51 protein-coding genes (2 of these 51 running past the window's edge) are annotated in these 57,671 nt (G+C 33.5%); 29 read left to right on the forward strand and 22 right to left on the reverse strand.

Annotation, left to right across the window (positions count from 1 at the left end; all coding sequences use genetic code 11):
* Positions 1–201, reverse strand: partial view of an ARPP-1 family domain-containing protein gene (locus EJ01_RS06810; RefSeq protein WP_048081165.1) — the start only. It extends 483 nt beyond the left edge of the window; 201 of the gene's 684 nt are visible here — the first part of the coding sequence; it begins with the start codon at positions 199–201; its stop codon lies off the left edge, out of view.
* Between the two features lie 19 nt (positions 202–220).
* Positions 221–1,699 (reverse strand): proline--tRNA ligase, encoded by a 1,479-nt coding sequence (gene proS, locus EJ01_RS06815; RefSeq protein WP_048081164.1) that lies wholly within the window; start codon positions 1,697–1,699, stop codon positions 221–223.
* A gap of 686 nt (positions 1,700–2,385) precedes the next feature.
* Here proS and EJ01_RS06820 point away from each other — a divergent pair.
* The 6 genes from EJ01_RS06820 to rpiA all read left to right on the forward strand — a co-directional run bounded on the left by EJ01_RS06820 (position 2,386) and on the right by rpiA (position 8,481).
* The gene (locus EJ01_RS06820) at positions 2,386–3,651 is read left to right on the forward strand and encodes a pseudomurein-binding repeat-containing protein (RefSeq protein ID WP_157197569.1); all 1,266 of its coding nucleotides are present in this window, start codon (positions 2,386–2,388) and stop codon (positions 3,649–3,651) included.
* 698 nt (positions 3,652–4,349) lie between these two features.
* Positions 4,350–5,393, forward strand: a complete 1,044-nt coding sequence (locus EJ01_RS06825) for an NAD(P)-dependent glycerol-1-phosphate dehydrogenase (RefSeq protein ID WP_048081334.1) — start codon at positions 4,350–4,352, stop codon at positions 5,391–5,393.
* 56 nt (positions 5,394–5,449) lie between these two features.
* The gene (locus EJ01_RS06830) at positions 5,450–6,241 is read left to right on the forward strand and encodes a class I SAM-dependent methyltransferase (protein ID WP_048081162.1); all 792 of its coding nucleotides are present in this window, start codon (positions 5,450–5,452) and stop codon (positions 6,239–6,241) included.
* Between the two features lie 173 nt (positions 6,242–6,414).
* A complete protein-coding gene (locus EJ01_RS06835; RefSeq protein WP_048081161.1) occupies positions 6,415–6,888 on the forward strand; it encodes a universal stress protein in 474 nt (157 codons plus the stop codon).
* Positions 6,889–7,254: 366 nt separating this feature from the next.
* Positions 7,255–7,683: a UPF0179 family protein gene (locus EJ01_RS06840; protein ID WP_048081160.1), complete on the forward strand. Its 429-nt coding sequence runs from the start codon at positions 7,255–7,257 to the stop codon at positions 7,681–7,683.
* A 126-nt stretch (positions 7,684–7,809) separates the two neighbouring features.
* Positions 7,810–8,481, forward strand: coding sequence for a ribose-5-phosphate isomerase RpiA (gene rpiA / locus EJ01_RS06845; protein ID WP_048081159.1), 672 nt, complete (start codon positions 7,810–7,812; stop codon positions 8,479–8,481).
* 76 nt (positions 8,482–8,557) lie between these two features.
* Here the strand turns inward: rpiA and EJ01_RS06850 are convergent, their stop codons facing one another.
* Positions 8,558–9,949 (reverse strand): 2,3-diphosphoglycerate synthetase, encoded by a 1,392-nt coding sequence (locus tag EJ01_RS06850; protein ID WP_048081158.1) that lies wholly within the window; start codon positions 9,947–9,949, stop codon positions 8,558–8,560.
* Between the two features lie 108 nt (positions 9,950–10,057).
* Positions 10,058–10,396, reverse strand: coding sequence for a UPF0058 family protein (locus EJ01_RS06855; RefSeq protein WP_048081157.1), 339 nt, complete (start codon positions 10,394–10,396; stop codon positions 10,058–10,060).
* A 969-nt stretch (positions 10,397–11,365) separates the two neighbouring features.
* Here EJ01_RS06855 and hisD point away from each other — a divergent pair.
* From hisD to EJ01_RS17245, 3 genes are all read left to right on the forward strand, one after another.
* Positions 11,366–12,643 (forward strand): histidinol dehydrogenase, encoded by a 1,278-nt coding sequence (gene hisD / locus EJ01_RS06860; RefSeq protein ID WP_048081156.1) that lies wholly within the window; start codon positions 11,366–11,368, stop codon positions 12,641–12,643.
* 383 nt (positions 12,644–13,026) lie between these two features.
* A complete protein-coding gene (aspS, locus tag EJ01_RS06865; RefSeq protein ID WP_048081155.1) occupies positions 13,027–14,346 on the forward strand; it encodes an aspartate--tRNA(Asn) ligase in 1,320 nt (439 codons plus the stop codon).
* Positions 14,347–14,671: 325 nt separating this feature from the next.
* The gene (locus EJ01_RS17245; RefSeq protein ID WP_157203585.1) at positions 14,672–14,833 is read left to right on the forward strand and encodes a hypothetical protein; all 162 of its coding nucleotides are present in this window, start codon (positions 14,672–14,674) and stop codon (positions 14,831–14,833) included.
* Between the two features lie 391 nt (positions 14,834–15,224).
* Here the strand turns inward: EJ01_RS17245 and EJ01_RS06870 are convergent, their stop codons facing one another.
* A complete protein-coding gene (locus tag EJ01_RS06870) occupies positions 15,225–17,825 on the reverse strand; it encodes a dolichyl-diphosphooligosaccharide--protein glycosyltransferase subunit STT3 (protein ID WP_245611167.1) in 2,601 nt (866 codons plus the stop codon).
* A gap of 519 nt (positions 17,826–18,344) precedes the next feature.
* Between EJ01_RS06870 and EJ01_RS06875 the strand changes: the two genes are divergently transcribed.
* On the forward strand, positions 18,345–19,595 hold the full coding sequence (locus EJ01_RS06875; protein WP_048081153.1) for a BaiN/RdsA family NAD(P)/FAD-dependent oxidoreductase: 1,251 nt from the start codon (positions 18,345–18,347) through the stop codon (positions 19,593–19,595).
* Between the two features lie 25 nt (positions 19,596–19,620).
* Here EJ01_RS06875 and EJ01_RS06880 read toward each other — a convergent pair whose 3' ends face one another.
* Positions 19,621–19,836, reverse strand: coding sequence for a PRC-barrel domain-containing protein (locus EJ01_RS06880; protein WP_048081152.1), 216 nt, complete (start codon positions 19,834–19,836; stop codon positions 19,621–19,623).
* A 420-nt stretch (positions 19,837–20,256) separates the two neighbouring features.
* On the opposite strand from EJ01_RS06880, the gene EJ01_RS06885 reads away from it, so the two are divergent.
* The 6 genes from EJ01_RS06885 to cca all read left to right on the forward strand — a co-directional run bounded on the left by EJ01_RS06885 (position 20,257) and on the right by cca (position 25,891).
* Positions 20,257–20,787, forward strand: a complete 531-nt coding sequence (locus EJ01_RS06885; protein WP_048081151.1) for a class I SAM-dependent methyltransferase — start codon at positions 20,257–20,259, stop codon at positions 20,785–20,787.
* Between the two features lie 11 nt (positions 20,788–20,798).
* Positions 20,799–21,596: a 2-amino-3,7-dideoxy-D-threo-hept-6-ulosonate synthase gene (locus tag EJ01_RS06890; protein WP_048081150.1), complete on the forward strand. Its 798-nt coding sequence runs from the start codon at positions 20,799–20,801 to the stop codon at positions 21,594–21,596.
* A 40-nt stretch (positions 21,597–21,636) separates the two neighbouring features.
* The gene (locus tag EJ01_RS06895; RefSeq protein WP_048081149.1) at positions 21,637–22,761 is read left to right on the forward strand and encodes a 3-dehydroquinate synthase II; all 1,125 of its coding nucleotides are present in this window, start codon (positions 21,637–21,639) and stop codon (positions 22,759–22,761) included.
* A 137-nt stretch (positions 22,762–22,898) separates the two neighbouring features.
* Positions 22,899–23,840: an HPr kinase/phosphorylase gene (locus EJ01_RS06900; RefSeq protein ID WP_048081148.1), complete on the forward strand. Its 942-nt coding sequence runs from the start codon at positions 22,899–22,901 to the stop codon at positions 23,838–23,840.
* 5 nt (positions 23,841–23,845) lie between these two features.
* On the forward strand, positions 23,846–24,394 hold the full coding sequence (gene thpR / locus EJ01_RS06905) for an RNA 2',3'-cyclic phosphodiesterase (RefSeq protein ID WP_048081147.1): 549 nt from the start codon (positions 23,846–23,848) through the stop codon (positions 24,392–24,394).
* A gap of 102 nt (positions 24,395–24,496) precedes the next feature.
* Positions 24,497–25,891 carry a CCA tRNA nucleotidyltransferase gene (cca, locus tag EJ01_RS06910; protein ID WP_245611168.1) on the forward strand — a complete coding sequence of 465 codons (1,395 nt, stop codon included), beginning with the start codon at positions 24,497–24,499 and terminating at the stop codon, positions 25,889–25,891.
* Between the two features lie 2 nt (positions 25,892–25,893).
* Here the strand turns inward: cca and priS are convergent, their stop codons facing one another.
* Positions 25,894–26,886, reverse strand: coding sequence for a DNA primase catalytic subunit PriS (gene priS, locus EJ01_RS06915; RefSeq protein ID WP_048081146.1), 993 nt, complete (start codon positions 26,884–26,886; stop codon positions 25,894–25,896).
* A 48-nt stretch (positions 26,887–26,934) separates the two neighbouring features.
* Complete coding sequence (locus EJ01_RS06920) at positions 26,935–28,227, reverse strand: DNA primase (protein WP_245611169.1); 1,293 nt, start codon at positions 28,225–28,227, stop codon at positions 26,935–26,937.
* 355 nt (positions 28,228–28,582) lie between these two features.
* Here EJ01_RS06920 and metG point away from each other — a divergent pair, with 355 nt between their 5' ends.
* From metG to EJ01_RS06940, 4 genes are all read left to right on the forward strand, one after another.
* Positions 28,583–30,565: a methionine--tRNA ligase gene (gene metG / locus EJ01_RS06925; protein ID WP_048081144.1), complete on the forward strand. Its 1,983-nt coding sequence runs from the start codon at positions 28,583–28,585 to the stop codon at positions 30,563–30,565.
* Positions 30,566–30,761: 196 nt separating this feature from the next.
* Positions 30,762–32,333, forward strand: a complete 1,572-nt coding sequence (locus tag EJ01_RS06930) for a DUF530 domain-containing protein (protein ID WP_048081143.1) — start codon at positions 30,762–30,764, stop codon at positions 32,331–32,333.
* 76 nt (positions 32,334–32,409) lie between these two features.
* Positions 32,410–32,880: a helix-turn-helix domain-containing protein gene (locus tag EJ01_RS06935; RefSeq protein WP_245611170.1), complete on the forward strand. Its 471-nt coding sequence runs from the start codon at positions 32,410–32,412 to the stop codon at positions 32,878–32,880.
* A 221-nt stretch (positions 32,881–33,101) separates the two neighbouring features.
* Positions 33,102–34,073, forward strand: a complete 972-nt coding sequence (locus EJ01_RS06940; protein WP_052375925.1) for an MraY family glycosyltransferase — start codon at positions 33,102–33,104, stop codon at positions 34,071–34,073.
* A 16-nt stretch (positions 34,074–34,089) separates the two neighbouring features.
* On the opposite strand, the gene EJ01_RS06945 is transcribed toward EJ01_RS06940, so the two are convergent.
* Entirely contained in the window at positions 34,090–34,584 is a 495-nt protein-coding gene (locus EJ01_RS06945; protein ID WP_048081142.1) for a hypothetical protein, read from the reverse strand.
* Between the two features lie 45 nt (positions 34,585–34,629).
* Positions 34,630–35,070: a hypothetical protein gene (locus tag EJ01_RS16450; protein ID WP_052375926.1), complete on the reverse strand. Its 441-nt coding sequence runs from the start codon at positions 35,068–35,070 to the stop codon at positions 34,630–34,632.
* A gap of 295 nt (positions 35,071–35,365) precedes the next feature.
* On the opposite strand from EJ01_RS16450, the gene EJ01_RS06955 reads away from it, so the two are divergent.
* The 3 genes from EJ01_RS06955 to EJ01_RS06965 all read left to right on the forward strand — a co-directional run bounded on the left by EJ01_RS06955 (position 35,366) and on the right by EJ01_RS06965 (position 36,793).
* Positions 35,366–35,971 carry a THUMP domain-containing protein gene (locus EJ01_RS06955; RefSeq protein ID WP_048081141.1) on the forward strand — a complete coding sequence of 202 codons (606 nt, stop codon included), beginning with the start codon at positions 35,366–35,368 and terminating at the stop codon, positions 35,969–35,971.
* A 9-nt stretch (positions 35,972–35,980) separates the two neighbouring features.
* Positions 35,981–36,478, forward strand: coding sequence for a methyl-coenzyme M reductase family protein (locus tag EJ01_RS06960; protein WP_048081140.1), 498 nt, complete (start codon positions 35,981–35,983; stop codon positions 36,476–36,478).
* 69 nt (positions 36,479–36,547) lie between these two features.
* Entirely contained in the window at positions 36,548–36,793 is a 246-nt protein-coding gene (locus EJ01_RS06965) for a TIGR00304 family membrane protein (protein WP_048081139.1), read from the forward strand.
* A gap of 314 nt (positions 36,794–37,107) precedes the next feature.
* Here the strand turns inward: EJ01_RS06965 and galE are convergent, their stop codons facing one another.
* Entirely contained in the window at positions 37,108–38,076 is a 969-nt protein-coding gene (gene galE, locus EJ01_RS06970; RefSeq protein WP_048081138.1) for a UDP-glucose 4-epimerase GalE, read from the reverse strand.
* 773 nt (positions 38,077–38,849) lie between these two features.
* On the opposite strand from galE, the gene EJ01_RS06975 reads away from it, so the two are divergent.
* The 3 genes from EJ01_RS06975 (at position 38,850) to EJ01_RS06985 (ending at position 41,212) form a co-directional block, all read left to right on the forward strand.
* Entirely contained in the window at positions 38,850–39,212 is a 363-nt protein-coding gene (locus EJ01_RS06975) for a hypothetical protein (protein WP_052375928.1), read from the forward strand.
* A gap of 533 nt (positions 39,213–39,745) precedes the next feature.
* The gene (locus tag EJ01_RS16455) at positions 39,746–40,483 is read left to right on the forward strand and encodes a hypothetical protein (RefSeq protein ID WP_052375930.1); all 738 of its coding nucleotides are present in this window, start codon (positions 39,746–39,748) and stop codon (positions 40,481–40,483) included.
* Positions 40,484–40,732: 249 nt separating this feature from the next.
* Positions 40,733–41,212 (forward strand): thermonuclease family protein, encoded by a 480-nt coding sequence (locus tag EJ01_RS06985; protein ID WP_052375950.1) that lies wholly within the window; start codon positions 40,733–40,735, stop codon positions 41,210–41,212.
* Positions 41,213–41,296: 84 nt separating this feature from the next.
* Here EJ01_RS06985 and EJ01_RS06990 read toward each other — a convergent pair whose 3' ends face one another.
* Positions 41,297–42,253: a TIGR03557 family F420-dependent LLM class oxidoreductase gene (locus tag EJ01_RS06990; protein ID WP_048081137.1), complete on the reverse strand. Its 957-nt coding sequence runs from the start codon at positions 42,251–42,253 to the stop codon at positions 41,297–41,299.
* A gap of 40 nt (positions 42,254–42,293) precedes the next feature.
* Complete coding sequence (locus EJ01_RS06995) at positions 42,294–42,605, reverse strand: Hsp20/alpha crystallin family protein (RefSeq protein WP_052375932.1); 312 nt, start codon at positions 42,603–42,605, stop codon at positions 42,294–42,296.
* Between the two features lie 551 nt (positions 42,606–43,156).
* On the opposite strand from EJ01_RS06995, the gene EJ01_RS07000 reads away from it, so the two are divergent.
* Complete coding sequence (locus EJ01_RS07000; RefSeq protein ID WP_048081136.1) at positions 43,157–43,411, forward strand: SANT/Myb-like DNA-binding domain-containing protein; 255 nt, start codon at positions 43,157–43,159, stop codon at positions 43,409–43,411.
* An 83-nt stretch (positions 43,412–43,494) separates the two neighbouring features.
* On the opposite strand, the gene EJ01_RS07005 is transcribed toward EJ01_RS07000, so the two are convergent.
* Entirely contained in the window at positions 43,495–43,959 is a 465-nt protein-coding gene (locus EJ01_RS07005; protein WP_048081135.1) for a hypothetical protein, read from the reverse strand.
* A 299-nt stretch (positions 43,960–44,258) separates the two neighbouring features.
* Between EJ01_RS07005 and EJ01_RS07010 the strand changes: the two genes are divergently transcribed.
* The gene (locus tag EJ01_RS07010; protein ID WP_052375935.1) at positions 44,259–44,588 is read left to right on the forward strand and encodes a cupredoxin domain-containing protein; all 330 of its coding nucleotides are present in this window, start codon (positions 44,259–44,261) and stop codon (positions 44,586–44,588) included.
* Positions 44,589–44,671: 83 nt separating this feature from the next.
* Here the strand turns inward: EJ01_RS07010 and EJ01_RS07015 are convergent, their stop codons facing one another.
* The 8 genes from EJ01_RS07015 to EJ01_RS07045 form a co-directional block, all read right to left on the reverse strand.
* Positions 44,672–46,045: a DASS family sodium-coupled anion symporter gene (locus EJ01_RS07015; protein WP_084689170.1), complete on the reverse strand. Its 1,374-nt coding sequence runs from the start codon at positions 46,043–46,045 to the stop codon at positions 44,672–44,674.
* A gap of 38 nt (positions 46,046–46,083) precedes the next feature.
* Complete coding sequence (locus EJ01_RS17965) at positions 46,084–46,206, reverse strand: hypothetical protein (RefSeq protein ID WP_269221180.1); 123 nt, start codon at positions 46,204–46,206, stop codon at positions 46,084–46,086.
* 710 nt (positions 46,207–46,916) lie between these two features.
* On the reverse strand, positions 46,917–49,367 hold the full coding sequence (locus tag EJ01_RS07020) for an AAA family ATPase (RefSeq protein WP_048081133.1): 2,451 nt from the start codon (positions 49,365–49,367) through the stop codon (positions 46,917–46,919).
* Positions 49,367–50,653, reverse strand: a complete 1,287-nt coding sequence (locus tag EJ01_RS07025; RefSeq protein ID WP_048081132.1) for a metallophosphoesterase family protein — start codon at positions 50,651–50,653, stop codon at positions 49,367–49,369. Before EJ01_RS07025 ends, EJ01_RS07020 begins: the two co-directional genes overlap by 1 nt.
* Before the next feature lie 5 nt (positions 50,654–50,658).
* Positions 50,659–52,299 (reverse strand): ATP-binding protein, encoded by a 1,641-nt coding sequence (locus EJ01_RS07030; protein WP_048081131.1) that lies wholly within the window; start codon positions 52,297–52,299, stop codon positions 50,659–50,661.
* Between the two features lie 14 nt (positions 52,300–52,313).
* Positions 52,314–53,420 carry a DNA double-strand break repair nuclease NurA gene (locus EJ01_RS07035; RefSeq protein WP_048081130.1) on the reverse strand — a complete coding sequence of 369 codons (1,107 nt, stop codon included), beginning with the start codon at positions 53,418–53,420 and terminating at the stop codon, positions 52,314–52,316.
* 319 nt (positions 53,421–53,739) lie between these two features.
* Positions 53,740–55,116, reverse strand: coding sequence for an MFS transporter (locus EJ01_RS07040; protein WP_048081129.1), 1,377 nt, complete (start codon positions 55,114–55,116; stop codon positions 53,740–53,742).
* A gap of 162 nt (positions 55,117–55,278) precedes the next feature.
* Complete coding sequence (locus EJ01_RS07045; RefSeq protein ID WP_048081128.1) at positions 55,279–56,817, reverse strand: FAD-dependent oxidoreductase; 1,539 nt, start codon at positions 56,815–56,817, stop codon at positions 55,279–55,281.
* Between the two features lie 477 nt (positions 56,818–57,294).
* On the opposite strand from EJ01_RS07045, the gene rbr reads away from it, so the two are divergent.
* Positions 57,295–57,671 carry the 5' portion of a rubrerythrin gene (gene rbr, locus EJ01_RS07050; RefSeq protein ID WP_048081127.1) on the forward strand. Its footprint extends 211 nt past the window's final position, so 377 of the gene's 588 nt are visible here — the first part of the coding sequence; it begins with the start codon at positions 57,295–57,297; its stop codon lies beyond the right edge, outside the window.

Genomic DNA, 57,671 nt, shown 5'->3' on the forward strand with positions numbered 1-57,671 from the left:
TTTAACCGATTTGCTTGCATTATTTGTTATCATAACTTGATGAGGAACCGTACCTGCTGCAGTTTGCTGAACTACTGTGATCTTTCCACTGGCATATGCGTCCTTTAGAGATACTCCACTAGATACTGAGTAACTTATCATTCCAGAGATTAATGCAAATACTAAAACTACTAATACAAGGCTTACAACTCTTATATTCATCTGTTTCCCCAGCTAATGTTTAATAGGTTTTTGCAATCATAGTTCTGCATGTTGAAGGCTTTCCGCAGTTAATACATTTACGTGCTGCTGCCCCTTCTTCTTGAAGTGAATCTATCTCTTCTTTTGTTATTTCGGTTAAAGGCATTTTGTAAGTCTCTGATTTACTTTCTCGAACTCCAAGAATATCTACTCGGACTTTTTCCTCAAGTTCTTTTCCACAAGCTTCATCCCCGCACCAGTGGAATGTGACAATCCCCATGTTTTCTTCAATTTCCCGAGCAGCTTCTTCAACGGTTTCAGCATCTCTTAAGTGCTTGTTGAAGGATTTCCATGCTTTTTCTCTCATATCATGAGTTATATTGTCTAATGTGGATTTAATTTCATCTATAAAGTCATCAGATTCAATTGAAATAGTGTCTTTTTCAAGCTTATCTCTTCTAAAGACTACTGCATTATTATTTTCAATATCACGAGGGCCTATTTCCATTCTTATAGGAACTCCTCTCATTTCGTGTTCATAGAATTTTTTGCCTGCTCTTATGTCCCTATCATCAAAATGGACCCTTAATCCTGCAGACTTGAGTTTAGCTTCTACGCCTCTACAGAACTCTAAAACCTCTTCAGCACCTTTTTTAAATATAATTGGTACAATAACAACCTGATAAGGCGCAACTGCTGGTGGTAAACATAATCCTTTCTCATCTCCATGAATACCTATAATTGATGCTATAACTCTGTCAGATATACCGTAACATGTTTGGTAAACATAGTTATGGTCTCCTTCTTCTGTTTCATAAGTTATATCAAATGTCTTTGCAAAGGTTTGGTCAAGATTATGTACTGTTCCAATCTGGAGTGCTTTTCCATCAGGGAGAATAGTATCAAATGCTACTGTATATTTAGCACCCGGGAATTTGTCCCACTGCGGGCGCTTTGAAATCATGTAAGGAATTCCGAGCATATCAAAGAACTGCTTGTAAATTTTAACTGCATTCTGTACCTCTTCTTCACATTCTTCTTCTGTTGCGTGTACAGTATGTGCTTCTTTAAATGTGGTAATTTCCCTGACCCTTATTAAAGGTCGTGTGTGTTTTGTTTCGTATCTAAATGTGTTAACTATCTGGTAAAACCTCATAGGGAGATCAGTATGGGATCTTACCCATAATGAGAACATTGGATACATGGCAGTTTCACTTGTAGGTCTAAGTGCAAGTTTTTTATTCAGTTCTGTAAGTCCTCCATGTGTAATCCAGTAAACTTCTTCTTCAAAACCTTTGACATGTATCGCTTCCTTTGCAAGTTCATCTTCAGGAATTAACATTGGGAAGAGTACCTCTTCATGGGTCTTGTCTAAGATATTTCGAAGAATTTCTAAAGTATATTTTCTTATTTTGAATCCTTGTGGTTGCCAAACATTCATCCCTTTTACAGGGTATCTGTCGTCGATTATTTCTGCTTCTTCTAGGATATTATGGAACCATTCACTGAAATCTGTCATATATTCACCTAATTAAAATCTAATAAGTATATAAAATGATTATATTTTTTATGGATATTATAGTAGATAGTTGTTCCTTTAATTATTTAAGATTAAAGGTAGTGAATTCTTTAAAAAAGTAATTTTTAGTCCCATTAAATAACTAATATAAAAAACTAAATGGCTTTTAGGGGATAAATTTGAGCTTAACTTTTTAATTTAAATTTCACAATATTATTTTCTTTGGTATTATGGCGAAGATTAGACTCCCCTCAAAATTAAGATAAAAATTTAAAAATTTAAAAAATAAATGGGGGACTACATGTATTATTGTAACAATTTTAAACATACTAACTGCCAATTATTTAATAAAATTAATTTAGATTTTCTCAATTTTGAAAAAAAGAGTTTTTATCTAAATAAAAAGCTAATAAGCTTTTTTAAATAATTACACGATTTATCTGCGTATTGTAAAAGCAATGAATATGCTTATTTTATTAAAATAATGTTTTAAATAACTTTATTTGTTAAAAGTACCAAGTAAGGCATGTTGTCTTAATACTTAATTTTAGATAACTTCATAAAACGCTTTAAATTAAAAAAAGAGCTCTAAAGATACTTTTTTTTCAAATTTAAACCAAAATATTTATATGCTGCGGAGATTAACTTGTTCATACTCCCTGAAAAACTCAGATTATAGTTTTTGATTGGGAATCGGAGGCGGTACAATAAGGAAAAAATTGTTATTTGCAGTCCTATTAATATCCAGTCTCTTATTGATGGGTATAGCTGGTGTAAGTGCATCAGACATGGGAGCTGCGCAAACACAGGCTGTTAATAACAGTACTGTGCAGAATTTAAGCATAAATCAAACAGTAAATAGTGCTTTACAGACAAATACTAAATCTACAACTCAAGCTGTGGTAAATTCAACTATAAAATCTACAAATAACAGTCAAAAACAGCAAACTACAGTAAATACCAGCGTTAGCAGTCAGAAACAATATGCTGCAGCAGGAGAAACAAAAACAACAATTAATTCAACAAGTTTTACTGTAAGTCAAATCACAGATGCAGCAGCCAGGGTCAAAGTATACATTGAAACCAACCATGCCCTTCCAAATTATGTGACAATTGGTACAACTCAAGTTAAAATGCCTGACTTCTTAAGAATGCTTACTGCAGGTTTACTACAGTTAAACAACGGAACAACAACACCTATAACTTTAAAAAATGTTGCTGCTCCTGCACAATCCAGTGAAAATATTACAAGTGGAAATATATACAAGTCCAATTATGTAGATCTTGCTAAGAGAGTTAAAGCATTTATAGATGCAAATGGTATAACACCGAATTATGCAAATACTAATCTTGGTAAATTAAGGTATGAATCCTTGATTTATGCATATTCAAAGATACTCAATTACTATCAAACAAACAAGGTACTACCAAATTACGTTTCGGTAAAAGCATGGTCAACAGTTACTTCAGTCGTATCACAGGCAAGACCTGTTTATATAACAAGTGATTACATAAACGGAGCAACAACTGATACAAATAGAATCAACGCTATTGTAAACGGTTTAAAAGCACTGGGAATAAATGCATATAACGCAGGTTTAGGTGCTAATACTCATTATTCAGTACTTCAAAATACAAGTGTACCTGCAAATGCTTTGATAGTGGATATATACGGTGGAGCAGATGCTGGTGTAATATATGAGATGGGACAAAGCTATTATAAGAAATTAGTTGGAACCAGAAAAGTATTCAGTGTATGGATGGCCCCGTCATCGGTTAATATAACTGGTTTAGCATGGCTGCCAAGGGCACATGATGATAATTATAGTCCAGCTAGTTTTACAGGACTGGCACACCCAGATCAATATCTGTTAAATAATGGATATAATTACATTTACTCTGGAGACCTGAATGCAATAATAGCTGCTATCTACAAACAAGCCACAACATAAATGCTTTAAGTAAATTAATAAAACATTTACTTTTTTTTTAATTTTAAAATAAGATTATTATATAAAAATGAAAATTTAATTTTCTATATAAAAATAGTTAATTGAAGTTAAAAAGGATAAATTATTGCGAAATATAAAGAACCTTGAATTACAAGGTATCTTAATGTTTTACGCCTCTTCCTCTTTTACTTCCAGCTTTTTTATAATGACTTTTTTGTCTTGTTCTAACGTTAGTTCCTTTTACTTTTGCCATTTCATTCACTCCTGGTTTATTAGTTTAAATATTGTAACGGCGCTGTTAAACACTCAAACAAGGAATGTTTGGTGTACAAAAATCTTAGATTTTTGCGAGTACTCAAAAATAGTTTGTATTTGAGTCAGCACCTCTGAAGCATGTTTTTGCTTTTTTCAGTGCACGTTCTGCAAGCAAAAAATAGTTATTTGCTTATAAAGATCGTCAATCATTTAATTTATTTTTTAATATTCCTTTATATATTTGCCTATTTTAAAGGTATTTTTTAAAGTTCCAGACTTATAATTTAAGATTTATATAACTTTTTGAATTAGTTATATAATTTTCTGTAAATTAAGTTAATTTAATGATTTAGCCACTTAAAAAAGTTTTCAAAATAGAAAAAGATATAGTTTTAAAACAATAAATTTGCGATACAATGAATGAATATTATAAGGACGATAATATGGACTTTAGGAAAATCCAACTACCACGAGAAATTCATACGGGCGAAGGAGTAATTGAAGAAACAGGTTCTATTTGTAAGGATCTCATGTTTAAAGATAAAGTTCTGGTGGTAAGCGGGCCAAATACCCTCAAGATAGCTGGAGAAAAGGCTATAGAAAGCCTTCAAAATGAAGATTTCGATGTTGAAACTTTTATAATTGATAATGCATCAAAATCAGCTGTTTTAGAAGTTCAAGATGCATCAAAAGATGTATCTGTGGTCTTAGGAATTGGTGGAGGTAGGGTAATAGATGTTGCAAAACTGGCGGCAACTCGAAATAACATTCAATTTATAAGTGCCCCAACTGCAGCTTCTCACGATGGAATTGCTTCACCAAGAGCTTCTATAAAGAATGAAAAAGGATCAGTATCTCTTGAAGCCCAATCACCAATTGGTGTTATTGCAGATACAGAAATTATAAGCCAGGCCCCATTTAGGCTTCTTGCAGCCGGATGTGGAGATATAGTATCAAATTACACTGCAGTATTAGATTGGAAATTATCTTACAGGCTATTAAATGAATATTACAGTGATTCAGCATCTGCATTATCACTTATGACAGCTAAAATGACTTTAGAAGCTTCCGATGCAATAAAAGAGGGCCATGTAGAAAGTGCTGCTCTTGTTGTTAAGGCGCTCATAAGCAGCGGAATGGCTATAAGTATTGCAGGGACAAGCAGGCCTGCAAGTGGATCTGAACACAAGTTCAGCCATGCTTTAGATATTGTTGCACCTAAACCAGCATTACATGGGGAACAGTGTGGTATAGGTACTATAATGATGATGTATCTCCATGGTGGGGATTGGAAATATATAAGGGACACTTTGAGGACTATAAAAGCTCCAACAACTGCACGTGAGCTAAAATTAGATCCAGAATATATTATTGAGGCATTAACTATGGCCCATACAATTAGAAGGGAAAGGTATACTATTTTGGGAGATAGAGGGCTTACAAAAGAAGCTGCTGAAGAACTTGCAACTGCAACTGGCGTAATATAAAATCCCTGGCTCAAATGGTTAAATTTCAATCATTAATGAACATTGGAGTAATTAAAATGACCTCACTTTTAAAACAGTATTCAGATTCAAGTAATTTTATGGCAAGGGTTGAATTAAACAGGCGATTTGGGACAAACCCCTATAAATGGACATTATGGTTATTTGATCAGATTCAATTTAAAAAAGACGCTAGAGTACTTGAGCTTGGATGTGGAAATGGAATCTTATGGAAATCAAACCTACAGAATATACCTGAAGATGCACAAATCCTACTTTCTGATTTTTCAGAAGGGATGCTTGATGATGCTAAACTCGCTTTTGGTGGTGCTGCAGAAAGGTTCGAATATGAGGTAATAGATGCAGAGCAGATTCCACACCCAGATAATTCATTTGATGTGGTTATTGCAAACCTTATGCTTTACCATGTTCCTGACAGGAAAAAAGCAATATCTGAAATTAGCAGAGTTTTAAAGAGTGATGGTGTGCTTTATGCAACTACTTTTGGCCTAAATTATATGAAAGAATTGAGTGATCTGGTAACTAATTATGATAAAAACGCTAACTGTTCATTGGAACCAGTTGCACGTGCATTTGGTCTTGAAAATGGAGAAAAACAGTTAAGTGAATCTTTTGGGGATATAAAGCTCGTAAAATATGAAGATGGTCTGGAAGTAACCGAAGCTGAACCTTTAGTAAACTATGTTCTTTCATTTACAAGGGTTAAAAATGTTATAAATGGTGATAAAATAATTGATTTTGAGGACTATGTTACAAATATTTTAAGTGAAAATGGTAAAATCCAAATTGAGAAAAAATCAGGCATGTTTATAGCTAAAAATCCATATTAATTTCTTTTATTTATAATAATTTAATATTTCTAATTGTTTAAATTTTTATTAACTATTTTCTAAGTTTATTTGCCTTTTTGGCGTTCCTAAAAAAGTATCATTTTGAAATTTGTGTGATATTAATTTTTATACTGAAAGTAATATAATATTAATATAAAATTAGGGGTCAGTGTATGTACAAGAAAATATTACTGCCAATAGATGGATCGGAATGTGCAGAAAGGGCAGGAGGACACGCAATATGGACTTCCAATGTAAGTGGTGCTGATATTGTTGTTTTATATGTTGTTGACACTTATTTCTTGAGGTCCGCATATCTGCCAAATTTTAGAGGGGAATTATATGATAGTTTACAGAAGGAAGGAGAAAAGGTAGTAGAACGTTTTAGGAAAAAGCTGGAAGAAAGTCAATGTGAAGGTTTATGTAAAGGGGTCAAATTAAAAACTGAAGTCACTGGTGGAAAACCATATGAAGAAATTCTTGATGCTATCCGGCTGGAAAACATTGATGTAGTATTTATGGGTTCTACTGGTAAGCACGGCTGTCAAAAATCGTCGACTTTTGAGGGTCTAAATCGAACTTTATTTGGAAGTACTACAGATAGGGTACTGAGATCAGCAAAAGTTCCAGTTGTTGTAGTTCCATAATATAATTAAAGACCACAATGAACTATTTTATTCAAAAATTATGAAAATTCTTTTGAATCTTGAGAATAGTTCTTAATATTTGTTAAATCGAGTTAGGATAATTTTAATTTATTTTTTAAAGGATTAGACAGTTATGTAATAAGAAATTTCAGATGATAACTATTTATATTCATATACCTAATGTTTTTATATAACCGTAGAACATTAAAAATGGTAATACTATTTAATTTAATTTCATGTAAAATGCCATTTTAAAAATTAAATAGCTGCTGTTTTCTATATTATGCAGCATACAAATGAAAATATTGGATAATATCTGATATAATTGAACTAATTATATAAAACACCATTTAAAGGAGACAAATTATGATAACGCTCATTGGAAAAACTCTTGCAGAAGAGGGGCTTAAATTCATGCATTATGGAGCTTCTGCAGAATGTGAAGCGTGTAGATTTAAAAGTACATGCATTGATTCTTTAGAAGAAGGAAGAATGTATGTAGTAACGGAGGTAAAAGACACAGAACATCCTTGTCCTGTACATGATAGTGGAAAAGTTAAAGTTGTTGAAGTGGAAAGAGCAGATATTGAAGCACTTGTCGATACTAAAAAAGCATTTGAAGGGTCTATACTTACATTTGAATTTCCTGAATGTGATAAAGAATGTACAATGAGGGAATTATGTTTTCCAGAAGGTTTATATGTGGGAGATAAGTGTAAAATAATTAAATCCATTGGAAAACCTGCTAATGAATGTATAAATGGATTAAAGCTTAGTTTAGTGCTTTTAAAATAAATTTGCTTTTATATTTTTCAAATAATCTAATATTTTATATATTTAATTTAGATAACTTATAAATACGTTTTTAAAATTGAATATAATTTAAAAAATTACTATAAATTTATTAATTGAGGTCTAATTATGGAACTTAAACGAAATGTAGGATATGCTGCTGCAAAATTAGTTGAAGATGGAAATATAGTGGGACTTGGAACTGGATCCACTACTCTCTTTTTTATAGAGAAGCTTGGAAAAAGGATCATAGAGGAAGAACTTGAAATATTAGGTATTCCAACATCATACCAGTCTTTTTTACTTGCAAAGGAAAATGGAATCCCTGTAACTACCCTTGAAGAACATTCAATTGACATTGCAGTTGACGGTGCAGATGAAGTTGACAGCAGTTTAAACCTAATAAAAGGCGGTGGAGCAGCCCATACAATGGAAAAAATCGTTGACAGCGCTGCAGCTAAATTCATAGTTATTGTAGATGACTCAAAAGTAGTTGATAAACTTGGAGCATTCCCAGTACCTGTCGAAGTTATTCCTCAAGCCTGCAGAACAGTCAGTGATCATGTAAAACAGTTTGGAGGAGTTCCTGCTCTGCGAATGGGTCAAAGAAAAGGCGGGCCGGTTATAACAGATAACGGTAATTTTGTACTTGATGTTAAATTTGATAATATTGAAGATCCTGCATATCTAGAAAAAGAACTCAATTATATCCCCGGAGTTGTAGAAAATGGAATATTTACTGAAGTTGCAGATGAAGTTCTTGTAGGATCATCTGAAGGGATCAAGTCACTGAAAAAATAAAATCCTTTTTTCTATTTTTAACTTTATAACTACTTAATTTTTAGATCTTTAAAATAAAAAAAGGGAATAGAATACTCTATTCACCTTCTGCTTTAGAATCAGCAATTGATTTTTCTACCACATTTATGATGGCTTCTTGAAGCTCTTTCTGTTCTGATTCCCCTCCGCAGACCATAGGTATATTATCACAGTATACAACACCTAATCCTGCGTTAAGGGCGTCTTTTGTTGCAACATCTACCGCTGCAGCTTTAAGTTCGGTGAGCATTATGTCTGCTTCATCTATGTATTTTTCAATATCTTTTTGCAGCAACGGCCTGTTTGAAAGGTGGGAAGTAGTTCCTACCACTTTACAGCCGTAATTTTCTTCAAGATAAGTTACCAGCACATCCTTTATGGAATCAGGAGCGGTTGTAGCAAAAAGAATGTTTTTATCCGTTATATCTTCCAGAGGCTTTGGCCTAAAAACAGTTGAGATAATTTCAGCCTCGGGATTAATATCTTTTATGAGTTTTTCAATTCTTTTAACCTTCTCAGGGCTGGACATTGGTTCTTCACACATGGTGATGATTACTAAATCTGCTAATTTTATCCTAAATGGCCCAAAGTATTCTTCCAGGTTTTGAATTGGTTGATTGGCACCTACTAATACAATATGTCGGTTGGTTTTAATAGGGGGTATGGCAGCTCCACTTCCTTCCATTATTACAAAATCAGCATCAACATCATTTGCAAGTTCTGCACCCCTTTTCATGTTGGTTATAAAAACATCACCAACCATTCCGCCGCCGCATCTTCTACATCCGATGGTTAAAATTCGGCTCATAAGGGCATCTTCCCAGTGATCAGAAGCAGCGTGCACCCCTTTGTCTGATTGTTCCATTAGATACTCGGGAGTTATCTTTATTAAATCACCGCGAACAATTTCAGGTTTTTCTGGCCCACCTCTACCCATAGCAACGATACATGGGTTATATTTTCTATTATGGATTAATCGAGCGGCATATGCTGAAACTGCGGTTTTACCGATTCTTTTACCAGTGCCCAGTATTTTAAGCGATGGTTTTTTTAAAACTTCATGCTCAGTAATGGGGTCAAATTTAAAATCAGGCCCTTCGTATGGAATCCCTCTCTCAAGTGCAACAGTTGCAAGTTTAAAACGTTTTGAATAATCAACTATTGGTTCATCACTTAAATCCATAACAACGTCAGCATCATATTTTTCGATCATTTCCCCTATTAATTTATAGGGAATTTTGTGATGATCCTCACCAAAATGAACAGGTCTTTCTAACTTTTCAGAGATTCCTTCTTCAGAGGCTTCCCTTAATTTTTCAGTTCCGCCAATAAAAATAACAGCAACAATTTCATTGTGCTCCAAACTATCTAGTAAATCTAGAGCAGACTTTGTAACAGGTAAATAATGTTCACCATCCACTAAACATATCATCTTCCTTAAACCTTTCATGGATATACCTACTTTTAATTTATATTAGGTATTTTTGAGTTTACGAGGTTAAATAATTTTAGTTTAAGGCAGTGAACTAAATAATTTTATAGAATATAGCAGTATAAACTAAATCATTTCCATTTTCTTGTCTTTCTGATATTTAAGTGCATTGTCTTCATGCATCCGAATTAACTCTTTTTTGGACCTCTTTGCTAGTTCGGATAAACCATTTGCAATATTTGATGGTGCTGCACTATTATTTTTTTTAGCTATTAATTCAGAAATAGATTCAGATAATACAAAAATTGCATATTTGTGTTCTGCTTTTGTTCGGTGGATGTGGTGTGGACTTATGTTAAGGCGGAAATATTCCTCGCATTCCTCTTTAACTTCGTTTTCATCTTCTAAACTTTTTAAAACATATACCAAAAACTGATGCAGTTGTATAAGTTCGTCTTTATACATTATTACGAGCCCCTCCTTTATCACTCTTGAAATTTAATGACATGTTATTTATAGATTGTGTTGTGCAATATGAGAAAAGAAATGATAAAAACTTCGTTTAATAATTCTTTTATTATATTCTTAATATGATGATGGATAAACTTTTGGTTGTTATGTGAATTTATTTCTAAAAGTATTTTAAAAATAAATTGTATTATATTGGAGATATTGTAAGTTTGATTAGATATTTTTTATAATAAGTTGATTTTACTATTATTTAATGTTAGTTTTATTGTGACAAATTTCACCATCACATTTTAAATTATTCACAGCTGTGTATTTATGTATAATCACAAAGATGAGGTTAAATGTTTATTTTTGTAAACAAAGAGTTAATTTTTATTATTATTTATAAATTTAACATTGTAATCATTATTTAAGTAATCAATATATTTATGTATATTATGAAATAAAAATAATTTCAAAATTAAAGTAAAAATCATAAAAGTGAGAGCAGCTATTGGAAAATATATGCCAATTTCTCTGCTTTGTATGGCTATATAAAGTCGAAGGTACTCTATTTTACAGAATATATCTGTCGCTAAGGGTTTCCAGATAATATTTAAAAAATAATAGATTGTACTTTAGTTATTATACTCCTATCCTTGAGTTGTGTAAATAATATAGTTATATTTTAATGACGCAAACTGCATTTTTTTCCTTATTATAGTTTAACTATTTCATAGAGTGAATTTTTAAATTAACAGTTTAACACTTATTTTACTTTGAATAGAAAGTTTTTATCTATTTATATTTAATTTTATTAGCTTTAGGAAGTATTCTCTTTAACGGCCGATATTTAATAGTCATTTTTAGTGTTATATCTTTACTTTTGATTAATTATTCTAAAATATTTTAAATGAGTAGATTAAAATAGTCCTCTTTAGTCAAATATTTAAATTCAATTTAACAAACTAAGTTTGTGATAGGATGGAGATAGTGAAACTTAAAAGCGCAGAGAAAAATAAACTCATCAATCGCTCGCAAATCGATGCAGAAAGCGTGATTGAAATTGTAAGCGACATACTTCATAATGTCCGGAAGGACGGGGATAGCTCTTTAAAATTTTATACTGAAAAGTTTGATAACGTCAAATTAGATGATCTTAAAGTCAGTGAAGCGGAAATCAAAGAGAGTTACGACAAAGTAGATGCTAAGATAGTAGATGCATTAAAAAAGGCTGCTAAAAACATTAAAAAATTTCATAAATCCCAAATTCCAGAAGAATGGTTTGAAGAAGTTGATAATGGAATTACTGCAGGCCAGATAATTCGACCAATTGAAATTGTAGGTTGTTACGTTCCCGGGGGACGTGCTGTTTACCCTTCATCAGTTTTAATGACAATCATTCCTGCAAAAATTGCAGGTGTTAATAAGGTAATCTGCTGTACACCTCCAATGCCTGACGGCAGTGTAAATGAGGCTGTACTTGTTGCAGCAGATATAGCCGGTGCAGATGAAATTTATAAAATAGGTGGGGCTCAATCCATAGCTGCCATGGCATTTGGTACTCTAAGCGTTCCTAAAGTTGATAAGATAGTAGGTCCTGGAAATATATTTGTTACAGCTGCAAAAAAATTAGTATATGGTGATGTAGACATAGATTTCCCTGCAGGACCATCAGAAGTGCTTATAATAGCTGATGAAACCGCTAATGCAGAATTTATTGCTTATGATATGATGGCTCAAGCTGAACACGATCCTAACGCGGCATGTGCACTTGTTACAACATCAGAAAATATTGCAAGTAAGGTAAATGCTAATATTTTAGAAAAAATTAAATATATGCAGAGAAGTAAAATAATAGAGGAATCCCTTGAAAAGTATGGTAAAATAATAATTGCTGATTCTCTAAGTGAAGCTGTGGAGTTTGCAAACGATTATGCTCCAGAACACCTGATTATTATGACAGAAGACCCTGAGGATGTCCTAAAGGACATCAAAAATGCAGGTTCTATATTTTTAGGAGAGTTAACTCCAGTTGCAGCTGGGGACTATGGCTCTGGAACAAATCATGTTCTTCCAACTTCAAAATGTGCAAGAATGTATTCTGGGCTTTCGGTGGATTCATTTATTAAAAAACCGACAGTACAGCGGCTTTCAAAGGAAGGGGTCCGCAACTTAAAGGATGTTGTTATAACCCTTGCAGAACATGAAGGACTTTTTGCCCATGCTGAATCATTTAAAAAGAGATTAGGTGAGGATTGAGTATTGAAAATAGTGTTTTGGTGGTTTTAGGTATAGGTATTGCCCATGTGGAATCATTAAAGCGGTTAAGTGAGGATTGAACATCGAATATTGAAAAAAAAAACGAATGTTTTTAGTGGTTTCAGGTAATGAAGATATTGCTTATAAAAAATCATTAAAGCTAAATGAAAAATTGAATATTAAATATTGGAATGAATATTTTTAGTGGCTTGATAATGCAGCCATTACCCATACAGAATCATTAAAAGCGATTAAACCATTAAATTTCATGTAAATTATCATTTTACTAATGTAACCATGATAGATTCCTAAAGAGGGATTACAAATTTACAGACACGTTCAATAAAATTATTGATTATTTAACTATTTTAGAGGTGAATTACTTGACAGACTCATTGGGAGATTGGAGAAGAACTCATTATTCAAAAAGAATAAGCCCTGAACTAAGCGGAGAAGAAGTTACAGTTATGGGCTGGATTCATGAAATAAGAGACCTTGGAGGAATAATATTTGTCCTCCTAAGAGATAGAGATGGACTTATTCAGATTACTGCCCCAAGTAAAAAAATTACAAAGGAACTACTTGAGGAGATAAGAAAATTAAGGAGAGAATCAGTAATAGCAGTTAAGGGAACTGTGCAGGATTCTTCAAAAGCACCAGGCGGCTTTGAAATTATCCCTGCTGAAGTTAAACTACTCAACGAATCTAAATTACCTCTTCCACTGGACACAACAGAAAAAGTACATGCAGAAATAGATACACGTCTTGATTCAAGATATGTAGATCTCAGGAGAGCATCTGTAAGTGCTATATTTAAAATAAAAAGCAGAATGCTTCATTCTGTCAGGTCTTTCTTTGAAGAAGGGGAATTTATAGAAATAAACACTCCAAAACTTGGTGCATCTGCAACTGAAGGAGGAACAGAACTTTTCCCAATTACATACTTTGAAAGAGAGGCATTCCTCAGTCAAAGCCCTCAACTTTATAAACAGATGATGATGGCTTCTGGACTGGACAAAGTATACGAAATAGCACAGATATTTAGGGCTGAAGAACACGATACTTTAAGGCATTTAAATGAAGCGATTTCCATAGATGCAGAAGCTTCTTTCTGCAATCATGAGGATATGATGAACGTTCTGGAAGGACTTGTACGCACAGCCATTAAAAATGTAAGCGAGCAGTGCGAAGATGAACTTAAAATTTTAGGGGTAGATCTGGAGGTACCAGAAGCTCCATTTGAAAGGGTCGATTATGATGATGTTGTTGACATCGTAAATTCGGAAGGCGTCAGCATGAAGTATGGTGAAGACCTATCTCGAGCAGCTGAAAAAGCTATTGGAGAAAAAATGGATGACTACTACTTCATAACTGGATGGCCAACTGATATAAAACCATTTTATGTGATGCCTGACAGCGAAAACCCAGAAAAAAGCTGTGCATTTGACCTGATGTATAAAGACCTTGAAATATCATCTGGTGCCCAGAGGCTCCACAAGCATGATGTTTTAGTTGAAAGGATTAAAAAACAGGGTTTAAATCCAGCTTCATTTGAAAGGTACCTTGCAGCATTTGAATATGGAATGCCACCACATGCTGGTTGGGGATTAGGTGCTGAAAGGTTTACAATGTGTATCACTGGAGTTAAAAACGTAAGGGAAACTGTTTTATTCCCAAGGGATAGGCGAAGGTTAACCCCTTAACCAACTTTTTCATTCTTTTTTATTCCGAATTTTTCTAATTATTTATTGAATTTGAATACGCTTACTTTTTGTAAAATTAAATTTGTGACATATAAATCTACTAAATTACATTAATCTCTATTTTAAATTATATTCTATTTTAAAACTCACAGATATAACTAGAAAAATTTTATTTTCTAAACATTAATTACTTTTCTACATTTTTATCCATAACGCCGCCGGCTGCCGCTGGCGGCTCAAGCAGTAGGTTGAAGCAGTAATGAATTAAGGTGGAATAATTTAAAATTTTTAACTATTCAATTTTTTAGAGATATATCCTCCAATCATGCCTGGAATAAACCTTTTCCCGTTTATAGATATGGCAACAGATATAAATTCAAAAATACCCAAATTACTGAATCTAAACTGGGTAAATGGCAATGAAAATGAGATTATTAATATTATTAAGCTTGAAAAAATCCCGCTTACCCCTCCAATTATAATATAATCTTCTTTACTTCACTTACAGATACTGCAACCAATCGAGCTACAAAGTTGGATAAGAGTATTCCAAATCATGAAAGGTTAACATAAGTTGAGAAAAGCGAGAAAAAAACCTCCTGTCACGCTTCCTATTATTACAGAAGATAGATCGAATTGGGCCATATTAGTATATTATCAATAAATTGTATCTATCTAGAATAAGAGTATATTACTTAAAGAATCGGCTATTTTTGAATATAAACTTGATTTTCAATATGTCGCCATCAAAAATGTGCTGTAAAATAAACGGCTGATTCATATACTTGAACTAGTCTGAAAACTGTTTTAAGAAAATTAGTTGAGACATATAGAAATTCAAAATAAATAAAAAAAGTAAATTAGATTCCGAGTGGAATCTATGAACTTACGTTCCAAACCTGGGTTCCGTATGGGTCCAGTGCTCCTCCTTCTGAATGTACAAGTTTAAACTGGCTTAAACCTGCACCATTTTCAAAGAACATCTTTGTGAACATGGAATCTTCCAGTTCTTTGTTCATTACCACCATGATGTAGGTGTTATTCTGGTTTATAAGGAGTATACTGAACTGACTGTCATTGGAAACTACCTGGTTCAGTTTTACGCTGCCGTTTTCGACCACAATTAACTTGTGAGGTTCCATTATTTGGGTCTGATTGTTCTGCTGGTACTGGAGACCTGCAGCTATTTTGGTTCCATTTATCTGTGCAACAATAGCGGCTGTGGATGAAAGTGCAGTTCCAACAACGGTCGTACCGTTAACCTGCTGGGTAACTCCCTGTCCTGCAGCGTAGCTGTAACCCTGTCCAGTGTTGTTTTGGAAGTTCCAGTTTCCAAAGTAGGACCACACGCCTGCTTTATTGATCATATCGGTACTTAATATAAGCTCGTGTGGGGCTGGATTATCTGGGTGTGTGTACTGTAACACATTTTGTGCCTGCTCTGTAGTGAAATTGTACTGGCTTGTCAGTATGGTTTGGGCAGCGCTTTTGTCAACTGGTAAAATTTTATCCAGTATCTCTACACTTTTACTTGTATTTCCTGTATAATTTTCAACAGTCGAATAACCTTTATCACCGCTTGAAGTCAGCATCCTGAGTATTCCTACAGACAGGTTTTCATTACTTGTCGTTAACGCCTTTCCAACCCAATATGAACGCGGCGTGTTTTGAGATCCACCATCAGCTGTTACAGGTCTATTTGCAATTGCTGTAAACATGTGTCCAAAGTCCCACCATGAAGTTAAGACTGTATTATTTGATGTGTTGTTTCCAATCCATGTTAATGAATTGTACATAGAATCGTCTGTACCCGGAACTACAGAATTTGCTGTGGTGTATGCCCCATATACGGGGGAATATGCTACAGCTGCAATTACAATTATAACTGCCAGTGTGCAGTATTTAACATTCTGTATATGTTTTTTAATGTAAGGTATCATTAAACCTACAAATAACCCTGCTCCTAATGCTATTGGGAGAGAGAATTGTTCAATGAATCTTGACCCTTGTTTTAACATAAGGCCAGTACCTACGAGCCATACTGCAAATAAAACTGCGTATAATAAGTAATTCTTCTTGGTTTCCAGTATCTGAGGATCTGTAATGATACTGCTTTTTTTAACTTCTTTTTGAGTAACTTCTGCTTTAGTTTTTTTGGCTTTTCTTCTAGGCTTACTTTTCCTCTTTGGTACATTCTGCACATCATTATTTTCTTTTTTAGTTCCTTCTGGTTTTAATTTCCATATTAGCAGTGGAACAACTAAAATACCAAGCACAAATGGTACAATTCCTCCAACTTCACTTACAACTGAAGATATGTCCGGTAAATGGAGTTCTCCAACTGATACGTAGATATTTGGGTAAGAAGAACCTGTGACAGTAGCTTGTAACTGTGAAAAACTAATAGACCCAGTTAAAGAGTTTATAAATCCTGAAGGTCCCCAGTAAATGCTCATTAAAATAGAGCCTAAAACTACAAACACAACCAGTGCAAAGAGCGCACGCTGGTCCATAAGCCATTTAACTTTGTCAGGATATTCTTTAAATGGTTTAATGGTCTTCATTTTTAATAGATAGTTTGAAACTAAAATATACAAGACTGCCACACCAATTATCAGGTAAAACAGGTACCACCAGCCTTCCCATGCTATGGAATAAACAAGCAAAGAAATGGCGGATAAGACTGCATAAATTGATCTGGTCTTGATTTCTTTTGTAAGAATGCTCATGATGAAGAATCCCACGATCATAATTGGGAAGATCATGTTAAACATGTCTGTATCAAAGAATCCGGCAAATGTGTGCATGAAATATGCGGGTGCTAGACCAACTAAAATTCCCGCAGCTATTCCTCCATAATCATTGCTTAATCTTCTCACGAAGAGGTAAGCTGGAATAACTGCAAGTGAAGCTATAAATGGAGCTACCCATATACAAACTTCGTTTAGGGGTACATTTCCAAATAAATTCGCCAGTTTATAGGCAAATGCAGTGACATAAACAATTAACACGTTGGATGTCGCTGATCTGCCGTCGGGGTAGGCAGAATGCAGGTCCCAATTGGTACCATTTATTACGGTATCCCCTAAATAACCATGGTCAAGATAATCTTGGGTCATCCTGTAGTTGTAGTAGGAGTCCATTTCACTGAAGTATGGGAGCCCGTTGGAATCTTCAAATAATGAAGTATAATTTTGAGGCACTCCATTTATATTAACTGCATCAGCCCTTAGGCTAAATGCCAGAATAAACAATAAAACTATGATTATTATAGGTTTAGCTTTAGATAATAGTATTTTTGTATTCATGTTGATCCTCATAAGTTTAATTAGTTCAATTGATATTACAATACGGCTACTCGTCAAAGCATTGATATCGATGCATGATTTGTAATATACTACGTATCCATTTGGTACTGTAGTTTTAGGGGTATTGCAATACGGTTGAGTCATATGTACATGGATATTGGTGTTACCCATGGTGCAAAACATCAATCCAATGAATTAGTGATTTATTTTCATATTATATAAGATGATGCCAAAATTTGACCATAATATGTTATGATAGTATTAAAATTTAATTGAAGATGTATTCTTCACAATATAAAAAACTAATTAAAAGAGAGATAAAGTATAAAAAATATTTAAATAAATTCTATTTTGAATTTAAAATCAAAATCATATTAATTTTAGCATTATTATTCTAAAAAGACGATATTATTAATATTTAAGTATAAATAATTTATTTGTAGTATATTCCCACATTTGCAGTTATAATTACACGATTTGCCATAATTTTCAAACGATATGGATACATTAACAACTCGTATTTCTAAATTTAAATTTAGGGAGTGTTTTTATCAAATTTTTCATCAAATGTTTTATGGGTGTGTTGATATATGATTGAAAAGCAGGCAAAAAAATATTGCAGATATTGTGGAAAATAATTTTAACTTAACTCAAACTTTATTTGTTTAAAATAATAACTGGAGAAATCTTATGAAACTTTATGATATAGTGGTAGTCGGTGCAGGACCTGCAGGGATGATGGCAGCGATAAGGGCTGGACAGCTTGGCAAAAATGTGATGTTAATAGAAAAGAACGATACCATAGGTGAAAAACTTAAAATTACAGGCAGCAGCAGGTGTAATATTACAAATACTGCATCTTTAGATACATTCATGGAAAAATTCGGTAAAAAAGGGGCTTTTTTTAGATCAGCATTTGCTGCTCTTTCTAACAGGAGATTAATGTCATTTTTTGAGGCAAAGGGACTTAAATTTAAAATTGAAGAAAATGGAAGAGTTTTTCCAGTTACAGACAAATCAAGATCAGTTATAAAAGTTTTAAAAGAATACCTATCACGGAATAAAGTTAAAATAAACTACAACACCCAGCTTGTAAGAATTAAAAAGAAAAAAGATTATTTCAGTCTGGATCTAGGAAATGATAATTACATGGCCACAAAAAAGGTTATACTGGCTACTGGAGGCATGTCATATCCGGCAACAGGTTCTACCGGAGATGGATTTAAGGTCGCCCAGAAAGTTGGCCATAAAGTTACACCGCTCAGGCCCGGAATTGTACCTTTAAAAGTCGCTGAAACTCATGTTAAAGAACTGCAGGGGATATCCATTGAAAATGCACGGCTTACTTTTAAGTATGGGAAGAGGAAACTGGTTTCAGGCACTGGAAACATGATTTTTACACATTTTGGAATATCAGGACCTTTAGTTTTAGATTTAAGCAGTCAAATAGTTCGAATTCTTGAAAAAAATGAAACAGTGAACCTTTTCATTGATCTTAAGCCTGAAATGACAGATCAGGAACTGCAGAAAAAAATAATGGATGAATTTGAAAACAGGAGCAAAACTGAGTTTAAAAACCTCATGAAACTTTTCATGCCTAACCGGATGATTCCAATAGTTGCAGAGCTGTTAGATATAGACCCAAAGAAAAAAGTGAACCAGATTAAAAAAGGGGAACGAAATGGGGTTGTAAACTTGCTCAAGGCATTTCCTTTAACAGTAACAGGATCGCTCCCCATTGAAAAGGCCATGGTTACCTGCGGGGGAGTATCAAGAAAAGAAATCAATCCCCAGACAATGGAATCAAAGGTAATGGAAGGTGTCTATTTTGCAGGAGAAATTATAGACTTCTGCGCCCCAAGTGGAGGATATAACCTACAGGAAGCCTTTTCAACAGGTTACCTCGCTGGTGAGATGGCTGCAAACAGTTTAGATAATTAAAAATAAAATAAAGTTAGTACAGTTTTTACTGTCCTGTCTTTTCAATTTTTAAAGTGACGTAGTCGCCTATTTTTCCAACATCTTCAATTGGAACCCTTAAATCTGATCCTAAAATTCCTGAAGATATGTATATTGCTTCTATAGCCCATTTTTCAGTATCTAAATCTAAATCAGAAACTTTTCCAACTTCAAATGCATTTTTATCAATGACTTTTTTTCCTAAAACGTCTGTAGTTTTCATATAAATTTTTCTCCATTTTTATATGTATTTAGATAAAACAGCCTTTTTACCTTTATAATATGGCCTTTAAAATATTTAAACATTCACCTGCTTGTTTTAAATTCTAAATATAATTTTTATTTGCTATTTTTGTATAATATATCACAATCAACCAAAAGATTAAACTTTTTTTGACTTTAATTAAATATATCTAAGATAAAACCTAATAACTTAGTTTAAAGCAATTTATTAATAGTTTGCAGGTTAATTATACATATATAAAGCATACATGGATAATTTGAAGATATTAATTAACAGTAAAGAGTAATCCCTGAATTTTATGGAATTGATCGATAGTTTATAATGAATTATACATAGATAAAGCATAACATGGATGGTTTAAAGATATTAATAAACAGTAAAGAGTAATCAGTGAATTTTATGATAAAAGTAGTGTATGATATTAAAGTTTATAGGGAAGCTTTGAAAGATATTATAAAAGCAGACGATGTTGTAGTGGAACTTGGGTGTCATGTTGGAAATTCCACCAAAATTCTCTCTGAACTTGCACCAGAAGGCAAAATTTTTGCCCTGGATAATAGTCCTGAATCGGTAGAAAGCATGGAAAAGTTATGCCAGGAATACAGTAACGTGGAATTTAAAAAAGCTGATGTAAGGCTTCATGAAACACTGGAATATGTTTTAAAAAAGATCAAAACATGTGATGTATTATCTGTAGACCTTGGAGGGGGATATCACCCAGATACAACTTTCAAGGTATTTTTCATATGGGCATCAAGTTTAAAACCTCGAGATACCATAATAAGAAATAGAGGTCTTCTTGACTTCATACATTCATCAAAAACAGAAGAAATGATAAAATCTGAACATGGTTGGTTGGAATCATCTGGTAAAGATGGTGTCCCGCCAAGGCTGAAAGAATTTACACTCTGGTCATCTAAAATTAAGTAGGAGGACATCTAATGATTGGTAAAAAGATTAGAATTGAAAGAATAATAAACAGAAAGACAGGAAGAACTGTAATAGTGCCCATGGATCATGGTGTTTCCATAGGGCCGGTAGCTGGTATTGGCAATATGTGCGAAACCATTGATGAGGTTGCAAGCGGAGGAGCAAATGCTGTTTTAATGCATAAAGGAATGGTTGGAACTGGTCACAGAGGATACGGACGCGATATTGGTCTTATAATTCATTTATCAGCCAGTACTTCATTAAGCCCTGACCCAGATCACAAAGTACTGGTCACAACAGTTGAAAAAGCCTTAAAAATAGGTGCTGATGCTGTATCTGTCCATGTAAATGTGGGGTCTGATATGGAACCAGAAATGCTCGAGACACTTGGAATAACCTCTGAAATTTGTGATGAATGGGGAATGCCTCTTATTGCCATGATGTACCCAAGGGGTGAAAAGATCGACAGCGAACACGATGTTGATGTTGTGAAACTTGCAGCAAGAGCTGGAGCAGAACTTGGAGCAGATATAATAAAAACAAATTATACTGGAAACCCAGATACCTTCAGGGAAGTTGTCGGCGGATGTCCTGTCCCTGTGGTAATAGCTGGAGGACCTAAAGTTGAAACAAACGAACAGCTCCTTCAAATGGTGAAAGATTCTGTAAATGTAGGGGGAGCAGGTGTTGCAATTGGAAGAAATGTGTTCCAGGCAGAATCACCTAGAAAAACTACAAGGGCTATTGCAGAAATTGTTCACAATAATATGGATGTAGAAGAAGCCCTGAAAATAATTGAAGGGAAATAATTAATATAAATTAAATTTTAAGATTACGGATGGTTTATTTATGAAATTTGCATGGATCATGGCAGAATACCCCAGCTGGGACGAAAAGAAAGGTATCATTACCACAGCACTGGAGTCCGGGATAAACCACGTTGTTGACTTCGATGACGTTGAAAGCATAAAGAAATTGGGAAACATCAAGATAGTCTCAGATAAGGAAGAAGCAGATATAGTCCTGGTAGGTAGAAAAGGTGAAGGGGACGGCACACTCCCACTTCCAGATAGTTTATCTGAGTCCAAAGATTTGGCAGCTATAGGTGAATTGAAAAGTAAAGGAAAAACAGTTGCAGCATATATCGAAATTACAAGTAAAAGACTTGAAGAACTCGCATCTGAAGCTGGAAGATCTGCAGATTATGTGATCCTTGTAGGAAAAGACTGGAAAATTATTCCTTTAGAAAACATTATAGCAGACTTGCAAAAAGAAAATGTTAAAATAATTGCAGCGGTTCCAGATTACGAGGAAGCAAGACTTGCTCTTGAGACATTAGAGCACGGTACAGATGGAGTACTATTATATACCTCAGATATACCTCAAATTAAAAAAGTTGCATCGTTAATTGAAAAAATTGAATCAGAACATTACAACCTTGTACCTGCTACAGTGACCCTTGTAAAACCTGTAGGTTCTGGAGATAGGGTCTGTGTTGATACCAGTTCTATGATGTCAGTTGGAGAAGGAATGCTCATTGGATCTTATTCCAGGGGACTGTTCCTTGTGCACAGTGAATCAATGGAAAGTGAATATGTAGCTTCACGTCCCTTTAGAGTAAATGCAGGTCCAGTACATGCATACGTGATGACTCCAAATAATAGAACCAGATACCTTTCAGAAATTGAAACTGGGGATGAAGTTTTAACTGTAGATAAAGAAGGTAACACCAAAACTGCTATTGTAGGCAGGGTTAAAATTGAAAAACGTCCTTTAATGCTTATTGAAGCAGAATATGAAGATGTTAAAATAAGGACACTGCTTCAAAATGCTGAAACTATACGGCTTGTAGATGAAGAAGGGGAACCAGTATCGGTTGCAGATATTAAAGCAGGCGATAAAGTTATGGTTTATCTGGATAAAGGTGCAAGACACTTTGGAATGTCCATTGAAGAGACCATAATTGAAAAATAGACAGCGCTTAGGTGATATGGGATAAACTGAAGATTATCCCTTTCTAAGCTTAAATAGACATCGAATTCCTTTTTTTTAAATCCATTAAATTTTTGCATAGTTAAATGAAAAAAATTTATGATTATGGGAGGAATAAAATGTCGGATTATGAAGTTGAATTAATTACTCCTGAGGCAAAAGATAGGCTGGCTGATGAACTGGCCAGTGAAATAAGGTTTGAAAGAAAAGCAAATATTCATGGAGCATGTGTAAAGCTTTTAACCGATAATGAAAGCTTTAAAGATGAATGGGAAGACAACTTCAGGTTTATGAATGAAGATGTGCGCCCCCATGCAAAGATATTCTCCATAGAAGATGGGGGAGATCTGCAGGTAATGTACGATCCAACTGCAAAGGTAGCCATAGTGAGAAACTGTGATTACTACGGCTGGATTAAAAGTATAGCGCTTGCTGTAATATCGGATTTTTTTGAAGATTATCATTCAATACACAGAAGATATTCTGTTCATGGGTCTGCTGTGGACTATATGGGGCATGCTATTGCAATAATTGGACCTCCGGGTACTGGAAAAACAACTTTGACCTATGGACTGCTGCAGAATGAAAACTGCAACTACATTTCAGATGACTGGTTCTTTACCCGTTTGTTCAGCAATGCTGCAGTGATTTATTCTTCAGAAAAAAATTCATATATCCGTGATGATCTGGCAGATGTCTGGAAAACTTTTGCAGAGGAAGTTAAGAAGGTTAAACTTGATGTAAAATGTAGAGGAATCGCTGATGTGAGTACATTATTTGATGGGCGTATTAGAGAAACTTCAACACTTAAAACAGTAGTACTCCTTGAAAGGGATGAGAAAAATCCACCATTCCGCCAATTAAATCATGATGAAGCTCTGGATTACATGATAAAGCAGGATTTTTGTAACCCTCACCAGATGATAAGAGATGCGAGGAAATTTAATTTAAGGGTGAACTTTTTTAAGGAATTATTTACACAAAATGATGTATACATGCTGAACACAGTAGAAACTCCTCAAGAGAGTCTTGACAGGATAGTTGCTCTTGCGGAAAGGTGATTTTTATGAGGGCATTTTTAGCTGCAGAAATTGATGAAGAACTTAAAGAGAAGATAGCTGAAGTACAGGAACAATTAAAGGAAGCTGACGCACCCGTAAAGTATGTGGAACCCCATAATTTGCATTTTACATTCAAATTCTTTGGTGAGATAGATAAAGAGAAGTCCGAGGAAATTGTAAGTGCAGTAGAAACAAAAGTCCAGAATTATTCTCCATTTGAACTTTCTATTAAGGGTGTTGGTATATTTCCAAACCCAAGATATATCAGGGTAGTGTGGCTGGGAGTGGAAGATTCAGGTCCATTTTCACGGTTACAGATGGCTCTAGATGAAGATTTCCAGAAAATGGGATTTAAAAAAGAGAGAAGTTACGTTCCGCACCTTACAATGGGCCGTGTTAGAGGCGCTAAAAACAAAGATGCCCTTTTATCCAGGATCGATGAATTGAAAGAGGTAGAAATTGGAAGAATGAGAATTGAAAAACTCTTACTTAAAGAAAGCGTGCTTAAACCTGAAGGGCCTGTTTACACTACAGTAAATGAGTTTGATCTTTAAATTTTTATAAAATTTTACTATTTTACAATTTAGTAGAATTTTAAATGAAAATTACAATTAATTTAATATTTATATTTAATTTTATTTATTTAACTTAATTTGGTGAATATTTTGGAAAATATCGATTTTAACAACATACTGAATGTAATAAAGCCTACACAAGAGGAAAATGAAAAAGTAAAGTCATTATCAGACAGGTTAATTAATATTATAAACAGGATTGCAAAAGAGAACAGTATTGACGCGGAGGCAACACTTGTAGGTTCAGTGGCCAAGGGTACATGGCTTTCAGGAAAAGCTGATGTTGATATTTTCATGAAATTCCCGCTAAGTACTTCAGAAGCTGATTTAAAAAGATATGGGCTGGAGTTAGGGAGTAAATGCATCGATGAGATGCATGGAAAGCATGAACTAAGATATGCGTCTCACCCATATATTACTGGATTTATTGAAGGATTTGAGATTGATTTTGTACCCTGTTATATTATTAAAAGTGCTGAAGAACTTAAATCGGCAGTAGATAGGACTATACTTCATACGGAATATGTGCTTGCAAAATTGAGAGAAAAACAGAAGGATGAAGTTCTGCTGCTTAAAAAATTCATGGGGTCCATCCATACCTACAGCGCAGAATTCAAAGTCGGCGGATTTTCAGGATACCTGTGTGAACTTCTAATAATTCATTACGGCTCATTTTTAAATGTTTTAAATGCTGCAAGCAATGAATGGAGACCTAATTATAAAATAGATATTGAAGAGTATGGAACTGGTGAGCTTTTCAGTGAACCACTTGTAGTTATTGACCCCACCGATAAAAACAGGAATGTTGCAGCAGCTTTAAAGCTTCAAAAGATGTCTGAATTTATTGTTGCATCACGGAATTTCCTGACTAATCCAAAAGAAGGATATTTCTTTGATAAATATGTTGAAATAAATAAAGATGAAATAAAAACTGAATTTGAAAGCAGGGAAACTAAAACGTGTTTAATCAGGTTCAAACCGCCTGAAATCCCGGCAGATGCCCTTTACCCCCAGATTAAAAAGACTGAAAATTCTTTAAAGGGAGTTTTAGAAAGGGAAGATTTCAAAGTATTTAATGCAGATTCATGGACTGATGAATCTCAAAACGTTATCATACTGCTTGAAATGGAAATATGGAAACTTCCGCGTGTTAAAAAACATTTAGGTCCATTTGTTTGGTCAAAAGGCCACCAAATCAAGTTCATGGAAAAATACAATAATAACGCATACGTGGAAGAAAACCGATGGGTTGCAGAAGTTGACAGGAAATATAAAGAGGTTAAACCCTTCCTTGATAATATTTTAGTTGAAAACAAGATAGGTTTCCTTAAATTTGGGAAACACATCAAGGCCGAGATTTTAAAAGAATATGAAATAGTGGATATCCTGGAATTTATGGGGTCTGACAAGTGCAGTGAAGATATGCTGCTTTTCTTTTACGAATATCTAAATAAAAATGTCTATCTGTGGAGATAAAATCAATCATTTCTTTCCCACACAAATTTAGGCACCGCATCCTTAAATGGGTCAAATGTTTCAATATTTTTAACTTCAGTACATCTCATGCTGACCTTAGAATGTAAAGATGAAGGGAGCCTGAGAATCCTTTTAAGGTCAATTGAAACTTTTCCATCGACTAAGCTCATGTTCAATGATGCTATGCTGCTTATAAGTTTATTATAATTTCTAGCACCTGTTTTTGGGTGATTAGGGTCTAATTTATTTAAAAAAAGTCCCCATTGATCATTTTCCATTAATTTTCTATTTTCAAGGGTTTTATTAAGCAAATTTTTACTGATGCCTTCAATTTTAGAGTCTTTAGTTAAATGGAGGATTGAATATTTGATTCTGTCTGTGAATACCTTTGGATATCCGAAAGGAATAGAATAGTGTCTGAGGGTGTAAATTTGGTCTCTGCTTTCATACTTATCATTTGGAACATCTGCTCCTACAACGTATTTTAAAATTTGAGACCTCACATCACTATCCATTTCCATAACAGACTCATCAAGAACACGTATATGATATCCTCTACCAGAATAGCTCAGGTGGATATTTTTTAAGCCTAAATCACTTTTTAAAGTATCTATAATGTTTCCTACAATTTCTTTAGCTTCATTTAAGCATATTTCGCAGACATTATCACAGTTGCATGTCCTGATGGGAATGTCTTTAGCATCGACGTCAAAAACAAGTTCGGCCTGCATCCATCCATCTCTTTTACGCGGTTTTTCGTAAAAAGCAACTGAACAGTAGGCTGCAAAGGGAGTTTTAGATCTCATAAAGCGTTTAAGATATTCTGGGGAATTAAAAGTTTTGTACCTGTCATTGGGACCTCTTCCAAAGTGGTCGAATCCAAATTCACGGTTTTCAAGCTGGTCCAATATGAAATCAGGGACCTGATTAACATCCCATTCTTCTTTGTAGTATATCCTGCGCTCTTCGGGAGTGGCCTGTTTAAAAAATTCCATGAGTTTACCCTTTCTTTAATTATTAATTTTATAATCTGATTAAATAATTCATTTCTCCCTCATTTTTCTGTTGTAATAAGAGAGGGGATTGGTTATGCCTTTACATGTCTTATCTGGTTTACATAGATTTGGCATGTTTAATTTAACCTTTTCACAGCTCATTGGAGTGTACCATGTTGTTTCCCCTTCGTGTTGAAGGTTTAGGTTATCATTCATTCCAAAGCCAAGTTTTGCATTGATATTAATCTTTTCCTGAGGTTGATCATCAAAAAGCGGTGGGCTGCACCTATCTGCGGAGTCATAAATCATTGGTAAAATTTCATTTTGCGTGATTTTGAGGTCTGCATCAACATCAGACACCTTTAAAGTTGTGTTTCTCATGAAAACTGAAGGGTACAACCTTGCATAAGATAAAAAAGGTGTTAAAAACAGGACAATGACTTCATTTCTCCCGCCTGACTTAATCCCATCTAAAGCTTTTCTAATGCACGGCGGGAACTTTTCAACATTTAACGGCGAAGCTTCAACGTCTCCTCCACCATCTCCACCACCATAATATCTTATTTCTTTGGATAAGGCATCGGCCACTTCTTCTGCAATCTTTAAGAGGGTTGCATTGGGTTCTACTTCACGCCCTGCAATTTCATGCACGTTTTTTATGTAGTTTTCAGTGTTCTGCATGATCATTTTGATCATGATGAGTTCCTTAATCCTGTTTCCAATGAACACGTTGTACATTCTTTCAGGCTGTTGGAGTTTTACAACATCCCCAAAGTATTCCATGAAATCTTCCTGGTCTAATATGACATTTCCATCTTTTAAAACTAAATCTTGAAGGCTAATTTTCTTTGAACTTAAAAGATCAGCCAGTGATGTCCATTTAATTCTATCCTGAACAATGAGAGTATTCATTATTTTCTCTACAATTTCTAACCGGTCTCTTTCATAAAGCTCTTCAAGCCTGTTTTCAATGATCTGTCCCTGCAGTTCTGATACTGCTCGACTTTCTCTGGAATTAGGGCCGTATTTAATCCCAACGGCCTGACAAAGGATATAAAATGCAATTACGTCGAATTTTGCTATTTCAGGATAAAATAAGAAAGCATATTTTTTGTGATTATATTTGGGATCGCTTTTTTTATCAACGTACCATTCTACTCTTTTAATCACCAGATCAACATAGCTTTTGGGTATATAAGCATCATCGGATATTTCTTGAGCTGTAATTGAATTAACTGCATCTATAATGTCATCATTTACATCAAATATCCTGTCTAAATCCCCTCCATCTTCCCTGACTATTTGTTTTCCTTCATCAGATAAAGGATTTATAAAGGACATTGGTATCATACGATTAATGCTTTCTGATTCTCTTCATTATAAATAGTTACTGTATAGCTGCCTCCATGTAATATGAATTTCACAAAAGGAGTACCCTCATATAAGAATACATAAATATGACACGTGATGTAAATAAATATTTTAAAGGGTTCCACTTAAAAAAAGATAGGTGACTTTTCTATTTTAAATTAATATGAAAATAGAAAAATAATATATATTTAAATTTAGAAATTTTATATAAAACATATTGATTATTATTTCAGCTTTTAAGGGCTTTTATATCTTATTATAATTTAAATCATGAATTTCAAGGTCTAAAGGCTTTGTTGTTCATTTTAATAAAGGAGGAACAAATTTGAGTAAAGTATTTATTACCAGTGCGCTGCCCTATGCAAATGGGCCCTGCCATTTAGGGCATTTGAGATCGACATATATTCCAGCAGATATCTACGCACGTTATAATCGGATGAATGATGTTGATGTCCTGTTTGTTTGTGCAAGCGACGAACATGGAACGCCTATTGCAGTTAGGGCAGAGCAAATAGGAAAATCTCCTAAAGAAATTGCAGATAAGTTTCATAAAATGATAAAACATGACCTTGAGCTATGTAATATTTCTTTTGATAACTTTTCAAGGACCACAGATCCCCTTCATTACGAAATTTCACAGAACTTTTTCTTAAAACTTTACGAAAAGGGTTATATTTATGAACAGGTCATTAAACAGCCTTACTGTAACACATGTAAAAGATTTTTACCTGACAGGTATGTAGAAGGTATTTGTCCCCACTGTAAAGGAGAAGGGGCAAGGGGAGACCACTGTGAAACATGTGGAAGGCATTTAGACCCAATTCAGCTTGAAGAACCAACATGTCTTATATGTAGTTCTACTCCTGAAATTAAGGAGTCAAAACAGTACTTCTTTAAGTTAAGTCATTTCCAAGATGATTTAGGAGAATGGATAGAAGGAAATGATGAATTACCCCCAAATGTTAAAAACTATGCCTTTCAGTGGATAAAAGAAGGTTTAAAAGATTGGATACTTACAAGGGATATGGAATGGGGAATTCCTGTCCCACTTGAAGATGCTGAAGGCAAAATAATTTATGTGTGGGGTGAAGCTTTCCTTGGATACATATCGTCGGCTGCACAGTGGAGCCGGAGAGAAAATAAGCCGTGGGAAGATTACTGGAACGATAAAGCAATTCACTTTATAGGAAAAGATATTATATACCACCACTCTATATTTTGGCCTGCATTACTTATGGGCTATGGGTGTAAACTACCTGATAACGTTGTTGCAGGGGCATATCTTTCGCTTGAAGGCCGAAAAATGTCTACAAGTAAAAATTGGGTTATATGGGCCTCTCAGTTCCTTGAAAAATTTGATTCAGATATAGTAAGGTATTACCTGACTATTAACGCGCCGCTTGGCCGTGATACTGATTTCTCATGGGATGACTTCCAGCGCCGTGTAAATGATGAACTTGCCGACGTGCTTGGAAACTTCATACACCGAACTTTTACATTTACAAACAGGTTCTTTGACGGAAAGATACCGGAACCGTCGAAATTTGACGAGTACGATGAAGAATTTAAAAACAGGATATTAGGCATTCCAGATGTAGTCTCAGAAAATATTGAGCATTTTAAATTCAGAGAAGGTCTTATTGAAATAATTAGACTTGCAAAGTTCGGTAACAAATATTTCAATGACAAGGAACCCTGGAAAGCTGTAAAAGAAAATCCTGAAGAGGCGGCAAATTGTATTTACCTGTGCAACCAGCTTGCAAAAGTTCTTTCTGTCATTTTAACTCCTTATATTCCAGTCAGAGCTTCTAAAATAATGGAAATTATGAATTTAGATGTAGAAGAAACAAACAGCTGGAAAACAGCAGGTGAATTTGTTCCAGCAGGCCATGAAATTGGTAAACCGAAACCATTATTTTCTAAAATTGATGATAGCATAATTAAAAAAGAAAAAGAAACACTTTATGATAATTTAGAGGAAACTGAAACTATGAAAGACATTATAAGTATAGATGATTTTGCAAAAATGGATTTAAGAATTTCTGAAATAATTGGAGCAGAACGTGTTGAAGGCTCTGAAAACTTATTAAAATTAATGGTAGACACTGGTGAGAAAAAAATACAGGTTGTCGCAGGCCTTGCTAAAAAATACGCTCCAGAAGAGATAAAAGGCCAGAAAGTTGTTGTGTTAGTTAATTTGAAACCAGCAAAATTATTCGGAATAAAATCGGAAGGTATGATACTTGCAACTTCGGACAGTTTAAGTGTTTTAAGTGCAGATGCCCATGTTGGTGAGAAAATAAAATAAACCTTACAAAATTCTACGAATTTTGTACGCCTGAAATCAAAGATTTTGAGAGCTGTCAAAAATGCAAAGCATTTTTGATGCCAGAAAAATCAGAGATTTTTCGACGGCTTGCAAAATTTATAATTTTGTATAATTGAGCCCTCGAAAAATGACTTTCGAGCGCTATTTTTTTATAAAAGTATAGTTTGGGAACGAAATGAATGAATCTGTTTTAATTGCACGGGCTGAGAAATTTCTTGATAAAATAAAACGTCAAAGGATACAAGTAGAAGAACTTAGGGATTTCGAAAGCTTTATTACAGTTTATCATTACTTAAAGGAAAATTTAGACGAGCTGTATGAACTTAGAGATACCATGGAGATCAAGGGTTATAAAGCTCCCTACAGGTCTTTAATTAGATCTTCTCGTTCCTCAATTACTGAATTAAAAGCTGAAGAAATGCATGATGTTTCAAGGCAGACTCAATACTTTAGAATGAAAGCTGCCGCCAAGAAAAATATTTTAGATCGGGTCAAGTCATCTATTGCATCTCATAAAATTGCAATTGGGCATCTTGAAGAGTTTGCAACCATAACCTGCAGTACATGTAAAAAGAAGTTTAAAAGGCACGAAATTGAATTTGTGGAGTCTGGAACATGCAGCTGTGGAGCTACAGATTTAATATTAGAAAAAAATGACCACGGTGTTTACAGGTTAGGTGCACTCAAATATTTGCCTTTATCTGGTGAATATATGGTGAGAATGTCTGACTTATCACCTATGGGAAGAGAAGCATTTCGCAGCATCGTTAGAGTCCTGAAACATGAAAAAAGAGGAATAGTTAAAACTGTTTCTTTAGTGGTTAAGGTACTGGAAGACGGCAGGTGGATTAGAAAAAGAGTCAATATGGATATGGATGATGAAATGAACTATGAACGGGAAATTCGAAAGAAATACGGCCGTAATGCACGTATCGAATTTCTGCAATTTCACAGAAAAAAACCCGCCATTATAAATGATAAACAGGTTCAAACAGCTCTTTCAATTGCATATGTAAAATTTGCAAAGGAAATAGTGGACGGAATTCTGGATAACGTCATGGATAAATTTTTAAAAAATAGAAATAACGTTGAAATTTATGATAATGCTCTTAAAACGGCATCAGATATTGCAGGTTCAATAACCTCGGATATTGAAGATGAAGAAGACATAAAGAATGAAAAATTAAATGAAATTCTTAAAGAAAACAACCTCATGGATGCCAACGATATTATAAATAGACAGCTTGAGCGTGATCTTCAAACAAGAAACAGGATTAAAAGAAAGCTTTTTGTTGAAGTACCAAGAGTTTTTATTTTATGGGATATTGTTAGATATTATTTAACCACTTCCTACGATAGAAGGAATAAATACTCAGGACCCTTCCCAAATCTTCGCCCAAATCTGGATACTAACCAGTTGAAGGCATTTGTAGATTTTGATAAGCAGGTAGTGGGAATTTTGAAGGAATATACCGATGAAAAAATTGAGTATATTGAAGACATGAAGGAAGTAATAGCAAAAAAATTTGAGATTGAAAATAAAATAAAGGGTCTCCATGTTAAGTCAAATCCACCTGCAGTGGGGGCTGCAATTTTAAATATTACAGGAAAATTATCTATTGAAGTTGCATCTGATATTTTTTCAGTTGATCCAGTGAATGTAAAAGCAGAAAAAGAAAAAATTGAGACATTTGGAAAGCCTACGTCTAAACGTGCTCAAAAGTTCCTGGAAATGATTAAAAAATGACAGTGGAAAATTTATGAATTTTTAATCAGTAAATTTTAACTTAAGTATTTAGAAAATTATAACATACGGTGGTAGTTTGGGTGAAGATGAAAATAATGAAATTTATGTAAAAAGAGCATTATCTTCACAGGTGATCATGGAGCTTCTGGATAGATATCCAAATCTTAAAAAGATTAAAGTTCCAAGCAGCTTATACCCTAGAACCTCAAAAAAATATTTAGATGCACTTTCTGAACTGGGAATTGAAGTTGAACCAGTTATCAAAAGGGGTAGGCCCAAGAAATATGGTAGCAACGAAGCTGAACTCGTTCAAAAAATGATTAATGAAGGTGTTAGCCCAAAAGATATATCTGATGAGCTTGAAATTCCTTTAAAGACAGTTTATTATCTCAAAGGTACTAAACTAAAAAGAGGTAGGAAACCAAAATATTCTAAAGAGACGGAAGAGAAAATTAAAAAGTTACGTGATGAAGGTCTTAGAGCAAAGGATATATCTGAAAAGCTAAATATTCCTCTTAGAACAGTGTACTGTCTTATAAAAAGATAAATTATGTGGAGGATGTTCTTAAATGATTATATTTGGGAAGTATTCTTCTTAAAATGGTCTGCTGTCTTACGGTGATGGATAAATTATGTGATGGTTAAAGGGGATATATCTGAAAAGCTAAGTATTTAGAACAGTGTACTGTCATATAGCGATGGATTGTTGACATAAATAAACTTAATTAACTTTCAGAAAAAACAAGTGATATAAAACACGGTGGTTCAATGGCAAATATGTTTTTTGGCGATTATCAGATGTTACTATTAATTTCAGGTATTTGCGGATTAGTTGCATTCTCAATGACTTTTTTAACTATGCCTAGATTAATAAACAAATTAAAAGATGCGGAAATAGTTGGTAAAGATATTCATAAACCTACGAAGCCTATTGTGGCAGAAATGGGCGGTATTGGTATCTTATTTGGTTTTGTAATTGCAATGTTTGTTGGAATTTGGCTATATCCTGCTTATCATTATCAGTTTTTAATAACATTAATTGTAATTCTTTTGGTAGGTCTTGTGGGCATGGTTGATGACCTTGTAGTTTTATCATCCAAAGAAAAATTGATTTTACTCTGGCTTGCTGGACTACCGATTATGTGGATTGCCCCTCCTAACGTGGGAATTATTTACATGTTGTCTATGCCTATAGCAGTTTCTATTGGTGCTAATTTAACGAATATGCTGGCAGGACTAAATGGAGTTGAATCAGGTCTTGGTGCAATAGCAATGATTTCTCTTACCATTTCTGTTATTATAATGGGCAAATATAACGTTGCCATAATAACTATGGCTATGTTGGGGGCTCTTCTTGCATTTTTATTTTATAACAGGCACCCTTCACGTGTTTTTCCAGGAGATGTGGGAACCCTTATTATAGGTGCATGTATTGTACTCGTGGCGTTTATAGGACGTGTAAAGATCATAGCCCTTATTGTACTTCTTCCAAATATAATTGACGCTACCTTGAAATTTTACAGCGCAGGGGTTGTTGAAAGACATCACCATGCTCCAACTGAAGTAGGTGATGATGGAAATCTGGTAGCTCCTGATGGCGGTTTTAACTCTCTCATAAGGTCTGTTTTAAGAAGACCTATGCCTGAAAAGAACGTAGTTGCAATTGTATGGTTTATTGGTATAATTTTTGGAGCTATCGGGATAATTTTAGCATACACACTAAATTCAATGATAATTTAGGTAGATACCTACTGAATCATATCCATGTAACATCTGTAGTTGTAAGTACGTATCTATTTGAAAAAGCAGGATTAAATAGGTCATTAGTTTGATTAAACGTGCTAAATGATCCACAAATACTTTTTCGCACGTAAAAATTCACACGGTCTCCTAAAACATTTCTATCGCTAATATCTGTAACAGAAGGTGCCGATGCAGATATTCTAAGCTGTATTTTTGTTTTATTATATTTTTCATCAAATCCCTGGTTTGTGTAGTCTATTTTTATAATTTTCACGCTACTTGGATTTAAAAGCCTCATGTGTTCTATTGTGTAATTTTTAAATGTTTCTTCGGGGTAAATCGCAAAACTGTCTGTATTCGCCCCTTCTATTGCCCCACTTCTTGCTGAAGACATGACCTGATTCAATTCATTGTCAGTTCCTAGAAATGAAGCAATTCCTAAAATTAGTATCAGGATAAATCCAATTATCATGATAAGTTCAAGGGATACCTGGCCTTTAAGTTCCATAAAATCTGATTTATTATTAATACATATATAATTGTTTGTCTTAAATTAAGATCCTGTAATTACTATCCAGTTGTATCCTTCAGAGCCATTTACATTTTTGATAATATATGCTGAGCCGCAGTGCATGGTAATTTGTGATTCATCCAATAAATAAGAATTTGAAACTTTTTTGGGAATGATATAAGCTTTGCCGGTCATTCCACCTATTGTAACATAAACGCCTGATGAATTAACATTTATAAAATATTTTTCGCCTGTAATGTCATCCGGCAAACTGATATTAGCTGAATGACCTGTTCCGCTGGAATAAACCTTGTTAATTGCTTCTGCAACATTATCTGCAGTCATCCTTGCTTTTGATAGTTCTTCTGTTTGTGAAGTAGTATCTATCCTGCTTGATACAACGCTTACTATGCTTCCAGCTACAATAATAATTAAGAGTGTTGCAAATATCAGGTCAACAGTCATTACTCCTCGGTCATTCATAGTTTCACTATATTACTAATTATATATATAGTAATAGTTCCGAGATGGGAAGATCTGGTCGAAATTAAATATTTTGTTTTTAAAATGGATAATATGACTAAATAACAATTAAATATATAAAAAAGATGCTTAATTAAGTTTTTATTAATTATTTATATTTTAGAGACGCTTTATACAATTAAGTAGTAATAATGTAGTTTTTATTTGATCAAAAATGGGTCTAATAAATTAATAATTATTTTTAGGATATAATAATTAAAATTGCTCCAAATAGATGGTTAAAAGGCATTATTCCATGATTATCCACAATTTTAATATATTAATAATTACATATAATAGTAATAGTTTTCTTTTAGGAGGTGGACGTATCAAGCCAATAGACGGCTTTAATCTTCTGGTAACTCTTCAAGGCCACAAAGATTCACATGCAGGTGAAGAATTAGTAGGAATAGAAGAAATAGAACTAGCACTTTCGAGCTACGAACCCGTTCTTTATATAAAAGAATCACAGTACCCCAATGTTGTTTTGGTGGAATTGACTATGGATCCTGAAGAAGCAGTAGCAATATTAAGCGAAGCTCCAACGACAGTAGTATCTAAGGTTGTTCCAATTGATGCAGTCATTAAAACAAGAATGGATTCTATTTGGGAGAGAGCAGTGCTAATTGCAAGAGAAAAGATGAATTCAGATGATTCATTTGTAGTGAGGTGCGATTTAAGGGGTAGAGAATACATAGAATCAAAGAATGAACTTATTGAAATGGTAACCAATGAACTGCTTAATAACATGGATATTAGAGCGGACGAAATAAATCCAGATTGGATTGTTCAAATCGAAGTAGTTGGCGAAGATACTGGAGTCAGCGTTTTAAAGCCACATCAAATTTTAAAAAAGATTTAGAGATTTTTTATGTATGAGATTTTCTATTTTAGAGGCGGTCTATATAAATTTGATGAACTGGTTGAGTACATAGAAGACGTAGGGGGAATGGTACTTCGCAAAGACTGCTTTGAGCTAATTCGCGGAGAATATTTCCTTGCAAACGAAGTCCATGTACTTCTTGTAGTACCAGAAGAAGAAGTTGAAAATACTAAAACGTTAATTGGGGAGATTAAAGGAACAGCCCATGATGCGGAAATTACAGAAGAACAAAAAAAGACACTACTTGCATATCTTTCTATATATGATTCGCTAAACAGGACAGATAAGTGGACTGAAGAAAAAAATATAAAAGACGCCATTGCATGTCCCTGTTATGCGTTGTTATGTAACCAACTTGAAGATGAAGAGTGTCAACTGGATGCTGAGTTAAAACAAATACTCTCAGAAATGTGTACAAACGGTGTCATTGAATACAAAATATCTGCTGATGGAAAATATGAATATCGTCTTAAAAAGACTGATTAAACCTGATTCTGTAACTTATTTATATTAAATAGATAAAAGTTAATTCTATAAAAAAATTTAAGGGATACCATGAATGCTTCTACCATTGTAATTACTGGAATTATCGTTATTTTCATTGGGATCGTTCTTATACTTATTGGAACAGCTCTACAATCTACGTCTCAAAATGAGGAGGTCCATACAGGGGGAGTAATTTTAATAGGTCCTATCCCCATCATATTTGGTAATGATAAAAGCTTGATTCTGGGGGCAATGATCTTTGCTGTTGTAATTATAATTTTGTGGTATTTGCTGATTTACAGGGGTTTAGTCTGATTTAATTTTATTTTTTTTAAAATTCTTATTCTAACTTAAAAATATCAATTTAATTATTTTGTTTTATATTGAACCGTTGCACGAAATTATTGTAATTTGACCATTATAAGCTGGTTTTGCAGGTGTCTATAATTTAAATAGTGACACATTTTCTAATTTGTAGAAATATTACATTTTGTGATACACATGCACTAAAATAAAAATAGTAATTATTCAATTATGATTAAAATTTTAGCTGTAAAACTAAAAATGAATATGATGGTTTAAAATTTAAACCTTTTAATTTATGGCCTAACTATTATCAACATTTCGAACTATTTTAATTTTTTATGCCAGTTCCATGCAGTTTCTATAATTGTAGACAGTTCATCATATTTAGGCTTCCAGTTTAACTTTTCTTTTGCTTTATCGGAACTTCCAACGAGAATTGGAGGATCTCCTGCTCTTCTTTCTGCTTCGACTGCCTTGATATTTTTACCTGTGACCTCTTCTGCTGTTTCTATAACTTCTTTTACAGAAAATCCATTTCCATTTCCAAGGTTAAAAAAGTCGCTTTCGCCGCTGTTTTGAAGATATTCGAGAGCTAAAATATGTGCTTCTGCCAGGTCCGTGACGTGTATGTAGTCTCTAATACAGGTACCGTCTGGAGTGTCATAATCTGTTCCAAATATTTTAATATCTTCCCTTCTTCCAGCTGCAACATCAAGGATAAGTGGTATTAAGTGAGTTTCAGGGTTATGCAGTTCACCAACTTCACTTTCTGGATCAGCACCTGCGGCATTGAAATACCGAAGTGATGCATATTTTAACCCATATGCGTCACTATAATCTTTTAAGACTGTTTCTACCATTAATTTACCCTTTCCATAGGGATTAATTGGGTTTTGTGGATGGTTTTCAGTTATTGGGATTTCAACAGGATTTCCATAGGTTGCACATGTTGAAGAGAACACGAAGTACTTTACATTTTCCTCAAGCATTACTTGAAGTAGATTTAAAGTATTTTTAACGTTATTTGTGTAATATTTTTGTGGATCTTCTACAGATTCTCCAACATATGTAAATGCAGCAAAATGCATCACTGCTTCAATGGGGTACTTCTTGAAAACATTGCGTATATCGTCTATGTTACCTAAATCTCCCTTTTCAAATGTTCCCCATTTCACAAAGTCTCTGTGACCATAGCTTAAATTATCGAATATAACAGTTTCAATTCCTTTTTTGTTGATTTCTTTGTTTAAATGAGATCCGATGTATCCTGCTCCACCTACAATTAATATCATTTATTTAACTCCTATTTGCGGTTTTTTTAGTTATATCTTTTTTAAAATGAACTCTATATCTGCATTTAGTTACTATTAATTAACTTGTAATTTAATAGTATACCAAAATTTAATTTTCAGTTAGTGCTCTCACTTTATTTTTACTTTTTATCCCTAAATATTTAATTTAAATATTGTATTACAATTTAATGATTTAATATGATTTCAATCACATAAATTGGGATTTTTTAGGACTTAATTAAAAATTGTTATCATAGTTTATACCTGCATATACTGGATTTATATTGGTTCTTTTTTGAAATTATGTATTATATATGGATAATATATAAACAGGCCATATCGGTCATGCGATAAGCTGATTTAAAGGTGAGTGCATATTTTATAAAAACATTCCTCCTTGTTAATTTTTAGAAATAAAGTTTTAAATGAGCTGTTTTACTCAAAACAGCAATCGAAAAATTCCGCACTAGGAGAGTAATTATAAAAGCTTTTAATATTGCTTTAAATCTAAAAAAGAGATATGAGGAGGTCTTTTTTTTGATTTTAGACCAAAAGATTTATATATGATCTTGATTTATTATTAGCTTTGTACTAAAAGACGTCCTAAATAACTAATTTAACACATAGGACACGGAGGCGGTACAATTACGTGGAAATTTAAGAGTGCGTTACTATTTGCGGTAGTAGCAGCAGTCATCTTTTTACCTTCAGTTGAAGGGCTACAAATTCAAAATACGCTAAATGAGAATCAAAAAATAGATTTAAATCAAAATGTGAATGTTCTAAAAGTAAATGCAGCTTCTAAAACAACTAAAAGCAGTGTAGCTGCATATAATGTAGTAGTAACTTCAAAATATGTCATGGCTACTGGTAAATGTACCTGTAGTTTATATACCGATTATAAGTACCACACCCGGGTCTTTAAAAATTATGACCCATCATCGCATAAATGGGGAGTTTTGGCCTATGAAGTAGGTTCTGGAAAGAACAACCCCGAAGGTATGTGGTACAGTACAGTAACTGACATGGACTTTTGTTTGGTTCATGGAAAATCCCATGATAACAGGGGAAAATATTTAATCCCTTATAATGGGACAATTAATGGTAAAAAAGTAGTTAATGGATATTTTGTATAAATATTTAATAACTGCTATTTAGAAAAACTGGATTAACGCAAATCCAGATTTTTTATTTTTAAATGATCTATATGATCTAAAAATTTGCTTAATTAAGTTTTAACTGACTATTTTTAAAAGCATATGTCTAAATACATTTATCTTCTTAATTTATACTCCTTATTCACCGTATTATCCATTGAATTCCGCAGATTAATTTGGATATAGTTTTAAATGATAATGTCTTTTAATTAATACATTGTTCCCTAATTTACTCATTAATATTACTCTGCTATTTTAGGAATAGTTTAAAAATTAATTGAAGTAAGTTGATTGGAAATGACTTTCGTAAATAAATTCTAATAGGGCTTTAAATGCTAAAATAGATTTTAATGGCTTCTTTTTTGTCGAATTAAATAAAAAAATTTATATGTTATATAAAATTGATTATTATACAAGTGCGTAATGTCCTATGTAGGTGTATTAATAATTTAGGACTAGGAGGCGATATAATTAAGCGACAATCATTGCTCGCAGTTCTATTAGTGGCAATTATGCTAGCGTTCATTCTTCCTTCAGTAGGTGCACAATATAATTCGAATGAAGGCGCCAAAATTAGTTTAAATGATGATAACAGCGTTTTAAAAGTGAATGCAGCGTCCACTACAAAAGCTAAAATATGGTACAAATATTATTACAAAAAATGGTATAAGCACTGGTATAAATCGTGGCATAAACAGTGGTATAAACACTGGTACAAAAGCAACGGAACATGGAAGTACACATGGAAATATACTTGGAAGTACACATGGAAATATTCGTTGAAATATACATGGAAATGGTGTTGGAAATATAAATCTGTAGCTACCGTATCTAAATGCGGCGTAGGAGCGTATAACGTGGTTGTAACCAGTAAATACGTTTATGCAACTGGAAGATGCAGCTGCTGCCTGTATAAAGATTATAATTATCATACACGTGTTTTCTACAATTATAATCCTGCAACACATCGCTGGGGAGTTTTATATTTTGAACAAGGACCTGTAGGATTGACATCTCCTGAAGGGCTGTGGGTCGCTGGCGATACAGATATGGACTTTTGTTTGGTCCATGGAAAATCCCATGACCACCGTGGAGTTTATTTAGTTCCTTACAATGGTGTCATTAACGGCAGAAAAGTTGTAAATGGATATTTCACTAATATAATTGTTAAAACGACTACAACAACTAACACTACAAAAACAACAAACAGTACAACTAATACTACAACCAGTAAACCATTATGTACATAAAGGGCAGTTTCGGATATAATTTAAAATGGATTATGTGAATACATCTATTTTTTTATTTTTTATTGATCTATTAAATATGGATAACTGGAAAATGTACAGCTTATTTTAAATTTATATGTTGAATTTTACAAATCATTGAACTAGTTTTTCGGTGAAAGAACTTTTAAAATAATTAACAAAATTATTTGGAGGTTCTTAAACACAATATGTTTGGAACCCCGAAAAATAAAAAATTTTTCGGATGCTGAAATGAAATCAAAAATAGTTGTAATCGGATTTATTGCACTCGTAGTTACTATCTCGGGATGCATTGAAAATAGTGGGCTATCAAATGACAGTAATTCAAATTTGGAAGATAATATATCTAATCATAATTTGAAGATATCAAATAATTCTTCATATGATGCAAATGGCCTCTGTTACCATGTTGTAGATGGGGACACAATAGATGTTGATACTGTTGGGAGAATAAGACTTGTAGGCATAAATACACCTGAAAAGAAACAGCCAGGATATCTGGAAGCTAAAAATTTTGTAAAAAAAGCATGTCTTGGAAAAGAAGTTTATTTGGATATAGATAATGCAAAGCATTACGATAAATATGGTAGGGTTCTTGCTGTAGTTTATGTAAATGGTGTTAATATAAATAATGCACTTTTAAAAGGGGGATATGCAAATATAATGTATATACGGCCATCAGAATTTAATCCTTACTCGTGGACAACTTAAATCATGAAATGGGCTATTAAAAAAATAAGTAAATTTAATTAATTTTGGTTGATTCAATGATTAAATACGGGAATATGAGTGAAATTATTTAAATGAAGGTAACACTTCATCTTTGTAAAATTCGATAAATTCATGCTGTTTTGGGCCGATTTGATGCATGCATATATGGTCGTAACCAGCGTCAGCATATCTTTTTATTTCATTTATATGATCCTCTGGATCATTACTGCAGACTATTTTTTCAGCAACTGATTTTTCATCAGCCTTTTTAGCTAATCTTTCAAAATGTGTTGTTGTTGGAAGGTCAACGTTTATTTGAACATCATTTAATTTAATAGGCCAATATTTAATGGCATTTTTTCGAGCTTCATCTTTGCTTTCATCCCAGCACACTGTAGCTTCACTATAGCAGGGTTTATTTTCGCCCCCTGTATTTTTGAAAATTGTTGCTACATCTCCATTGGCATGCTGTGCAATTAATCCATCTCCCATTTGCCCTGCAACTGTAGCAGCCATTTCTCCTTCAGCAGCTATAAATATCTCAGGAAGTTCTTCTGGTAATGTATAAATTCTTGCATTTTCAATGGTGTAAAAATAACCTTCAAAATCTTCCATCTCCCCCTGCCAGAGTAATTGAATTATATGTATAGCTTCTACAAGCATTTCAATTCTAACTGGTGTTGAGGGCCACCTGTCGCCGAGGATATGTTCATTTAAATTTTCACCAGAGCCTACTCCTAATTTAAATCTGCCTGGAAGCATGCAAGCTGCTGTTGCTGCAGCCTGGGCTATAATTGCAGGATGTATCCTGAATGTGGGGCATGTTACTCCAGTTACAATGGGCAGCCTTTCAGTTACCTGAGATATACCCCCAATTGTACTCCAAACAAATGGGCTTTGACCTGTTTGCGAAATCCATGGATGATAATGATCAGAAATCATGCCAAAGTCGAACCCTGCATCTTCTGCTTGTTTAGCAAAACATACAAGATCGAGGGGGCCAAATTCTTCACTGGAAAGTTTATATCCAATTTTTACCATTATTTAACTCTCCTAAAAAATAGAAAGGATTAATTTATATTTACATTACATCTATTTCCCTGCTTGGTTTTTCCTTTTCTTCAGTTAAAGGCATTCTAATGGTTAATAATCCGTTTTCATATTGTGCACTGCCTTTATCTGGATCAAAATCGTGAGCAAGTACCCAGCATCCGTTATATTCTGTATTTCTTCTTGGGGCTCTAACACAAAATGTATTTTCAGTCACGTTGATGTTTATATCTTCTTTTTTCACGCCTGGAAGCTCTACTTCCATTATATATTCATCTTCAGTGTGATATACAAATGTTGCAGGGGAAACAGGTATTTTTTCAGTATTTCCTTCTTCAGCCATAAGATCACCACATAATACTTTTATTAAAATTAGTATTTAAATATTTTTATATGGGTTATTATGGATGTAAATACCGAATTAGTTGCTATCTTAAAATATTTGGTATATTAAAGGTTTAATTAGCCTTAAATTATAAAAGGAATGATTATTATAAAGTTAGTATTGGAGATAGTACATGTATTTTCAGGGGCAATGTAAAAAAATAGTTAGATATGAAGATTTATTTGTTACTCATGATGATGTAAGGTTATTTTTCACTGGATTTAATTAAAGGTTATAAAGCATAAATGTTGATTTGGATGTTTGTATTAAAATTAGGGGTTTTCATGGTGATTTAATTTAATCGGGTTTAGTGAGATCAATTTAAATGCAATAAATATAATAGACATCATTATGTGCTATATATATGTGCATTGAAAAAATAGACCTATTTAAATAAACAAAGCTTATATTGAATATTTAAATAAAATTAGGAGAATTCAAGAGAATACTTAGTATTTAGAACTAGGAGATCTGTATAATCTCAATGCTTTTAGAAGAGTTGATTATAAATGAGTGAGGATCAGGATAGTCGTTTAGGTTGTAAATGGACGCTTGAGGAAGATACTAAAATGTGTAAACTGCGGGAGCAAGGTTATAGCTTTAAGGAAATTGGGAAAATTTTAAAAAGAAGTGAAAAATCATGTGCAACTCGTTATAGTAACCGGGGTTATACATTGAATCCACTAAAGCTGCTTGTGAATGTGGCGGTATTTTTATCACTGATAAGTGGTTTGATTACAGAACCTACAACTCTATTTCAATAGAAGATACGATTGGAAATGGGTCATATTGAATCTATTTTTTCTTGATAATTATAATAAAAAATAATTAAAACAGTAATTAAAGTTTACGTATTTATGTTATAATATTCTCCGTCTTTCTTTTGGATTTTTTTGATTAAACCTTTATTTTCAAGGGATACGATAATCTGGTACATTTGGAGGTTACTCAATTTTAAGTCACCATAAAGGAGATTTCCCTCTAAAAAATGCCTTGAAACAAATCCTTCACTGGCTAAATTGGTGATAAGTTCAAATGTCTTTTTCTCTGTCTGGTTAAGATCTTCCCTTAAAACTTCTGCTCTTGATTCTACAGCATTGATCTGGGCATCAACTGCATTTGCTTTAATGTAATTGTCATTTTTTGATATGAGGCCCTTATCTTCTAAATTTGTTAATATGTCCTTAAATTCAGTTTCTGACATTGAAAGGTCTAACTTTAAAATATTGGAAGGTACACCATCCCTATACTCTGCTTGAAAATATTTAATCTGGTTTAAAACACGATTTTCTTTTTTAGTAATTGTAATCATTTCATCACATCTTTTTTATGTTTAGAAGTATTTCTGCGCATTTTTTGGAGGATATTAGTTTTAAATAAGTAAAATTCACTATAACAATTTTTCTGATTCAACATACTAATAGTTTTCAATGTTTTAAAAGGAATAAAATGTATTAATGATTTTTGATGTGGTCTTAAATAGGCTTTGTATCGAAAAATTGAAGAATATGGTGCTTAATTGGTTAGTGAATTATATTTTTGGAGGGAATTATACTATATTTATTACTATATTTGGTTAAATTATTATATCCCTTTGACTAATAATAAATCATGAACTTGAATTTTATAAGAATTGGAATAATTCTTCTGGTTATTGGAGTGATTTCAATCTCTGGCTGCACGCAGGAGAAGCAGACTAATACCATTATTATTCAAAATTTTACATTCAAACCAAATCCAATGCACGTTAAAGCAGGAGATGTAGTTAGATGGACTAGTCATGATAATGCTCCTCATAAAATAGTAAGTGATACGGGAAACTTTGAAAGCCCAGATTTAAACAATGGAGATACATTCACTTATACTTTTGATAAAAAAGGTGAATTCAATTACCACGATGAGTTAGATTCATCCATAAAAGGCAAAGTTATCGTTGGATGAAGATAGGTTATAAAACTTCTTTTGTATTTTAAAAAAATAATAAAATGTAGAATATAGAAATTCTACGTTTTTAAACAATTTGATCATATTATGTTTAATGGTATGGCCAATACCAGAATATCAATTATAGTCAGGATGATTCCGATTACAATCAGAGGTACTCCTGCTTTAAATATTTCTTTAATGTTGATATACTTGGTTCCGTATGCCATTGCAACTGTTGGGTCGGCCATTGGAAGCATGAAGGATAAACTACATGCTATTGCTACTGGTACTGCGTAAATTCCGATTGGTTGTCCCTGTGCCTGTGCTAAAGTTACTGATAGCGGTATCAAAATCGCAGATAGTGCGATGTTAGACATTACCTGAGTTATTGTAACTGCTATGATCATGAGCACGATCATAATGAGTAGTGTTGATGCGTTACGGCCCACTAAGCCTATAATAACTTGTACTAGCCAGTTTGCTGCTCCTGTGTTTAGTAGTGCTGCTCCTAAGGACAATGCTCCTCCAAAGAATATTATGAGTCCCCAGTCTACACCGTTTTGCGCGTCCTGCCAGTCGATTACTCTAAATGCAAATAGAAGCACTGCACCGATTAATGCAACTGAATAACTGTTAATTCCAGTGTAGTTTGTTGTAACCCATAATAATATGGTGAACAATAATATTCCAAGAGTGAATTTCTCCATTCGGCTCATAGGACCTAATTCTACCATTTTAGCAGTAATAGTCTCCATTCCACCTACAATACCTTTGACTTCTGGTTTGAATACAATGCCCAACCACTTCCAGATTATAAATAGAAGGATTATTGCAAGTGGGAATCCAAAGATCATCCAGTTTACAAAGGGAATATGAGTGTATGCTGCGGCCATCAGGTTGGGTGCGGTTCCTATTTCTGTACCGAATCCACCTGCCAGTGAACCGAAGGATCCTCCGATAACCATGGCTTTGGCAAAATTACTACCACCTTTTTCAGGGTCATTTACACCCATAAAAGGTATAATCTCTTTTATAATTGGAAGCAGCATTGCATATGCTACTACATTCTCAATAAACGCTGAAAGAATTCCAGTTGAGAAAACAACTACAAAAAGACTTCTATCAGGAGTAGTACCTAATTTGTTAAGCAATGTGAACGTGAAACGCTGTGCAAGTCCACTTTTACGTATAGCTTCTGCTATAATGAATCCTCCAATCATCAGGAAGATAATACCGTTGGCAAATCCCACGACGGCACTGTTAAAATCAGTAACACCAATTAATGGCTGAACAAAAAGCAGTAGTAACGATGTAACTGCTAAGTGTAGTGCTTCAGTGACCCACATAATTATGGCGAAGATCAAGAGTGCAAGTGCTGCATGCCCTGCATAACCTAAACCTGGTGTAGGAATAAGCATCATGACTATAAATAATAATATAGCTAATGGAAATCCTAAAACCTTTAAATTTATGTTCGTTTTGTAGCCTCCTAAAACTTATTTTCTATTTCTCAGGCCGTCGAATACATGGTGTTCGGGCCGTCGAATGCTGTCAAAATCAATGAATTTGAGGCACCTAAAATTGGAGATTTTCGAGTGCTCTGCATTCGAGGCCGGGGAAACACAGTTTCCAAAGGCCTTCAAAAATCATAATGATTTTCGAAAGGTTCAAAAAATCTTTTAGATTTTTCTCAACATCCTAAAATTTTTTGGCCCTCGAACAATATGTGTTCGGGGCATGGAAAAATTCATGGAATTTTCCCGGTTGAGGAACATTAAAAAATCTTCGATTTTTTATGTTTGCGGAGCTTTGCTCCGCAACTGCAAAAACTACGTTTTTGCGGCTGAGGAAATTATATTTCCTCCAGCAGAGAAAAATGCAAAGCATTTTTCTCCTGCTATCTTCTTCAAACATCGAAATCGTAGATTTCAAATGTTCAGAAATTTCATCCTAAATTTCCTTCAACCTCTAAATATTTCATATTTGGGTTCAGGAAAAAACTGTTAAAATCTATTAAAAATCGCGGATTTTTGACGAAGCAAAAATTAATTATTTTTTATACTTTGATTTTGACGTTAAACGCCCGTTATGTGCGTTAACTGTGTTTTTCCTTTAACTCTCTTAATTTTAACAGATTATTTACGGAACGTCCTATAATATAAATATATTTCATAATGATTAATAATGTAAATTGGTGGGTTATGTATATATTTGTTAGTGCCATTTGGAGCGGGTTTCTTTATATTATGTAATATTGAAATAATAATACAAAGATATATGGTAAGATCTTTAATATTAAATCTTAAAAAATTAATTTGAATAAAATAAAATTTAAAATAAAAATTATCCGCTTAAAGTAACGCAGGAATTTCCATCGATTTTTTCCACTTTAAATACATTGTCTGCAAAGCTCCCAAGTTCTCTTTCATGAGATACAATGATTACCTGCGGGCAGTCCAGTTCATTTAAAATTTCTCTAACTTTATATAACTGTTCCCTGCTGAACCCATCAGTCGGTTCATCTAATATCAACAAATTGGATTTCATTCCTGTAGAAACTTTCTGAACGATATTATTTAGGGCTAAACGGTAGGCTAATGCCACACTGGTTTTTTCGCCGCCGCTTAAATAATTGATATCCTGTTCAAAGCCGTCCTGTTCTACAATTGGTGTAAATTCTTCGTCAATTTTAGCTGTTTTTGAGATGTCTTCAATCAGGATACTGAACCATTTCTGGAAATCGCCATTAAACTCTTCATACCTTTTCTGCATCACATGTTTTTCTATCAAGCTGAGTGTAGGAATCAAATAGTCGTTGAGCCAGATATGATAATCATTGAACTTGTCTAACTGTTTCTTGAGGTTTTCCTTTTTATTGATTTCATCTTTAACTTTTGATATATCCTCTTGCAGTTTTTCTACAATGGTTTTGGTCTCAACTATTTTTTCTTTCACTGCCTGGAACTCTTCCTCTGTTTTCTGGTAATTGAATTTTACCTCAGCAATCTCATTAGGTATATTTTTTAATTCTTTTAACTTTCCCTGGAAAGTGACTAAATTCTGTCTTAATGAATTAATTTCTGCAGTTAAAACAACAATATTTCCCTCATTTTCTTTTATTTTATCAAAATTCTTTTTAAATTGATATTTAAAGTTCTCTAAATCCTTCTGGCTCTGGTTGTACTCTTTGAGTTTATCAAGCAGGGTTTCAAAATGAGTTATATATTTGTCAGTTTCATCAAATTCAACAGTACTGTCTATTATTAATTTTAAATCATTATCAAATCTATTTAGTTTCATGTAAATAGAATTAATCTTATTTTTTAAATCATCTAAACGTGATACCTTCTCTATTAATAATTTTAAGTCATTTAAATTATTTTCAAGGGTTTTTATTTCTATTTCTTCTGATTCTAACTGTTTTTTCCCTTTTAGCTCTACATGGCTTAATATTTTTGATCTTGAATTCATTTTCTTGATTTTTTCGTCGCTTTCATTCTTCAAATTCTTTTTATGCTCTTCATTTAATACGCTGCCGCAGATAGGGCATAATTCGCCCAAACCATTCACATTGTTCAATTTTTTCAGAGTTTCTGATTTTTCAACATCTAATTTGTATATATCTTCAGAAATTTTCTGCACCTGTTCCTTATCAAGCTTGAAAGCATCGTATTTTTCTTTTATTTTAAGAATTAATGCATCTTTTTCCTTTAAAAGCTCCTCAGAAGTTTTATTTTTATTTTCCCCAAGTTCATTTTCAGTTGACTGTTTACTGTCATTTAAGAGAGCTAGGTTAGATTTTAAACTGTCGTGTTCTTTGATAATTTTTCTAATAGCGGTCAGTTTACTGTTCAGGTCTTCTTCAGTTTCATTTGTGGGTTTTTCAATTTTTTCCAGGGTTTCAATTTGAGGGATAAACTTCAGCTTATTTTCTTCCCCGCAGGTTTTAATTTCATCTTGGTATTTGATGGACAGTTTTTCTTTTTCTTCAATTTGTTTTTTTAGATGAGGGATTTCAACTTGTATCTTTTTAAGCTCTAATTCTGACTCCTGAAGTTTTTCAAGTGTTTCCTTCTGGGTTTTTTGTAAAATATCCAGCTCTTCCCCGCGTGCCTGAGATTTTGTATTTTTAGTTTTATTTGCATCTAAGTTACCCTTTAACACAAATAATTCCTGTTTTTTATCATCTAAGTCTTTTGTTTCAGTCTTCAGTTCAATGAGTTTATCTTTAATTGACCTGGACAGTATATTTGCATTTTCAGCAGCGATTTTGTAATCTTCTATACCAAAAGCTTTTCTTAAAGTTTGGAGCCTTTCATCAGGCTTTTGGGAGAGTATATATTTCATCTCTTCTTGGGGTGTATAAACTGCATATCTGAATATGACACTTTGGGCCCGGGGGTTAAGGGGTTCCTTGAAATTGAGAATTTTTAAAATTTTCTCCTTGATTTCAGATGGAGATAGCTCCAGTTTTGCACCATTAATGCCTAAAATTCCTTTTTCTTGCCTAACTGGTCCGTCGTTTTCTTTTCGTATTAAAGAACGTTGAACTAAATAATTATCTTCACCAATACCAAATTCTAAAGTTACCGATCCTTTTTTTGAACCTTTTCGAAGTAGAGAATCACCTTTCTGATTTCCAAGACCAAAAAGAGCAAATTCGATAGCCATCAATAGTGTGGACTTTCCAGAACCTATATCTCCCTCAAAGAGCGATGTTCCAATTGGAAACGCTATAGATTCATTATTTTTATAGCTCCTTATGTTGTTTAATGAAAGCGTCTTAAAAATCATTATTGCCTCTCTAAATCCAGTATTTCTAATGATTCGCTCAGAATCCTGTTTTTATAATCTGATTTCTTTTCATTAGGTTTAGGGCTTTTTCGCAGTGCTTTTAATAAATTAACAGCAAGTTTGGCCCCTTCTTTTGTATTAAGTTCTTCTTGACCCACTTCTATGTTGCGTATATTTTCTAAAAGTAAATTTTCCTCTATTTCCTCAGTGGTTTCTCCTTTAACACGGATTTTTGTAAATTCCTTTGAAACAAGCCCGTGATGGTTAATACTTACGTGTAATGCTCCTGCTTCCTTAAGAATTCTCCTTATTTCATGGAAATTGATATCGGATGTTTTGCCTCCAGCTAATTCTCCCTTTACTTTTAGGATAATTATTTTTTCATTAACATCGTGCTGTCTTATTTTTTCTAAAATTTCATCGTAGAGCTGGTTTGAGTTTTTATCATCTGCCTTAAATGATAAAAAATCATATTTGGCTAGATCTAATTCGTAAAAATTTTTATCTTCACAGAAATTAACGCTTTTAATCTTTTCATCAAATTCAACAATGAAAAATCCTCTTTTTTCACCCTTTGCGCTTATTTCTAAATCTCGAGGATAACCAGCAAAAGGAGGCCCAGGATAAGTAATGACATTGTAACCTTCTAATTGGGTTTCGCATATTTTCTGGTGTATGTGCCCCCCAGCATAGTAATCAAAATCCTTGGGCAGCCTTTTAATGTCAATTCCATCCATTTTAGATAAAAAATCAGGAAGTAAATTTTTAATGGATGTATGAAAGACGAAAATTTTAAAGCCGTCTTCATCTTCTAGGCTCTTTTTATCCAGCATATTGTAATAGGCATCATCTAATCCCATTTTTCGCCCTGATATTCCTGTTAATTTAGCCCCTGTTTTTTTATCCGTGATGAACTTCAATTTTAGTTTTTCTTCTCCAAGTTCATTTTCAACAACGTAACCGTTGAATAACTTTTTTAGTAAGCCGCTTTCAGTAATTACATCGATGATTGAAGTTTCATTGGGGCTGAAATCATGGCTGCCGTAATTAATATAAACTGGAATTCCTTTGTCTGCCACTTCCTTTAATTTTCCAACGGCCTGTTTGACAACACTCATGTCTGGGAGATTCGAATGAAATAAATCCCCTGCGATGATAATAAAATCAACTTTTTCTTTTATACATGTATCTAAACATGTATTGAAAGCTTTAATTTCTAATTCTTTTAATTCAGAATATTTTTGAGCTCCTAAATGGCAGTCTGCAACGTGAGCAAATTTGTACATCTTTATCAACCTATGACCATAGTTTTAAGGTCTTTTGTTTTGTCTTGAGGTATTTCATCTAAATATTCTTTAACATATTTTTTAAATTCAGGAGTATAAATAGGAATGGCAAATCTGGTAAAAACGCTACTGACGATAGCTTCACCTTTATCCAGGCTGGCAATAATTCTTTCATCGTCTGATAAATCCTGGGATGCACTGTTAATTATTGCTGATCTCTCCGGTGACATTTCATTTCCTAAAATAATTTTGGTATTCATGTTGGCTAAAATCGCTCTAGGAATAACACTGGATAATTGAGTAATTGCAATCAAACCTATTTTGAACTTTCTGCCTTCTCTAGCAATTGTGCCGTAAATATTTCCACCGTGACTTTCTATTGCATCCTGGCCCAAAACTCGCGGTGCTTCCTCGATTACAATACTGATAACGGGTTTATTATTTAATTCTTTAGAATTGTATCTTTTGTATTTATTAAATATATTGCTGGTTATGATACTACCTATGAACAGTTCTTCAAAGTCACTTAATTTTGAGCTGTCGATAATAACAACTTTTTCATCTTCTAATGCCCCAACAATATCTTCTACCGTTGATAATCCATAGTCGCCGCCGACAAACAAATTACTATTGAATATGCATTTTTTACCCATTGCAGGATTATCCTCATCAATATCAACAGAATATACACCTAATTTTGTTTCAATTTTTCTTTTTAAAACTTCAGCAGTCCCTTCATGAACTCCCATTTCCTTCAGGACATCTCTATCTATTCCTTTAGCAATTTTAGTTATCCAATTTGACTTATATTTGTTATAGATTGTTCTTATGGCTTCAGTTTGGGCTGATGAAAATCCTCCAATACCGCTGAAATGATATGGCCGTATTTTTTTTACATTTATAGCTAATGTGACTGCATCATCATTGTCTTTATCTGGAGAATAGTACTCAAGTTTTTCATCTTTTTTAGGGTGGTACCGCAGGCCAATTTTAATACTGTCTCCATAATATTCATCATGAGGATCTAAAACAAGAATGCCTGCTCCTTCAGTATCTAAAATACTCCAGAGCATTACTTTAACTAAATTACTCTTCCCTCTACCTGTTGTAGCCGGGATTAAAATGTGATGTGTCAATGATTTAATCAAGTCAATATAAACTTTAATTCCTTCTTCTACAGTTGAGCCACTTCTAATATCGCCTAAATAAATTGAATTTTCGATATTTTTTGGCTCCAGGAATTTTAAATCGGATTCTTCAATGGATTTAATGGGACTGAAAAAATTAGGCAGTCTTTTTGGACTTTTGGTGATATATTCTCTTTCACCGCCTGTTATCTTTTCCTGAACATAGAGTAATGACTTAGCTCGTCCTAAATTATAATTGGTCAACTCGGGTTCCATAAACTCAAGATCAGGGTCGTAGCCTTCTAATTTCATACCTGAAAGCAGTTCATGGGTGGATTGATGGGCCTGGCTTTTATATTCAATATCTTTAACTTGAAGGATAGTATAATTTCTTTCGTCTGATTGGGAGGCATTTTCAACAATTAAAAGTTCACCAAGTTCTAAATTTTCGCCATTTTTTTCTCTTATGATAATATCTTTTAGTCCGCCGCCTATAATTTGGCCTCTTTCATTAGTCATTACATCTACCTCAGTTACTGCCCATCTAATTTTTCATGTGTATTTACAATTTTGATCAGTGGATTAACCTGTTTCCAGGTCCCCATTCTTGAAAGTTCAGAGTACAATTTTGCTTTATAACCTTCCATTTCTTCATTCTTAACTCTAGCCCATAAATCTGCATCAATAAGCCCGTATGGATATCCTGGTACTTTAATATCTTTAGAATTATCTGCAATGCATGAAACTAGTTCACATATTTCCTTATCACTCATAGTTTCAGCTTGTTCTTTGAATATTTCAAACCTAAATGCAGTGTGGGCATGTTTATTTAATTTTACGACCATAATTACAGCTTTATGCTCACGGTTAGTATCTTTGCTCCATGCAACGGGGTAATAACACCATTTATCATATTTAATTTCCGTGTCATCTGCTAGCCTTTGAATAGAATCAATAAGTGAAACTCGGGTATCAGTAGCTAACCTGCATGTTTTAGATAAACCTGTGATAATTACATCATTGTCCATTGCTTTTCTAAAAACATCTTCTTCATATTTATATTCTCTTTGATGGCCAGTTTGAAGAGACCCATCTCTTACAATAATATCTCCGGGTTCTAGTTCTGACTCTATAACATGTCCTGTAATTTTCCATTCGGCAAATCTTCGGGCCATGGATGCCATTCTATCCATCCCAACTTGTGTTCCGGCTTCCACATTTTCTTTACGGGCATTTGCTTGGAGATCTCTTTCATCAGGTAAATATGGGCTGAATTTATCTTTTACTGGTCTTATTTTTGTTTCAAAATTAATATCGTCGCCTTTTAACTGGGAAGAGGTGTAAGAAAGAAATTCTATTCTTTGGGGAATTCCTGATTTAATTGGAACTCTTTTATTATTTTTAAATATACTAAAGTAAACACGGTTTAGTTGTACTGATGATACAGGAGATGGCAGCAATTCTTGATTACCTCCGTCAACGAATGCAATTTTCCTGTCTTTTGTAGCAAAATTAATTTCATGAAAATATTTCTTATTTAGGGGACATGACTTATACTCAGAATTAAAATGAGGATTTCCTAATTCCCTTTCCGATAAATCTGCACTCAAAATTTCAGCAATTTCTTTTATACTCTTCATTGTGAAGTCACTCTTTTACGTCTAATCAATTGTTCTGTAATGTTGTTTTTACTACTTATATTTTACCTTGTTTTAGCAAATAAGTACACAAATTACAGGGAAGTAGAAAATACTGATTATAATAAATCTGTATAAATAAGCTTTAATAACCAATAATTTAATAATTTGCGAGTTTTAATCTCTCATATTTTATTTAAAAATATTTTAGATAAATCTATGAGTAACTATTCTTTTATTAAGCCTTTAATTAAAAAATGAAACTAATTAATGTTATTTAACTTTTATAAAATAAAATAGGAGGTTTATTAGTGTATTTGAACTACTGCTTACTTTCCCTACTTTTAGCCAGTGAAGCAAATATACCAACAAAACAAAGCACCGTGAACACGATAAAGGCGATCTGAACACTCAACAGAAGTGCAGGATACTCAGAAGGCATAATTTGAACATTTCCTATGTACAGGGCGAAAATGATTAGAACTGTTCCCATACTCAGTGTCTGCCCAATTAGTCTCATTGTTCCAACAGATGCAGATGCCACTCCATAAAATCTCTTTTCAACAGACCCCATGATTGCATTGGTATTTGGAGATGAGAAAAGTCCAAACCCTGCACCGAGTATAATTAGGCCTGCTATTATAAATTCGTAGCTTGTATTTGCGTTTAAAAAGACGAATAACAGAAGACCTATTGTTGTAAGTGCCATACCAAGAGATGCGATTAAACGTGGATTGTATTTATCTGAAAGCCTGCCTGCAATAGGAGCTAATATGGCCATAACAACTGGTTGGGCTATTAAAATCAGCCCTGCATTTCCTGGGCTTAAACCTTTTATGTACTGCAAATACAGGCTCAGGAGGAAAACCACTGCAAATGTGGCGCTGTAACTGATCAATGATGCTAAATTAGAAAATGCGAAAGTTGCATTTTTAAACAGCTTAACCTCAAATACAGGGCTTTTTGTTTTTAATTCCAGTATAACAAAGCCTATCATTCCAATTATTCCAAGAGCAGTTGATATGGCTCCTGTTATTTCTGGAAGTAATGAAAATCCGTATATAATCAGGAAAAGTGATATACTGTAAACTACAGAACCCCATAAATCGAATTTTTCACCTTTACATGCTGCCCATTCTTCCCTTAATTTCCAGAAAGTGAGTGCAAGAACTATTAAGCCTACAGGTATCATTAAGAGGAAAAGGCTTCTCCAGCCTAAAACCTGTGTCATTATTCCCCCTAAGACAGGCCCCAGTGCTAAACTCACATATACTGATGTTATTGTTATTCCAAGGGCTTTTCCCCTTTCCTTTGGTGGAAATACGTGGGTTACAATTGCTATGCTGGTAACAAATATCATTGCAGATCCAATTCCCTGAAGGACCAGGAATGCAAGGAGAAACATTGATGAAGGTGCAGCTGCACATAGAAATGATGCGATGGTAAAAGTTATAATTCCATATGTAAAAATGCGCTTCATCCCAAATATGTCTGCTAATCTCCCAAATGGAACTGCAAACATGGCAGATGCAAGTAAAAATGAGGTAGGTATCCAGCTTAATAAAATAGCGTTTGTTTGAAATTCTGATCCAATTGCAGGAAGCGCGATATTGATTGCTGCTGCAATAAACGGCGAAACAAATGATGCCAGTGTTGCAATAATTAAAGTTGTTAGTTTAATATTGTTGTTATTTTCCATAAAATTCCCTTTTAAAGATCCATTATAAAAGAACATTTTATTATATTTATAGATAAATATCTTTTGATATTATCTTAAAAAAGGGATTAATTAACATAATGTCTTAATATATGCAAATTATTGTGTTAGGTATTAAAAATAAGTGAATAAGGGCGGTAAAATCTATTTTTCTAAATCTTCGTATTCTGGGAGATCTCCCAGTGCAGGTGCGTGGATAACTTTTCCATCATATCTGTAACGCGAACCGTGGCATGGGCAATCCCACGTCTTTTCGGCTGTATTCCAGACTACCTGACAGCCTAAATGTACGCATGCCGGAGATAAAATATGAATTTTACCATTTTCATCCCTTGAAACTGCTGCTTTTTTGCCTTTAACAGTTAATATGCTTCCTTCTCCCTCTTTCAACATGGATAGATCCATAGAACTTGGTCTTGACACTTTACCTCCAATTAGCTCTTTAAAAACGTCTACATTGGTCTCAATGAATTCTTTTGTAGATTCAAGTTTGGGCATTGATCTAGATGGGTCAAAGAATGAACTCCATTTATTTTCATTCCCTAAAATTAAATCAGAGATAATCAGGGCTGAAACTGTTCCATTTGTCATTCCCCACTTCATAAATCCAGTCGCTACATAAACTCCTTTTGACTTAGATTCTATTTTGCCAATATAGGGGACATTATCTAGGGTGATGTTGTCCTGTGTAGACCAGTGGTAATCAATTGATTTAACATCAAAGTGATCACGGGCATGTTTTTCTAATTTTCTGTAAGATTCTGCTGTATCAAGTTCATGTCCTACCTTGTGGTTTGCTCCGCTCACTATAACAATATCTCCTTTATCTGATGGGGAAGAACGGTAAGTCACAGTTGGCTGTGTGCTCACATACATGCCTTTAGGAAATGGTTCATTTAAGTAAAGGCCCAGAGCATAGGACATGTTTGGATACATCTTAGAATATAAACGACGTGGGTCGTAAATTGGAAAATGTGTTGCAACTATTACATTTTTAGCTTTAATTGAGCCTTTATCTGTAATAACTTCATTAATATCACCCTCTTTCACATTAAGTGCCCTTGTATTTTCAAATATATAGCTGCCATCACCGGGAATACTGTCAATTAAATTCAGAAGGTATTTTCTTGGGTGAAACTCTGCCTGATTTTCATACTGGACAGCTCCTGCTATTTCGAAGGGTAGTGGTGAAGATTCAACATATGTGGCTTGGAGTCCTGCATCTGCTGCAGCTTTAGCTTCTTTTTTAAGCATATCTCTTTCATCTGGATTTTCACTGTAAATATAACATGGTAAGCGCCTGAAATCACAGTCTATATTTCTTTCTTTTATAATGGACTCAATTTTATCTATAGATTTTTGATTAGCTTCTGCGTAAATACGTGCTCCATCTTTACCAAAGTGAGATTCAAGATTAGAATATATGATGTTGTGGGCAGCAGTGACTTTTGCTGTTGTATTTGCAGTTACATCTTTGATAACCCGTTCGGCTTCAATTAATGCTACTGATAATCCTGCTTCTTTTAAAAGTAATGCAGATGTAATTCCAACAATACCGGCACCTAAAATTGCTACATCAACGGATAATTCTTTTTCTAATGGATTAAAATTAGTATAGGGAGTATCTATAATCCAGAATGATTTTAGTTCTCCCATATTTTTAAGATCTTTACTTTTTTTCATAATATTACAACCAGAAATATTATAATTATTACTACTTTTTAAATTTTTATTAATATAAAATTTAGGAAACCATTAAACTGATTTATTACTAATAACAAAATAAGTATGATAATATGATAATGACATTTGATTTTTTAACTTCATGGCTCTCAAACATATATTATATTCTTTTAATATTTGTGCCTGTATTTTTAGCATTCAACGCTTTTAAGTTGATAATAAGAACAATAACTGCTAAAAATAATGGTAAATAGTTATTTATATTGAATTATATAAATAAAATGGAATTAAGATAATATCTAATCCATTAAATGGACTAAGTATTTTAATAGTTAATAATATGTATTATAATTGCTTAAATTTTAATTAAATACGTTAAAATGTTCTAGATTATTAGATTTGATGTAAACTATAATTTTTTTTTAATCGATAAAAATTTATAAAAAAGAACCTATAAAATAAAATAAGGTGATATCTATGCAAAAAACAATGGAAAATTTAGCAAAGGCCTTTATTGGTGAAAGTCAAGCAAGGAATAGATATACTTTATATTCTAAAGTTGCAAAAAAAGAGGGGTACGAACAACTGGCTGAAATTTTCCTCATTACTGCAGATAATGAAAGAGAGCATGCTAAATGGTTAATGAAAATGATCCAGGGTTTAAAAGCAGAAAGTGGAGAACCTCTTGAAGAAATTGTAGTTGAATCCGCTGCCGCACCTGTTATCTATGGGACAACAGTAGAAAACCTTAAATCAGCAATTGCAGGAGAACATTATGAAAATTCTGAAATGTATCCTGAATTTGCGAATACTGCAGAAAAAGAAGGGTTTATAGATATAAGTGACAGATTATT

Source organism: Methanobacterium veterum (genome assembly GCF_000745485.1).
GTDB lineage: Archaea > Methanobacteriota > Methanobacteria > Methanobacteriales > Methanobacteriaceae > Methanobacterium_D > Methanobacterium_D veterum.

Bases quoted from the DNA above. Each gene is read 5' to 3' on its own strand.
- EJ01_RS07040 (WP_048081129.1), bottom strand. From the start codon at position 55,116: ATGGAAAATAACAACAATATTAAACTAACAACTTTAATTATTGCAACA.
- EJ01_RS16450 (WP_052375926.1), bottom strand. From the start codon at position 35,070: ATGAATGACCGAGGAGTAATGACTGTTGACCTGATATTTGCAACACTC.
- EJ01_RS06930 (WP_048081143.1), top strand. From the start codon at position 30,762: ATGAATGAATCTGTTTTAATTGCACGGGCTGAGAAATTTCTTGATAAA.
- EJ01_RS06945 (WP_048081142.1), bottom strand. From the start codon at position 34,584: ATGGAACTTAAAGGCCAGGTATCCCTTGAACTTATCATGATAATTGGA.
- rpiA (WP_048081159.1), top strand. From the start codon at position 7,810: ATGGAACTTAAACGAAATGTAGGATATGCTGCTGCAAAATTAGTTGAA.
- EJ01_RS06990 (WP_048081137.1), bottom strand. From the start codon at position 42,253: ATGGTAAAAATTGGATATAAACTTTCCAGTGAAGAATTTGGCCCCCTC.
- EJ01_RS07035 (WP_048081130.1), bottom strand. From the start codon at position 53,420: ATGAAGAGTATAAAAGAAATTGCTGAAATTTTGAGTGCAGATTTATCG.
- EJ01_RS06885 (WP_048081151.1), top strand. From the start codon at position 20,257: ATGATAAAAGTAGTGTATGATATTAAAGTTTATAGGGAAGCTTTGAAA.
- EJ01_RS07005 (WP_048081135.1), bottom strand. From the start codon at position 43,959: ATGATTACAATTACTAAAAAAGAAAATCGTGTTTTAAACCAGATTAAA.
- hisD (WP_048081156.1), top strand. From the start codon at position 11,366: ATGGAGATAGTGAAACTTAAAAGCGCAGAGAAAAATAAACTCATCAAT.
- priS (WP_048081146.1), bottom strand. From the start codon at position 26,886: ATGGAATTTTTTAAACAGGCCACTCCCGAAGAGCGCAGGATATACTAC.
- EJ01_RS07020 (WP_048081133.1), bottom strand. From the start codon at position 49,367: ATGATTTTTAAGACGCTTTCATTAAACAACATAAGGAGCTATAAAAAT.
- EJ01_RS06850 (WP_048081158.1), bottom strand. From the start codon at position 9,949: ATGAAAGGTTTAAGGAAGATGATATGTTTAGTGGATGGTGAACATTAT.
- EJ01_RS06960 (WP_048081140.1), top strand. From the start codon at position 35,981: ATGTATGAGATTTTCTATTTTAGAGGCGGTCTATATAAATTTGATGAA.
- EJ01_RS06890 (WP_048081150.1), top strand. From the start codon at position 20,799: ATGATTGGTAAAAAGATTAGAATTGAAAGAATAATAAACAGAAAGACA.
- EJ01_RS07030 (WP_048081131.1), bottom strand. From the start codon at position 52,299: ATGACTAATGAAAGAGGCCAAATTATAGGCGGCGGACTAAAAGATATT.
- EJ01_RS07000 (WP_048081136.1), top strand. From the start codon at position 43,157: ATGAGTGAGGATCAGGATAGTCGTTTAGGTTGTAAATGGACGCTTGAG.
- EJ01_RS06955 (WP_048081141.1), top strand. From the start codon at position 35,366: ATGATTATCCACAATTTTAATATATTAATAATTACATATAATAGTAAT.
- EJ01_RS06965 (WP_048081139.1), top strand. From the start codon at position 36,548: ATGAATGCTTCTACCATTGTAATTACTGGAATTATCGTTATTTTCATT.
- thpR (WP_048081147.1), top strand. From the start codon at position 23,846: ATGAGGGCATTTTTAGCTGCAGAAATTGATGAAGAACTTAAAGAGAAG.
- EJ01_RS06900 (WP_048081148.1), top strand. From the start codon at position 22,899: ATGTCGGATTATGAAGTTGAATTAATTACTCCTGAGGCAAAAGATAGG.
- EJ01_RS06870 (WP_245611167.1), bottom strand. From the start codon at position 17,825: ATGGGTAACACCAATATCCATGTACATATGACTCAACCGTATTGCAAT.
- EJ01_RS07010 (WP_052375935.1), top strand. From the start codon at position 44,259: ATGAACTTGAATTTTATAAGAATTGGAATAATTCTTCTGGTTATTGGA.
- EJ01_RS06855 (WP_048081157.1), bottom strand. From the start codon at position 10,396: ATGTATAAAGACGAACTTATACAACTGCATCAGTTTTTGGTATATGTT.
- EJ01_RS06880 (WP_048081152.1), bottom strand. From the start codon at position 19,836: ATGAAAACTACAGACGTTTTAGGAAAAAAAGTCATTGATAAAAATGCA.
- EJ01_RS07025 (WP_048081132.1), bottom strand. From the start codon at position 50,653: ATGTACAAATTTGCTCACGTTGCAGACTGCCATTTAGGAGCTCAAAAA.
- EJ01_RS06985 (WP_052375950.1), top strand. From the start codon at position 40,733: ATGAAATCAAAAATAGTTGTAATCGGATTTATTGCACTCGTAGTTACT.
- proS (WP_048081164.1), bottom strand. From the start codon at position 1,699: ATGACAGATTTCAGTGAATGGTTCCATAATATCCTAGAAGAAGCAGAA.
- EJ01_RS06830 (WP_048081162.1), top strand. From the start codon at position 5,450: ATGACCTCACTTTTAAAACAGTATTCAGATTCAAGTAATTTTATGGCA.
- galE (WP_048081138.1), bottom strand. From the start codon at position 38,076: ATGATATTAATTGTAGGTGGAGCAGGATACATCGGATCTCATTTAAAC.
- EJ01_RS07045 (WP_048081128.1), bottom strand. From the start codon at position 56,817: ATGAAAAAAAGTAAAGATCTTAAAAATATGGGAGAACTAAAATCATTC.
- EJ01_RS06825 (WP_048081334.1), top strand. From the start codon at position 4,350: ATGGACTTTAGGAAAATCCAACTACCACGAGAAATTCATACGGGCGAA.
- EJ01_RS06835 (WP_048081161.1), top strand. From the start codon at position 6,415: ATGTACAAGAAAATATTACTGCCAATAGATGGATCGGAATGTGCAGAA.
- EJ01_RS06920 (WP_245611169.1), bottom strand. From the start codon at position 28,227: ATGTCCTTTATAAATCCTTTATCTGATGAAGGAAAACAAATAGTCAGG.
- EJ01_RS06840 (WP_048081160.1), top strand. From the start codon at position 7,255: ATGATAACGCTCATTGGAAAAACTCTTGCAGAAGAGGGGCTTAAATTC.
- EJ01_RS06995 (WP_052375932.1), bottom strand. From the start codon at position 42,605: ATGGCTGAAGAAGGAAATACTGAAAAAATACCTGTTTCCCCTGCAACA.
- EJ01_RS06875 (WP_048081153.1), top strand. From the start codon at position 18,345: ATGAAACTTTATGATATAGTGGTAGTCGGTGCAGGACCTGCAGGGATG.
- EJ01_RS06940 (WP_052375925.1), top strand. From the start codon at position 33,102: ATGGCAAATATGTTTTTTGGCGATTATCAGATGTTACTATTAATTTCA.
- EJ01_RS16455 (WP_052375930.1), top strand. From the start codon at position 39,746: ATGCTAGCGTTCATTCTTCCTTCAGTAGGTGCACAATATAATTCGAAT.
- EJ01_RS17245 (WP_157203585.1), top strand. From the start codon at position 14,672: ATGCCTGGAATAAACCTTTTCCCGTTTATAGATATGGCAACAGATATA.
- EJ01_RS06895 (WP_048081149.1), top strand. From the start codon at position 21,637: ATGAAATTTGCATGGATCATGGCAGAATACCCCAGCTGGGACGAAAAG.